The organism is Thiothrix eikelboomii, from assembly GCF_900167255.1.
In the GTDB taxonomy this organism is placed as follows: domain Bacteria; phylum Pseudomonadota; class Gammaproteobacteria; order Thiotrichales; family Thiotrichaceae; genus Thiolinea; species Thiolinea eikelboomii.
In genome coordinates this window covers 1-56,911 of sequence record NZ_FUYB01000008.1, presented here as the reverse complement: position 1 = coordinate 56,911, position 56,911 = coordinate 1, and the positions used below count along the sequence as shown (strand labels likewise).

Genomic DNA, 56,911 nt, shown 5'->3' with positions numbered 1-56,911 from the left:
CTGCAGTGAGATTCGCGCTTAAAGCCGCTAATTCTTCAGCAGCCTCATGCGGAAATCCAGCACTACCTAGATAAAGGCCACGGCTTTCGGCTAAAACCGCTTTGCCCTCATCGGATAAAGTACGAAGTAATTGCGGGAGTAAGCGCTCGAGAGTCTCGGGTGGCGCTTGTTCACTATGCTCTAGGCCAATGATCAAACCTGCTTCTTGCAACCAATGCACAAACTCAAGCGCACGTTTTTTCTTTAAGTTACTCAGTTCACAAGCCACTTCGGTATTAAACAAAGGGGTTTGTGGGTGCTGCAATAACTTATGAATGAAATCGCGCCCTGCTTCAGGCGTATTATCTTGGACTGCATAATAAACACCACCGGGCGTTGCACCAAGATAAAGGTTTTCATTAAGAATGTATTCGCTCATCAGCCATTGATTCCAGGGTCGAGTGAGTACAGAAGGGCTTGCACTAAAGCAGTGATGTCGGCACGGCTGCGGGCATCAACTTCAAAAATAGGTGCTTTAATCGCTAACTGATCCAGACATTGACGATAATCATAGAGATTAGGCGAGCGCTGCAGATCCATCCGTGTAACCCCAACGACCATCTGCTGTTGTTCGATGAACTGGCGGAAAGCATTGGTATAAAAGCGCATGTCTTGGAAGGGGTCTTTGCGGGTATTGTCTAGTAATAAAATCAGACCAATGCCGCCTTTAGTTAGAATATCCCACATAAAATCGAAGCGTTCTTGACCGGGTGTTCCATATAAATGCACCCGCTCTTTGTCGCCTAAATGAATCAGACCATAATCCATCGCTACCGTCGTTTGTGGTTTACGACTTTTGGTCATATCGGAGGCTTGCTCATCTGTGGTGACAATTGCTATATCACTGATCGACGCAATTGCCGTAGTTTTACCTGCGCCCACGGGTCCTGTAAAGATGATCTTTTTGTTGGTGATACTCATAAAGCTTAGTTTCCGCCCCCTCCGAGTAAGCGTTTCAACAGCCGCGAGAATAAGCCGCGATTTTTCTTCGGAGCTTCTTTCTCTTGGTATTCGACTTTCCCTTCATCTATGGCCATCAGCCCTAATACACTAGCAGCTGTATAGAAAGCAAAAACATAGCGCTGTGGAATGTCGAGCCATTTAGCGACATCAAACACAGTACCGGGGCGTTGCTGCCATGCTGCCGAAATTCGCATAACATGAGGAATATTTTCAACGCGGGTTAAATTGGGCCAATGCTTTAACACCCAACGTTGGTTAATATTCGCATCACGATTTAATCGTCCATGCGAGGCTAACAAACTCACAGTCCACAGGATGCTTTCTAAATCATGTGTATGTTCTTTATCAGCAAGATAGGCCTGTTCTAAGGCAGGCAGCTCAGCAGCAATGGGCGTATGTAAGTGTACCTTGCCGGCTTGAATTGGGGTATTGCAAAGTGTTGCAAAGTGGTCTGAATCCAAGTCGAGATTAGTATAAGCGAGGTTCAAGTTGGGTAATAATAAAATTTGATCGTAGGAGTCAAATTTAAGCTGAACTGCTGTTCCCGATTGCTTCGCTTGCTGTAAGGCATTCAGCAAGATTTTCAATAGATAATTGTCTGCTGTGAAGCGTTGAATGGTTGCTTGAGCATTGGCTAGATTGACATCGGCTTGTGTTCCACACAGTAATCTCCAGCGATGCTCGAGTTGTGCTTGGTTTTTTTCAGGGGTTGCGATTTCACCAAACGTTAGGAAGCTACTATCGGTTGGTTCTGCTACGGGGGCAGGTTGAGCACTATCACGGACTAAAGGCTTAGTCGGCGCGATGGGTTTAGGCGGTTCTTTAGCCAGTGGTTTTTCAGCAACTGCTGGCTTGGTCTGAGTCAGCGTATCCGCATCTTCTTTACCAAAATCTAAGAGCATAGAAGGGCGCAGTTTACGTTGGCCTAGACCAAAGGGTTGTGCCGCCACCGTGGTTTTAGCGGTGGCCGGTTGTGCAGTGGGGCTAGGTACATAATCTCGTTCAGCGGTCGTGGCCGTTTTGGGTAAAAGCGCCCGGATTTGCTCAGCTGCTTTAGTCAGTGCCTGAGAGGTTAGGGGTTTGGGTACCCAAATCGTATTGGGCAGTCGCACTTCCCGTACTGATAATACAATACCCGGTTTAGCCGCATTGCTCCGCTGTTGCCATTCAAGATCAGCACCTGGATGGTCGAAGTCGATAATTAAGGTATCAGCCTCAGCTAAAGAACTGACTTTAAAGAGTTGTTTGCCTGCACCTGCAAAGAAAAACTCCAGTATTGCACGGTTGTGCGGGCTAATACTAAGTAATGCAATCCGTAGAGGATTTCCCGATGAATTCAGCATACGTCCTGCCCGTTATAATTAGTCCTCACCAATTGTCTGCCTCGCTTTGCTGAGCTTTCCATGTTTCTGAAGGCTCAAGGCCGACTGCTGCTAATTGTGCAGTCAATTGGATCAGTTTATCCTTATTGCGCGTATATTGGTAAATATTTAATAGTTCTTGTTCGATAGCAGGATCTTGATGACCTGCTAGCATTTCTTGCTCTAGCAATGCTTGTGCAATATCAATTTGCCCATATTCTAGGCAAGCCTGCACCTCTTCGAGTACAGAGGAATAGCGACTGGCTTCGACTTGGCGCTCTACCCGAACTAGGGGGTGTGATGCATTATTTTCACCCGTTGTTAGTACTGAGCCTAAACGCCATTCTCGTTCTAAACCTTGATTCTCATCTGCTGTTGTGAGTTGCTTAAAAAACTGCATTGCTTCTGGTGAAAGATAGGGCTGGCATTGCTCAAGCATCCGTTCTTTCAACATACTGCCTGCTTCATGACCTAAAGCAAGATATAGATCCATCAGACTCCCTTCCATGCGATCCGTCAAATTGGCCTGATGAGTCAGCAGAATACGTTGGACATGGGCGCGTAGGTCTAAGGGAGAGCGCCGAATCTGATGCGATAAAAAACGCCAAGTCTGTAAAGGGTCATACAATGATGACAGTCTTAAGTCTTTTTCATCGGACAGGCGAAAAGCTAAAGGTAAATGAACTGAAACAGCAGGACTTCCACCCGGAAATATTTTTTCAAGCATATCAGGCCAATAGCAGCTAAAAAACTCTAATATTTTATAGTGTTTAACTATAAAGACGATACAGCTTTTTGAATGATAGCCTATAAAATGCTACAGAAAAGTTTTTTGGATCAATGGCAACTAGGTAGAGAGCTTGATGTTGTGGCTTGATTAAGTCAGCATTGCCATCAAGTAGTAGCGACTGGGGTGTAGCGTGTTATATCTAATTGGACAAATATTAGTTATTGTTTTAGTTGGAACTTTTGCTGGTTTAGGTTTAGGTTGGTGGTCTCGCGGTCTCATGGCTGACTTACGTCCACCTGCGACTAAAAGTGAAGAGGAAACTGACCCGTTTGGAGCAAGATCACGTTTAGAGCAATGTCATCGGGATAATGCTGCATTACGTCGTGATTTGCGCGAAACTGCAGATCAGCTGGAGCAGATGCAAAAAGCGACCGAGCTAACTCGTGAGGGCGACATGGTGGGTCGTTTGCAAGCTGCTGAAGTGCGGGTTCAAGCTTTATTGGATGATTTACAGGTACGCGATGATACAATTGCCGTACTAGAAAAAGAGCTTGATGCCTTACGCGCCCGGCCCTAAGTAAGTAACATGAACTAATAACATAACATTGAGGATTTTTATATGGCTAAAAAGGGAGCCGGTGCCGCTTCATTATTCGAAGCTGATATCGAGGTTGTAGGTGATGTCTCATTTGCGGGGGAGCTTTATCTACAAGGGCGTGTGAACGGTAATATTATGGCACCAGGTGAGTCTGGAGCTTCTCTCTTTTTGCAAGAGCATAGCGAAGTCAATGGTGAAATTCGTGCACCCACTTTGGTGGTTTCTGGGCGAGTCGCTGGAGATATTTACTCTACCCGCCGAGTCACTTTAAAGTCGAGCGCGGATGTGGTTGGCAATATCCATTATGCTGAGATTTTAGTGGAAGAGGGAGCAAGCGTGAATGGTATGTTAGTGTCCTTGGGTCAAACAGAGCAAAAATTATAAACACTTTATAAACGCTGAAAAAAAATACTTTTTCTCAGAACTAGTGCTAGCCTCTATATTGATAGGTATGGGCTATTATAGAGATTGTGGTGTCGCTGAAAAAAAACAGTTATGATGCGGCATTGCAACAATTGATTTTCTTGGTGATGTTTTTTTGCTTTTGTGGAGATTCAAAAATGAATTATCGTATCGTGTTAGCAACTTTAATGGCTGCTTTTGTTTTAACTGCTTGTGGTAAGAAAGAAGAGGCCACATCAACAACGACTTCTTCAACAACGACCACTACTGCTCCAGCAGCAGCGGCTGATCCAGCAGCAGCGGCAGCGGCGCCTGCTACTTCTTCTACGACTACGACTACAACGACTGAGCAACCAAAGCCACAGTAATTGTGTTTAGGCTTGCTTAAGTTTTGTGCTATCAGGGTGGTTTTTCCACCCTGTTTTTGTTTTAAGTCCTCAATTTCTGCCCAGCTCTGGCATAATCCTTAGACAAGCTTAAAATAAGGATTAGTTTATGTCTTATTACAAACATCATGTTTTCTTTTGTACCAATCAGCGCAGTAATGGCGAGAGCAGTTGTGAGGATTTTCACGCCTCAGCCATGCGTGATTATGCAAAACAGCGTTGCAAAGAACTCGGTTTGCATAAAGATAATCAAGTGCGTATTAATAGTGCAGGCTGTTTAAATCGCTGTGAGTTAGGTCCAGTCGTCGTGATTTATCCTGAGGGTACTTGGTACACTTGGGTCGATCAGGCGGATGTCGATGAAATCATTGACAGTCATTTAGTTCAAGGGAAACCCGTGGAACGCTTATTATTGGATTAAGAACTCATGCTAAGTGAGCGCTGGAAGCATTATAGTCGTTTGATTCGCTTTGAACGGCCTATTGGCAGTTTGTTGCTATTATGGCCTACTTATTGGGCTTTATGGATCGCTGCTCAAGGTTTTCCGGGTTGGAAGCTGTTGATTATTTTTAGCTTAGGTACGTTTTTAATGCGCTCGGCCGGTTGTGCAATTAATGATATTGCAGATCGTCATGTCGATGGGCAGGTGGAGCGTACTCGTTTACGCCCTTTAGCAACGGGGGCGATTAGTGTCAAAGAGGCTTTAGGCGTTTTTGGTTTTCTGCTGTTAATGGCGTTTATTTTAGTCCTGCAACTCAATGCTTTAACTATCGCTTTTTCTGGTGTGGCGGTGGTGTTAGCAGCAACTTACCCCTTTATGAAACGCTATCACCATTGGCCACAAGTTTATTTAGGAGTCGCTTTCGCTTGGGGGATTCCGATGGCCTTTACGGCAGTGAATAATCAATTTCCTCCTTTAATCGCTTGGGTTTTATTAGCGGCTAATGTGGCATGGACGACTGCTTATGACACTATGTACGCCATGTGTGATCGGGAAGATGATTTAAAGATCGGTGTGAAGTCCACCGCGATTATTTTTGGTAAGCAGGATCGGTCAATCATTGCTGGTTTGCAAGTGATAACCTTAGCTTTATTAGCATGGGTTGGGGCTTTAGCTGGCTTGACGGGGTGGTTTTGGTTGAGCTTAGGTGGGGCTGCTGGCTTGTTTGTTTATCAGCAATATTTAATTCGCAATCGGGATCGTTGGCTAAGCTTGCGGGCTTTTTTGAATAATAATTGGGTGGGTCTGTGCTTGTTTATTGGAATTGCCTTGAGCTATTACAGCGTTTAACGGTTTTCTGTGTGGAGTAAATTCCGCTACAATCGACCTCTTTTATGTTCGGAGCTTGTGAGCCTGCTATGTCTAGACAATCTAGTTTTAACCGTGAAGAACTGTTGCAATGCGGTCGTGGCGAAATGTTCGGAGCTGGTAATGCACAATTGCCCATTCCTAATATGCTCATGATGGATCGGATTGTGCGTATTAGTGACGAGGGCGGTATTCATGGTAAAGGGGAAATTCTTGCTGAGCTAGATGTAAAACCTGAGCTATGGTTTTTTGATTGTCATTTCCCCGGAGATCCGGTGATGCCGGGTTGTTTGGGGTTAGATGCCATGTGGCAGATGGTGGGGTTTTATCTGGCTTGGCTAGGTAATCCGGGGCATGGTCGCGCTTTAGGGGTGGGTGAGGTGAAGTTCTTTGGGCAGGTTTTACCGAAGGCACAAAAAGTCACTTACAAAATTAATCTCAAACGAGTCATTACTCGCAAGTTAGTTATGGGCATTGCCGATGGCAGCCTTGAAGTGGATGGCCGCGAAATTTATACGGCACAAGATTTGCGAGTTGGCTTGTTTACCAGTACCGATAATTTCTAGTGAAAGCTAAGCAGACCGTCGTGTTGCTGAGAGTACTGATTATGGGTACTGATCAATAGTCTTGCGGGTGAAGGCGTTTAACTTGCTGGTTTTATCAATTAGTGTTTGCGGTTAGGGGGCGGTGTTTGTTACCATAGCGCCCTTTTCGTATCAACCGATAAATTTTGAGGACGCTCGGCATGAAGCCCGAAATTCACCCTAATTATAGAGAAGTCGTATTCCAAGATCTCGCCAGCGGCTTCACCTTCTTGACCCGCTCAACCGTTGAGACTCGAGAAACTATTGAATATGAAGGCGCTACCTACCCACTGCTGAAAGTGGAGATTTCTAGCCAATCTCACCCTTTCTACACAGGTAAACAGTCGATTAAGAGTACTGCAGGTCAGATTGACAAGTTTAACCGTCGTTTCTCACGTGGTAGCAAATAAGCCTAGTTTAGTGATAAATAGCTAACAACTGAGCTATTTATTTAAACGGCAAACCCGAAAAAGCGCCTAGTCATGGCGCTTTTTTATTGGGTCGACTGCAGTTGTATTTTAAACTGACAGGCATTTAGAGTGAGTGCTAGATCCTTCGGCCGCTGGCTATGCCGCGATGACAATGGTCGCTGCGAGTGCTTCGGTTTTGACAGTAGAATTCAAAATGAATTTACTCGCTCCAGCCGATGGTGAAAAACTGATTGCTCGCGGTCAAATAGTCCGTGCTGGTCGCACCTTGATTGTGACTAAAGCTGAGGTCTTTGCGCTGAAAGCAGGCAAAACCTCTTGATGTGCTTTAATGCAGCAAACCATTATGGTGATGCAAGGCAAGGCAGAAAAATAACCTTACCTGCATTCAAGCTAAAAAGTGGGTGCGGGTTGATAAGTGCCTTCAGCCGCTTTCTTTGGACGCTGTGAAGCAGCCAATACTAAGCGCTCACCTTGTTGGCGAATACAGTAGCGCAAACCGAGTCGGTAACAATGTTCAGCGTTACCAGTTTCACCCATAATTTCTAATAACTCAGCCAGCTCTAAATAGGCCTCTGGATCAGGTGCTTGATTGAGGCTAGTCTCATAATAGGATTTGGCGACTCCCCACAGCTTTTGTTGGCGATGTAAGCGCGCCAGTAATAATAAACTGACCGGATTCGAGGGTTGTTGGGCTAGCCATTTTTCCGCATTTTGCACCGCCATAGGCAAGCTCGAGTGCTGAATACGCCCATAAAGGTCAGCGAGCTTAGCTTGCCAAGTTTTAGTATGGACACTGGTAATAAACTGCTCAGCTAAGTTATCTGCACCGGCTTGATGTAAGGAGGCCGCATAAACATACATGGCTTCGGCTTGCTCACGAATCGAGGGCGGGAGCTTTTTCCATAAGGTTTGCAGTTTTTCGGTATTTTTTTGCTCAGCGTATTTACCGAATAAACCCACAAGGGTGGCCGCTTGTACATTGCTCATATTTTCACTATTGAGCAGGTTTTGCTTTTGCAACTCGGGTAGTAGCTCCAGTAGAGCTTCCCAGTTTTGTTGTTTATATAAAACTTTGGCTAATAGCTTAAGTACATAGGCATTTTTCGGGGCTAAAGCACGTAAATTCAATAAGGTAGCATGAGCTTGCTCCAATTGCTCAGCCGAGAGTTGCATTTCTGCCTGAGAAACACCCACGGCAATTTGCGCGCTATTATCACTTTCAATGGCTTTTTTCAGTAGTTCATCACGACGCTCTGGCGCATCCCGCATATGAGCAGCCCGGGCCGCTCCTAAATAATTTAATAAAGGTGTTTCACTGCGCTCAGCATGTTCAGTTAATAACTGCTCAGCTTTGTCCCAATGACCTTCAGTTAATTGGATTAAACCTTGATTAAGGCTACGATTGGCTTTGGTATGTAAGCGATGGTCACGTAAGCGATGAAAGCGTCGCCGCAAACCGAACAACTCACGTAGTAAACTAATCAGTATATAAAAAGCGATACAAGCCAGCAGAACTAAGGCTGCGAGCGTAGCGGTAGTCAGCTCATAAACTTGCCCCCCCCATTTAATGAAGCTAGGGCCAGAATGTGCCAACACCTGTTGTGCTAACCAAAAGCCCCCTAATCCTATTAATAGGCAAAAGAGGATAAATCGTATCATGGTTTCTTTTCTCCAACTAAGTTGGTGCTGCGGGCTTTTTCCAATTGTTTTAAGCTAGCCGAAATATCGGGCAGTGGCGGCTGCAGATTCACTTGGTCTAAGCTATTTAAGTTTTCCAGTAAACTCGCGGCTTGGTCTTTGGGATAGTAGGCTTGTAAGGTATCGCGAATTAAAGCGATTTGTTGATGATAGCTCTTATCTTGCCGCTGAATTGCCATCAAACGTAGATTCTCTAAGCGTAACAAAATTAATTGATGAAGACTTTGCCGTGATTCATTATCTAGCGCGCTTGCTAATGGCTGATCAACTTGATGAACAACCACGGCTTCATTTAAAGTATTGATGGCTTTTTGTTTATATTCTTGCCAAATCGAGGATTCAGACTCGGTTGTTTGCGGGTTTGAATCTGCACTGGCTTCGGGTTTGGGGGAGGGATTAGGTAGCGCCTTCGCTAATTGCGTTGATAGCTCAATAGTCATAGCATTAATACGTTGAGACAGGTCAAGCAAATCAGGCTCGGCAAAAGCTTCTAAACTGGCAATATCTTTGGCGAGTTGTTGGCGTACTGGCAGATAAGAAACAGAACCTAATTTGCTTAGTAATAAGTCAGCTTCTCTCAGTGCGGCTAAAGAGGGTGCTTTCACTCCGGTTAAGTGCAATTCTTGATTGGCAAGCCGTAACAGAAAGGCGACTTCTTCAATTTGCCAATCATGATCCGTTTTTGGCGCAAGATGATGCTGTAAGCGGGCTTGTAAACTGGTAACTTGCTCCACTTGAGTGGTAACTGTTTCTGCGAACTGGCGGGTTTCATGATTCATTTGTGCCATTTTTTGCAAATCAGCACTAGCAGTGGCAGCTAAGGTATCTAGTGTTTGTTTTACCCCACTCTGTAAGCTTGCTAGTGCACTCGCGTCGGCTTTTTGGGTGAGCAATTGATCGACACTGGCTAAATGCGTGCTATGTTCTTTCGCCTTGGTATTCATACGCTGCCAATGCTTATAGCCTGCTGCGATCCCTACAACTGTAAAAAAAAGGGCTAAGAATGCAATAAATAAGGCAAAGCCTGCGCCTTTAGCTTTGGGGGCAGTGGCTGGCTCATGAGGGTTAGTCAAAGGGGTGGTTTCAGATTTCTCGATCATTCTTTATTTATCCTGTCGCCACTGGATTAAAGCAGCCAGCATGGCATCATCGGCTGGGCTGGTGGCAACAATTATGCTGTTGTTAAAACCTAGTTGTTGAGCATAAGCAGCGATTCGTTCACTGCCCACTACAAGTGCTTGTTGATAAATCCAAGTCTCCGCTTGGAGCAATTGTAAGAGGTTTTGTAAAATCTCACGACTGGTGACACAGATTATATCAAGCTGCTGTTTTGCATGAAGCTGTTTTAATCCGGCGACAGAACCCGTGGCACTGCGCTGATAGACTTGAGCATAACTCACATCGGCACCGCGTTGTTTTAAGGTATCGGCTAATAATTCTCGCCCCGAGTCGCCGCGTATAATCAGGATTCGTTGCCCCGCTAACTGTTGCAACTCATCCAAGGCTAGCAAGTCTTCACTGGTAAAGCCCTGTTCAGGCGTGACGGTAACGGTTAAGCCATATTGCTGTAAAACCGTTGCAGTTTGTTTACCAATAGCTCCCAATTTGAGGCGAGCTAAACTCGTCATATCATTGAGCAAGCTCAAACCAAACTCAACGGCATTGGCGCTAATAAAAATCACCCAATCATAGACCTTATCATGGGCTGTGGTCGTGATTTGCAACAGACTAGCAGGCGCAAGCGCGACAGGCTGAATAGACAACAGTGGAAAAAGCTTGGGTTCGGCACCAGCAGCGAGGAGCAAGTCACAGAAACGCCCCGCTTGATGAACAGGGCGAGTGACTAAGACCTGAAGACCTTGGAGGGGCAATGGCATAACTCAGTGCTGAGCTAAACCTAAGGCAGTCAGAATTTTATCACCACCTTGAGCCAGTAAGGATTCAGCAATGGCTTCCCCTAATGCTTCAGGTTTTTGAGCATGACCGACTAATTCCGCTCTAAACAGGGCTGAGCCATCAGGATAACCTAATAAACCGCGCATCCGTAATTGTTCGCCCGTGAGTTCAGCGAAGCCAGCAATCGGTACTTGGCAGCCACCATTTAAACGCTGATTCATGGCGCGTTCGGCACGGACTCGTAACAAAGTTTCAGGATGAATGAGCGGAGCGAGTAACTGGTCTATACGGGGATCATTGACTCGAGATTCAATGCCGATCGCACCTTGCCCGACTGCAGGTAGGCTTTGTTCAGGTGATAGATACGCCGTAATTCGGCTCTCGAATTGCATTCTAAGCAAGCCAGCCGCCGCCAAAATAATCGCGTCGTATTCGTTATTATCTAGCTTAGCAAGCCGAGTATGGATATTCCCGCGTAAGTCTTTGGTTTTAAGCTGAGGATAACGTGCTAGCAATTGCATTTGTCGCCGCAGACTACAAGTGCCGATGATTGCGCCAGCAGGTAGCTCATCTAAACTGTGATACCGATTAGAAACGAAGGCATCACGTGGATCTTCGCGCTCCATCACGACAGACAGATGAAGCCCTGCTGGAAATTCCATAGGCACATCTTTCATCGAGTGAACCGCTATATCGGCAATACCTTCTAGTAGACCAAGTTCGAGTTCTTTGACGAATAAGCCTTTGCCGCCGATTCGAGATAGGGGGCTATCAAGAATTTTATCACCCCGTGTGGTCATACCGACCAGTTCAACCTGTAAATCGCTATGTAAGGCCGTGAGTTGGGCAGCAACATGCTCAGCTTGCCAAAGGGCAAGTGGACTCGTGCGAGTGGCAATGCGGATAATTTCAGCCATAGGGTCAGTAGGGAAGCCATTAAAGTTTTAGCACTTTACGGTAAATAATTTGAGACTTCCAGCAGCGCCTATCAGCCACAGGGAATAGGGCTAGGTTTGGCTTAAGCGTGGGGTACTAAATAGCGTACATCTAGATAACAAGAAGGGCGATGCGATAGCGGGGGGTAAACATGCAGCCAATAGCGGTCATCGCGTTTCAGCATCCCTTCTTCAAGAGCCACTAAATCGACTAGGCTACCGTTATATAAACGAATCATGACTTCCGCATTTTTAGCAGGTGAACGTCGACATTCAATGGGTGCGTAGTCGATGGCCGCTGTATTGACTTTATAAACGGTTGCAATCGGGCGGCTACTGATGTCTGCAATATTTAATAGATTACCGTTATCAGTGCAAGCCGTGAGCAAAATAGTGATTAAGGTAGTGAAAAAATAAAATAGGCCTCTCATGCGGTACTCGCTTGTTTTTTACATACATCCCTACTGATCACCACAATGCTGGGGTAATTTGCTAAATCCTTTGCTCTATTTGGCTTACAGTGTGGTTTTCAGCAATGGGTTTTGGAGTGGAAGCGATGTTTTTGCCTCTTATCGGTCATTGGCGGTTGAAACCCTAAGTTATTCTGGCTTTAATGAGCGCAATTTAAATTTGGGTGTCAGCAGTAGGAGTGAATATGAAAATTCTAGTGGTCGGCAGTGGTGGGCGTGAGCATGCTTTAGCATGGAAGTTAGCCCAATCACCCCGAGTGACAACAGTGTTGGTCGCACCGGGTAATGCAGGCACAGCCCATGAACCTAAGCTGCGTAACCTACCGATTGCCGCTGAAGATATTGATGCCCTAGTGGATTACGCTCAAGCAGAGGCGATTGATTTAACCGTAGTAGGGCCAGAAGCGCCCTTGTCTAAAGGGATTGTGGATCGTTTTCGTGCAGCAGGCCTGCGCTGCTTTGGCCCTACTCAGCAAGCCGCTCAGTTGGAGTCTTCTAAAGCTTTCGCTAAAGATTTTCTGGCTCGTCATCAAATCGCGACGGCTGCCTATGCTAACTTCACCGAGCTTGAATCTGCATTGGCTTATATTCGTGCTAAGGGAGCGCCGATTGTAATTAAGGCGGACGGTTTAGCCGCTGGTAAAGGGGTAATTTTGGCACAAACGGAAGCAGAAGCGCTGGCAGCAGTGACAGATATGTTAGCAGGCAATGCGTTTGGGGCAGCCGGTAGTCGAGTTGTTATCGAAGAGTTTTTGAGCGGTGAAGAGGCTAGCTTCATTGTGATGGTGGATGGTGAGCAGGTATTGGCGATGGCTAGCTCACAAGATCACAAAGCCCGTGATGAAGGTGATCAAGGCCCTAATACGGGTGGGATGGGGGCGTATTCGCCAGCACCTGTGGTTACCCCTGTGATGCACGAGCGTATTATGCAAGAGGTGATTTACCCAACAGTGCGTGGGATGGCGGCAGATGGGATTCGCTATACTGGTTTCTTGTATGCGGGGGTGATGATTACCGCAGAGGGTACACCGAAAGTATTAGAGTTCAATTGCCGTTTTGGTGATCCTGAAACTCAGCCCATCATGGCACGGTTAAAATCTGATTTTGTCGATTTACTGGAAGCTGCTTTAGACGAGCGCTTAGATCAAGTCACCGCTGAATGGGACAGTCGTGCTGCCGTAGGGGTGGTATTAGCGGCAGGTGGTTATCCTGAGGCTTATGCCAAAGGTGCGGTAATTCGAGGTTTAGACAAGGCAGCTTGTTTAGAGGGTAAAGTCTTCCATGCAGGGACAGCGGATCAAGCTGGGGAGGTAGTGACTAATGGTGGGCGGGTGTTATGCGCTGTGGGCTTAGGGCAGACGGTGACTGAGGCTCAGGCTCAAGCTTATCAACTCGTGCGGGCGATTCACTGGGATCAGGTTTATTACCGCACCGATATTGGTCATCGGGCGATTGCACGTGAACAGGCACAAAGTTAGCAAGGTTTGCTGCATGCTCGTGGGTGTCATGCTAATTTAATGCTTTAACCTTAACGTAAAGGTAAATCAATATGAGCCTAGCCGTTAGTCACGTAAGTTCGGTCACTTATCCTCCGCTCCCCCTGCCTGCAGGTGGCACAATGGTTGAGGTCGCTGCAGGTGTGTATTGGATACGGATGCCATTGCCGTTTGCTTTGGATCATATCAATCTTTGGCTGCTAAAAGATGGTGAGGGCTGGGTGCAAGTGGATACAGGCTTGGTCGAAACCAGCGTGATTGAATCGTGGCGCACGCTTTTTGAAACTTATTTAAAGGGTGCCTCAGTCAACCGTTTGATTGTGACGCATTTACACCCCGATCATGTGGGTTTAGCCGGTTGGTTAGCACATGAATGGGGGGCGAGTTTGCATATGTCGCGGACTGAGTATTTACTCTGTCGCACTTTGCTATCAGATATGCATAAAGAAGCACCGGATGCGGCGATTCGATTTTATCGGCATGCCGGTTTTGATGAGGAGGAGATTGGTATTTATCGCGCCCATTTTGGAGGGTATGGCAGTTTTGTAGGTGCTTTGCCCGATGCTTATCAGCGCTTAGTGAAGGGGGATCGACTCAAAATTGATGGTGCTGAGTGGGAGGTGATCATTGGTCAAGGCCATAGTCCTGAGCATGTTTGCTTATACTGTGCCGAGAAAAAGTTATTCATTGCAGGCGACCAACTCCTACCGACGATTTCCTCGAATGTCAGTGTTTGGCCTCTTGAGCCGAATGCGAATCCACTGAAAGATTGGATTGATTCTTGTCATCACTTGCGAGCGCGGTTGCCTGCCGATGTTTTGGTGCTACCGGCGCATGGTAAACCTTTTTATGGTGCCCATCCGCGTTTAGACAGCTTGATTGCTGAACATCAGCAAGCGCTGGATGATTTATATGCATTATGTGCTGAGCCTAAGCGCGTGCTGGATGTGTTTTCAGTTTTGTTCAAAAATCCAGTGACGAAGCGGACTTTGATTTTCGCAACCGGAGAGGCGCGCGCGCATTTGAATTATTTGGTGCAGGCAGGGCTTTTGCAGGTAGAGGTAGATGACAAGGATGTGGCTTATTATCGGCAGGCATGAGGTGCTTAGTGGTTTGATTTACGGTTGAATAGGCTTACTAAAATTCCCATGCCGTCATTCGGTGTTTCGCCATCACGGGTGATAACCCCCATCGGAATTAAATTAATGATAGCACCTGCCAAAGCGTCATAGGCTAAGGCTTGGCACGCTAATTTCCAATAATGATTTTCAACCAGAAAGACGTTATCCCAGCCCATGAGGGCGATGATGCTGAAGGCAACTAATAACTCAATCCCAGGACCTGCGAAATAAGTGAGAGCGTATTTGTAACGCATTCCTAGTCCATCTACCGGATTGAATTGCACAAAGCCTTCCAGTGGAAATAGGCGTAGCTCTAAGGGGGCTTTGAATAATTGACCTCGATAAATCACTCGTCCAAAGCCAATGACGGTGCGTTCAATCTGCCAACCTAGAGCACGCGCTACGACTGCATGTCCAAATTCATGGACGAAGACTAAGGGTAGCCACCACAACAGGAAGAACAGAGCAGCTAGTTTTCGTGGTTCATAGTTAGTAAAAATTTCGAGGATGATGAGGCCTAAGAACACCGCACTGAGTCCATAAACCAAGACCTTGTCAGCTGAAGTCAGCGGCTGGTTATCATAATGGCGTTGGTCAATTTTCATATTTTGTTGAATTAGCTTGCTAAGGTGACAGGTCTCTAGTATCACCTAACTACAGAGCTTTCCCAAATTCAACTCAGGAGATTCGTGATAAAAGCTCAATTTTTAAAGGTTATGCCAGCGATTTTAAGGCGCATACGCTTAGGGTCATTACAGAATGAAAACCTAGTGTCCCCCATCCCTGAGCAGGCTGCCAATCCGACAGCGCAATGCCAACAACAATCACAGTTTCTTAGTCGCCATTTCAGTAGTGAATACGGGTCACGGGATTATAAGCTGTATATTCCGAGTCACTATGATCACTCGGATCAACCTTTACCCTTGGTTGTGATGTTGCATGGTTGTGCGCAAGATGCTGAGGATTTTGCTTTGGGTACGGATATGAATCGGTGGGCTGATCAATACCGCGTCTTAGTGGCTTATCCGAATCAAGCGAAAATCGCGAATTTAAAGCGCTGTTGGAATTGGTATAAGCCGAAAAACCAGCAGGTCGACCGGGGTGAGCCAGCGCTTATTGCAGGTTTAACCCAAGCAGTGATGCATAACTACCGTGTGGATGCGCAGCGGGTCTATATCGCTGGTTTATCGGCGGGTGGCTCAATGGCGGCCATTATGGGAGCGACTTACCCTGAGCTTTATGCAGCTATGGGGGTGCATTCTGGTTTAGCAGTGGGGAGTGCCACTCATGTGCTTGCAGCGTTGGTGGCGATGCGCCAAGGTAGCCGATCCGTGCAAGCACTGAGCCAACTCCCTAATTTTGTACCAACTATTATTTTTCAAGGGGATCAAGATCGCATCGTGCATCTACGGAATGCGGAGCTGATCTTGGCTCAAGCTAGGCAAAGCTTAGCAGCTAGTCATGCAGCTTTAACGACGGAGCAGCAGACTGTGTTACCTCCCATCGGCCATGCTTATACCCGCACACAAATCAAAGATGTGACGGGGCAAACTCAGATTGATTATTGGCTAGTGCAAGGGGCAGGGCATGCTTGGTCAGGCGGAAATAGCAGTGGCAGCTATACTGATCCTGCCGGGCCGAATGCCTCACTCGAGATGTTGCGCTTTTTCTTAAGCCATCAGCATTAAACTGAACGCTCAAGCTTAAGGATAATGAGTTTGGGGTTTTCGCCTTCATGTCAAAAATATGGCAGACTCAGCTTCAGTAAAAAGTAATAAGGAAACTCCATGTGCGGAATTAGTGGTGAATTACGGTTGGATGGTCAAGTTCCAGACTTACGAAACATCAATGCCATGATGGCAAAGCTCGAAAAGCGTGGGCCTGATCATGGCGGGAGTTATTCAGATGGTCCGTTAGCTTTTGGGCATCGGCGTTTGTCGATTATTGATCTATCCTACAAATCCAGCCAGCCGATGGTGGATGCCGAATTAGGTTTGGCCTTGGTATTCAATGGCACGATTTACAATTACCCTGAATTACGTGCTGAGCTAAAGGCCAAGGGTTATCATTTCTATTCTGACGGTGATACCGAAACTATTCTCAAAGCCTATGCCGAATGGGGTGAGGATGCGCCCCAGCATTTGCTGGGCATGTTCGCCTTTGCGATTTGGGATATGAAAAAGAAAACCCTGTTTCTGGCACGCGACCGCATGGGGATTAAGCCACTGTATTATACGCTGAATCATCAATCTTTCCGCTTTGCGTCCAATACCCAAGCGCTACTTGCTACCCCGAATATTGATACCAGCCTTGACCCATTGGCGATTCATAACCTGTTTAGTTTGCACGCGGTTGTACCTGCTCCACGCACCGTGTTAAAAGGCATTCGTAAAATGCCACCTGCACATTCGCTCACTATTGAGGTGGATGGTCGTCAAGAATTAAAACGTTATTGGAATTTGGTGGCGAAGCGTCCGGCTGAACCACGTACTGAGCAAGAGTGGATTGTCTCGATTCATGAAGCGCTGCGGGTGGCAGTCCGGCGGCGGAATAATATCGCAGATGTACCCGTGGGTGTGTTGTTGTCTGGTGGTTTGGATTCGAGTTTGCTGGTTGCCTTATTGGATGAAATCGGCATTCAAGATATTCGCACTTTTACGATTGGTTTTGATGATCAACCCGAGGAAAAAGGCAGCGAATATGAGTATTCCGATGCAGTAGTGGAGCGCTTCAAGCCCAATCATCATAAATTCCATATTCCCAATGAACAAACCTTACAACGCTTGCCCGAAGCTGTTGCCAACATGGCAGAACCCATGTTCGGTCAGGATGCGATTGGCTTTTATCTCTTATCCGAACAAGTCTCCAAACACGTTAAAGTGGTGCAATCGGGGCAGGGCGCGGATGAAGTCTTCGGTGGTTATTTTTGGTATCCACAAACGCATGCCGATTTAAACCCTGATCGTTTAGCCCGTTTCTCTAAATACTATTTCGACCGCGATCACGCCGAAATGGCGCAAATGCTGCAACCCCAGTTCCAAACCCCCGATTATACGGGCGAATTAGTCCGCGAGTTATTAGAAACTGAATTTGCGGACGAGCATTTAGATGCGGTATTGCGTGCAGATGTTACGACTTTTATCGTCGATGATCCGGTGAAGCGGGTCGATAATATGACAATGGCTTGGGGACTAGAGGCGCGTGTACCGTTTTTAGATCAAGAATTAGTCGAGCTAGCGGCGCAAATGCCGCCCGAATTAAAACTCCGCGATGGCGGCAAATATGTCTTGAAGCAAATCGCACGCGGACGAGTGCCTGATAGCGTGATTGACCGCCCGAAAGGTTATTTCCCCGTCCCTGCTTTAAAATTCGTGCGGGGCGAATTCTTAGACATGATGCGCGATACTTTGCACTCACAACAAGCCAAAGAGCGTGGCTTGTATAATCCCGCTTATGTAGCAAAACTATTAAGTAAGCCAGAAGAGCATTTGACCCGAATTCAAGGGAGTAAATTGTGGCATCTGGCCTTGTTGGAACTGTGGTTGCAGTTGAATAACTTATAGAGTCCTAACGCCAAAACACCCGCAAGCTATTCTCCCAAACCTGCGGCAATAGAGTCTCTACCTCGAGACTCTTCACCTTAGCCACTTGTTCAACAATAAATGGTAAATACTTGGGTTCGTTCTGTTGCCCACGATAGGGGACGGGGGTTAAATAGGGGGCATCTGTTTCAAATAGGATTTGCTCAACGGGTGTCATGCCAATAATTTCACGTACATTGTCAGCCGGTTTAAAGGTGCTAATGCCATTGAAGCCGAGGCAGAAGCCCTCACTTAAGCAGTATTCCGCCAAAGCTTTACCCGAAGTGAAGCTATGGATCACTCCGCGTTGCTTCAATTGCCCCACAAAATTTTGCAAAATAGCTTGAGTGTCTTCATCTGCCTCGCGGGTATGCACGACGATAGGTAAATTTAAATCAATCGCGATTTGTAGCTGACTCTCAAACACTTGGCGCTGGACTCGGCGATCAGAATGATCGTAGTAATAATCCAAGCCAATCTCGCCAATGGCGAGTATTTTGGGGTGCACAGCATGGGTACGGATCTGGTCTTCGACGGCTGGACTATAATCTTTAGCATCATGGGGATGAATGCCTTGTGTCCCCCAAACTTGTGCATAGGTTTGGGTGAGTTGCAGTACCTTTTCGAGGTTATCGGGTGAGACGCCAATCGTAATAATACGCTCAATCTTTACGGCAGTGGCGGCCTCTAGTGCAGCTTGCAAGGCTGCTGCTTCCAGATAATCCAAATGGCAGTGAGTTTCAATGATCGGATGATTAAAAATAGGAATCGGTGGTTTTTTCGACATGAGTTCATAGGCTATAAAGTGAATCAGCCTATTGTAATGACTGGCGCGGATTTAATGTATTTAAAATCACTTTTTTAAGCTTGGATCTAACTGGCATGCAACCTTTACTGATTATCGCAAATACACCCTCAGCCAATACCCTGCAATTACGCCAAGCCGTCGTGACCGGGGCTAAGCGTACTGAGCTTGCCCTCATCGAACTCAGCCCGTTTGAAGCGACGGCTGAGCATGTCTTCAATGCCAGCGCGATTATTTTGGGGACAACGGCAAATTTTGGTTATATGAGTGGCGCTTTGAAAGATTTTTTTGAGCGTATTTATTACCCCTGTCTAGAACATACCCAAGGCTTGCCGGTGGTTTTGTATGTGCGCGCAGGCACAGATGGTACGGGTGCGGTGCATAGCGTGGAGCGGATTCTGGCAGGTTTACGCTGGCGGTTGGTGCAAGAACCAATCGTATTGCAAGGTGAATTTAAACCGGAATTTTTGCAGACTTGCGAGGACTTGGGTGAGGCAATAGCAGAAGGGGTATTATTGGGGGTTTTCTGAGGCAAGATGGGCTGAGCCGCCCATCTTGGTCATGAGGCTGGATTGAAGCAAATGCTGCCAATACTGCTGCCAGTGCTTCAAGTATTGGCTTAATGAACTTTGCGAGCTGCCAATCTATGATCTAAGGCAAAAGCACCTGCACCGGCAACAGCTAGATACAAAAACACAAAGCACCAAGTCACTGCTAATTCACCACTATTCAAAATGGGCATGAATACGGTGGAAGGTGCTTGGGAAACATGTCCGATAAAATAAGCAAAGGCCATTTCACCTGAAGCTAAAAACGCTGCCAGTCGTGTGAATAAGCCCAAGATCAGTAAGATTCCTAACACCAATTCCAGTAAACCCGCAATCCAAAAGATAGATCCAATCGGCACATTGGCGAACATTTCGATAGCAGGGATCTGAAACAATTTCGTCGTTCCATGAATAACAAATAAATAGCCGACGACAATCCGTAACAAACCCAGCACATAAGGTTGAAAACGATTCACTGTAGTGGTGATGTCCATACACTAACTCCTTGAGTGGTGAAAATTTTTTGTGAGTCCTCTTTGAGGGTAGCATGCTTATTTATTTTTTTTGTAGGTCGTGCTGGTGAAGCCTTATCTAGACTCAGCCAGCCTAAACGGGCTGAGTAGTCGTAAATCCAGTCAGCCAAGCGTTCTGCAATGCAATGCTGAACAACCAAGGTAATTGTTCAGCGAATTGCTCAGCCAACTCATTCATGGTCGCTTGATTTTGCACCGCCTTGAGAAACGCCGCATCATCATGATTCAAGCTAATTTGATGCAGGTGGCGATGCTCCCGGAAGATGAGTACTTGTTCTGCAGTTTGCAGGTCGATTTCTTCAAAACTGAGTTTATCTGCATAAGGCTCGGTTTGATGAGCTAGCCAAATCGAGTGGATCGGGGCTGTAGAGCTTAAAAGCTGAGCTGAATGCGGGAGTTGAAAACGTAATTCAGCTTGCTCCTGTGCACTCAAAGTTTCTAATTGAGTAAAGTCACTGCTGGCTTGATTCACCGTATGCCACGCGGCATGTCTTGCCCATTCGAGCTGAGTGACTTCTACGATCCACATGAGCTCTTGTAAAGCGGGGAGTTGGGCTAAATGTTCTGCAAAGCCCACGCCATACTCCGCTAAAAATGGGCTGGTGGGTGGGGCTTGATCAATAAAGTTATGTGCTGCCCGCCCAAAAAACTCAGTGCCCACGAGTTCGAGGCTCACTGGATAGAGTGACTCTAAATAATCCAGCAGAATGCCGTGGGCGCTATTGCGATAAATACCAACCCGCTGTTCACTGTTTAAGCGACCTTGAGTTTTGACTAAGTTAGCTGCCGCTGCTAATTGATCGCGTTGAAAAATAGCACTAATCAAGCGCTGTTGAAGCTCAAGCAAAGGCATAGATTTGTGTCTCCATCGCTTTGTGGGTTTCTGCTAGCAGCTCTTCTAGGCTCGGAATCTGATTATCCCATTCAATTAAAGTTGGTAGTGCACCGAAGCGTTTCAGCGCCAATGCGTATAGACCCCAAACGGGGTCGCTCACTTTAGCCCCATGTGTGTCTAATAAATGAGTGCCTTTATCTTCATAGCCCGCTAAATGAAATTGCTGAACCCGCTCGATGGGAATTGAGTCTAGATATTTACAAGGGTCAAAATCGTGATTAAACGCGCTGACATAAATATTATTCACATCCAAGAGAATCTTGCAGTCGGCCTCTTCTGCCACTGCGGTGATAAATTCCCATTCAGTTAAGCTGGATTGCTGATATTGCAAGTAACTAGATACATTTTCGATGACTAAGCGCCGCTCCAAACGATCTTGAGCTTCACGAATACGTTGCACGACATGCTTAATGGTTGCTTCAGTATAAGGCAAGGGCAAAAGATCATGAGACACCCAGCCGTGGGCGGAAGTCCAACATAAATGATCAGAAATCCAAGCGGGTTGGATCCGATCAGCTAACGCTTTTAAGCGCTGAAAATAGGTCTCATTGAAGGGATCACTGGCACCCAATGACATGCCAACACCATGTAAAGTCACAGGGTAGTATTCAGCAATTTCCAGTGCGTAATCCTGCTGTACACTACCGGGCGTTAGATAATTATCAGCAAGGATTTCTAGCCAAGGAATCGGCGGCTTTTCAGCAAGAATTTGGTCAATATGCTGAAAGCGTAAGCCAATGCCACAACCAAGAATAGGGTTTGGAGTCATAGCAATTTGGGCAATTAGAAAAAGATAAAGGCAAGTATGCAGAAAAAAAGCGAGATAAGCACCGATTACTTACCTCGCAATATGGAGAAAGCTTGAGTGCTTAGCCCTTAACGACAGTGCCGCCCGCGATTTTCTCGCAAGTTCCCTTCGGTAAAGTGATCCACTCACCGGGATCGCTATCCTTGGCTGCTTTACCGGCACAAGCGTGACCATTCGCGCCACAATCATTCATGCCGGCTTTGACAATGCCTGCACATTTTTCGGTTTCTGGCTTTTTATCTTCAGCTGTTGCCACACTTAAAGCTGCACTTAAGCCAATTGCCATTAAAGCAGCGGTGATGATTTGTTTGTTTTGCATGGTGTGTACCCTCTTAGTGTTGAAAAAATGAGTTTAGGTCGGATCTAAGCGTTTTGCTCGGTGTACTGGTAACATTGTTATATACGCAGGCGAGTTTAGCTTGGATGCAGCGAATTTAAAATTTTTTGCTAAAGACAGCAATCAAGCTCAGTACAGGCTTAACGGCTGTGCCAAACTACCTCGGTGGTTAACATATAGCCAATGCCGTAAACGGTTTTGATAATCCGTGGATGCTTGGGGTCTGCTTCTAGTTTCTTACGAATCCGTGACATTCGGACATCAATACAGCGATCAAACGCGGTGTCGCGTTCTTGCATGAGTTGCTCGCGGGAAAGAATTTGGCGAGGTGCACGCAGTAAGGTCATTAATAACCCCGCTTCAGCGGCGCTCAATACTTCACAATGCCCTTGTTCATGAGCCAGCGTTAAAGTACTGACCTGAAAAGTCCAATGCTCGAAGCTAGCCTGTTGTGCTTGGGGCGCTTCGTGTAAAACGGCTGCCATTTTGTCAAGGCGGCGCAGAATACTGTTGGTGCGTGCGACTAATTCGCGGGGGTCGAAAGGCTTGCTAATATAATCATCAGCCCCTAGCTCTAGACCTAATACTTTATCTGTCAGACTATTACGACCCGAGAGAATAATAATGCCCATACTATTATTATTCATCAGCTGTTTGACTAGGTTGAGACCATCCATATCCGGCAAACCTAAATCAATGATGCAAATATCCGGTGATTGTTGTTTTAAGGCGTAAAGCGCTTGTGCCCCGGTGCGAAAGGTTTGGGTTTGATGCCCATAGCGGGCGAGTTCATTCGCCACTAGCTTACAAATATCAGCTTCATCATCAATCACATACACCAGTTTTCCGGTTTTCATGGGCTTCTCCTCCTTTGGCTGCACGCCAGAGCGCAAGGGCTAAAGTCTCTTGATCAAAGGGCTTGCGCAGTAAGGGGAAGTCTAAGCTCTGGCGGTCTTCAGGGTCAATTTCTGGTGAGTAGCCACTAATCAGTAAGATCAGGCTCTGAGGTCGGCGCTGATACAATTGTGCGGCGATATATTTGCCATCTCGATGGCCGGGCAACATCAAATCAGAAATTAAACCATCGAGATTAGGTAGGGTTTGAATCAGTTGGAGCGCTTCTTCAGCATCGGCGGCCTCTAATACATGTACACCTAAGCCGAGTAATTGGCTACGAATCACGGCCCGTACATCGGCGTTATCATCTACAACTAAGAGTAATTGGCCGGCCAGTTGTTGGCGGATTTCTGCTGAATTAATCGGTGCTTGAGGCAAACTAGGCGTTGAGGTTTCAGGGCTAGCTGTGGGTAGTAGTAAACGGATTTCTGAACCCTGAGGACTGCTTTGAATATGAATATAGCCCTGTGATTGTTTGACAAAACCATAGACCATACTTAAGCCTAGGCCAGAGTTAGTCGGGTTTTGTTTGGTGGTATAAAACGGTTCATAGGCACGCTGATAAGCATCCTCACTAAAACCTGAACCCGTATCGCTGATAGCAATGACGACATAATCACCGCTTTTGACGGGTTCATCCAATGCTAATAGGGTGGCTTGGGTGACACGCAGTATGGACGTGCTAAAATGCAAGTTGCCACCTTGTGGCATGGCATCACGGGCATTGAGCGCTAAATTCACTAAAGCATTTTCTAATAAACTCAGATCGACTCGAATATAAGTTTGCGGCGAATTGGCTTGATAGGTTAACCGAATCGACTCAGGTAGTGAGCCACGTAATAGTTCTACCGTTTCACGAATACGCTGTTCAATAGCAATCGTTTCAGTTTGTAAGGATTGGCGGCATGCAAAAGAAAGTAAGCGATGCGTAATCTCAGCCCCTCGCTTTGAAGCACGAATCGCAGGATTAAGTAACTCCTCTAAATCCTCTGCACCTAAATAACGATCACGGGCTAATAATAAATTCCCCAAAATAATTGAAAGTAAATTATTAAAATCATGTGCTAAGCCCCCCGCCAATTGGCCAACTGCACTCATGCGTTGGGCGCGGGCATTAGTGGCTAGTAATTCTTCAGTACGCTGTTTCACTTGCGTATCTAGGGTATTGATATTATTTTTTAAGCGCTCAACCATCCCATCAAAGCTTTCTGCAAGTACGCCGACTTCATCGGCTGATTGAATACCACTTTTGGCAGATAAATCGCCTGAACTGACTCGCCGCGCCGTCTGTGCTAATTGCTCTAAGGGCTGGGTAATACGATTTACAAAGAAATAGGCTAAACCTAAGGCGGCTAATAAAGTGATGATCGCTAAGCTAAGAATCCGGCTACTGAGTTTTTCTGAGCTACTACTCAGTTCATCTAAATACACTGATGAACAAATATACCAATCAAAGCCTTGCAAATGCCTGACTAAAGATAGCTTTTCATACACATAATTACCCGGTTCATTAGGCTTATCCCATAAATAATGGAGTTCACTACCCGTATCTGCCACTCGCTTTAGATCAGCTACAATTTTGTTCTGACTGAGTGGCTTAATTAGTTCAGCAATATCGGTTTGATCAATATTAGCATTAGGATGAATTAACATTTGGTTATGCGCATCGAAGATAAATAAATAACCTGTTTTAGCGACTTTAATTTCCTGTAAGGCTTTGCGTAATTCACTGATAGCACGCTCTTTCCGCTGTTGAATTTCTTTTTCCAGATCATCCAAAAAAACACCAGCACCAATCACCAAACCCCATTCAGGGTAGTTTTTAACATAGGAGTATTTATCTAAAGCTTGAGCTTCGGTTGGGCGTTGCCATTGATATTCATAGAAACCTTCACCATCACGTATCGCCGATTGGACTAAGTGAGTGACAATCGAATGCCCAGTTTCATCCACTAGCTCGTGCATATTTTTGCCATGAAACCGAGGGTCAGGATGAGAAAGCAGTTTGCCTTGATGATCAGCGATCCAAATATAGTCTTGGTTTCTGTAGTTGAAGTGGCGAATCAATTCATACGCAGAGGCTAAGGCTAATTCGCGGGGTTGAGCTTGTGGCTCAGCTGCTTGCAAAACTGCACTTAAATAGGATTCAGTGATCGAAACGGCGACTTTTAGTTGTTGCTGCTGGGATTTCAGGGTTTGGTTTCGATAATCTTCGACGTTCGCATACATGCGATTTGCCAGTTCAAATACATTATTTAAGGCGGTACGACTGGCATTGCGCTCAATCTCAAACACAGTCTGCTTAATCAGTGGCACTGAATACAGATAAATGAACACAAAAGTAGCCAGCAGGATGCTCAACAACAGCAAAAAGAATTGCCTCGATAACCGCGAGTTTAAAGGTTTAAGGCGATACATGCGCGGTTTCCTCATTAAGCTAGACAGTTAACAGTACAAGCAAAAACAAGCCCGCGCCTAGTGCTAAGTTGAAGAAATTTAAGCTTTTTAGTGTATTTTTGCTGCGCAACAATTCGTTACATTCTTGCAATATTGTCGCAAAGATAGGGGGCTAGTATGCGCTCGCAAGTGATTGGAGGATCCATAGCGTGAGCGAGCAAATTATTCTAGAAACTCGAAACCTGACCAAGGGGTTTAAGGGTTTCACTGCCGTTGATAACGTGAATTTAAAAATTCAGCGCGGGCAGATTCATGCCCTGATTGGCCCTAATGGTGCAGGCAAAACCACAGTTTTTAATCTACTCACTAAGTATCTGACCCCTAGCTCAGGGCAAATTCTGTTTAAGGGTCAAGATATTACGGCCCTGGAAGCGTCCGCAATTGCTCAGTTGGGTTTAGTACGCTCGTTTCAAATCTCTGCTGTCTTCCCTCGGCTCACCGTCTTAGAAAATGTGCGCATTGCTCTCCAACGCAAGGAAGGTAATAGCTTTCAGTTTTGGAAGTCCGACAAGGTTCTAGAACGCTTAAACCCTCGGGCTGAAGCCTTATTAGCCGATGTCGGTTTATTGGATTTTGCTCAAGCGACTACCTTAGATCTGCCTTATGGGCGTAAACGGGCTTTAGAACTTGCTACCACTTTAGCCCTTGACCCCGAAATGCTGCTCTTAGATGAGCCGACCCAAGGTATGGGGCATGAAGATGTCGCTGTTGTCGCCGCTTTAATTAAAAAAGTGTCTGCAGAGCGCACTATTTTGATGGTGGAGCACAATCTGCATGTGGTCTCACAGCTCGCAGATCGGATTACGGTTTTGCAACGTGGAGCTGTGTTAACAGAGGGTGATTATGCCACCGTTTCCGCTGATCCACGGGTCAAAGAGGCTTATCTGGGGGTAGCCGCTGATGAGGAGGTGGCCGCATGAAAGCTCAAGGTAATGAAAAATTACGGGTTAGTGATTTGCATGCTTTTTATGGCGAATCGCATATTTTGCATGGTATTGACCTGCATGTGAATCAAGGTGAATTGGTCACTCTCCTCGGGCGCAATGGCTCTGGGCGCTCGACGACATTGAAAGCGATTATGAATATGGTGGGGCGGCGCAGTGGCAGTATCAATATCAATGGTACGGAAACAATGGGGTTAGCCGCCCACCGAATTGCTCATTTAGGGATCGGTTTTTGTCCTGAAGAACGCGGGATTTTTTCTAGCCTGAACGTCGAAGAGAATCTGCTCTTACCTCCTGCGGTGCGCAGTGATGGCATGAGTTTAGACGAGATCTATCAAATGTTTCCGAATCTGTATGAGCGCCGTACCAGCCAAGGGACGCGCTTATCAGGGGGCGAACAGCAAATGTTGGCCTTAGCACGGATTCTGCGCACGGGCGCCAATATTTTATTACTCGACGAGATCACCGAGGGCTTAGCGCCGGTGATTGTGAAAAAGCTCGGCGAGGTCTTGATACAGCTCAAACGTAAAAACTTAACGATTCTGTTGGTTGAGCAAAATTTCCATTTTGCTGCCCCGATTGCAGATCGGCATTACGTGATGGAGCACGGCCGGATTGTGGAAGAAGTTCAACAGGCAGAGTTGAGCGCTAAAACGGAATTGCTCAATACCCTGCTTGGGGTTTGATAACGAATTTTTTGAAAAAGAGGATGAGTATGAACAAGTTGGTATTAGCAACAGCCGTTGCCCTCGGTTTAGCCCTAACGCAGGTACAAGCTGAAGGTATTTCAGACGATAAGGTAAAAATCGGTGTACTCGCTGATATGGGAGGCACTTATGCAGATGTCTGCGGTAAAGGTTGTGTAGCTGCGGTGGAAATGGCGATTGCTGATTTTGGTGGCAAGGTCTTAGATAAGCCGATTGAAGTGGTTTCAGCGGATGATCAGAACAAGCCCGATGTAGGCTCGGCAGTGGTGCGTGAGTGGCTGGATAAGGATAAAGTCGATGCGATTGGCGGGATTGTTGCTTCCTCCGTAGGTTTAGCAGCCGCTAAAGTGGCGAATGAAGCGAAAAAACCCTTGTTAATTTCTACAGCAGGTAGCCCCGCCTTCACGACTAAGCAATGTTCACCCTATAACGCTCACTGGGCCTATGACGTGGTTGCTTTAGCGAATGGTACGGTAAAACCATTGGTGGCAGCGGGCAAAAAGAAATGGTTTTTTATCACCGCCGATTATGAGTTCGGTCATGCTTTAGAAAAAGTATCCGCCGGAGTCATTGAGAAGAATGGAGGGGAAGTTGTTGGTAGTGTGAAAGTCCCCTTAGGTACAACCGATTATTCTTCTTATATTTTACAGGCTCAATCTTCAGGGGCGGATGCGGTGGCTTTGGCCAATGCGGGCAAAGACTTTGTGAATTCACTCAAAGGTGCTAGCGAATTTGGGTTAAATAAGCAAGCGACGATGGTGGGTTTGTTGGTGTTCTCCTCGGATGTGCAAGCCCTTGATCCGGCGCTGATTGCCGATATGCGCTTGACCACCGGTTTCTTCAGTGAAATGGATGATAAAACCAAAGAATGGTCGCAGCGTTTCAAAGAAAAATTCGGTAAGACTCCAACGATGGGTCAGGCTGGCGCTTACTCTGCCACCTTGCATTATCTGAATGCAGTGAAAGAAGCGGGTACGGATGACGGTGATGCGGTGATGGCAAAAATGAAAGCCACTAAGCCGGATGATTTCTTTGCACGTAATGCTGAACTGCGTGCAGACGGACGTATGGTGCATGACATGTATCAGGTTCGTGTGAAAAAAGCCGATGAGCGTGCCAATGACGATGACATTTTTGCCCTAGAGCAAACCTTAGCGGGTAATGAGGTCTATCTGCCGATGGACGCTGCTTGTGATTTCAGCAAAAAGTAATCCCTAACGTATAGCCCTAGTCGCTAAGTTCTCCTCCTGAGCGGCTAGGGTTTATACCATCAGCAGAGTAGTGTTTATGGATACAATTCTTGGTATCAATCCGGTCGCTTTGTTTGGGCAATTGCTGGTTGGGCTGATTAACGGCTCATTTTATGCACTGCTCAGCTTAGGGCTAGCGATTATTTTCGGTCTATTACGGATTATCAATTTTGCCCAAGGTGCACTGTATATGATCGGTGCCTTTTTGGCGTGGCTGGGCTTAGAGTATTGGGGGCTGAGCTATGGCTGGGCTTTACTGATAGTTCCGCTGGTTGTCGGTTTATTCGGTATTTTGATTGAGCGCTTTTTAATTCGTCCGATTGCACATGAAGATCATTTGTACAGCTTGCTGCTGACCTTTGGGGTTGCACTGGTGCTACAAGGTGTATTTAGTCATGTATTTGGTTCATCGGGTAAGCCGTATTCGATTCCTGAGTTTTTACAGGGTGTGGCTAATTTAGGTTTTATGTATCTGCCGATTTATCGCGGCTGGATTATTGTGGTTTCGCTCTTAGTCTGTTTTGGGACTTGGTGGGCAATTGAGAAAACTAAATTAGGTGCTTATTTGCGAGCAGGCACGGAGAATGCGCGTTTATTACAAGCCTTCGGGATTAATGTGCCTTTGATGGTGACTTTAACCTTCGGTTTTGGTGTGGCTTTAGCAGGTCTAGCGGGTGTTTTAGCTGCACCGATTTATTCCGTTAGCCCCGATATGGGCGCTAATTTATTAATTGTCGTTTTCGCCATTGTGGTTATTGGTGGCATGGGTTCGATTGGTGGGGCGATTATTACCGGTATTAGTATGGGAGTGATTGAGGGCTTAACTAAGTACTTTTACCCTGAGGCCTCAAATACCATTATTTTTATGGTGATGGTGGTCGTGTTATTAATTAAGCCTGCTGGCCTATTCGGTAAGGAAGTATAAGTGATGGAATTCATTAAATCGAATAAATTCAATATTATTCTCATTGCCTTGGCTTTAGTCATTCCTTTTGGAGTTTATCCGGTATTTTTAATGAAGGTTTTATGCTTTGGTCTATTTGCAGCAGCCTTTAATTTAATGTTGGGTTTTGTCGGTATGTTATCGTTTGGCCATGCTGCTTTTTTAGCAACCGGTGGCTATGTGACAGGTTATTTGATGTCGAATGCAGATCTAACACCTGAACTGGGTATCTTATGCGGTACGTTAGCTTCAGCAGTTTTAGGTTATTTATTCGGTAGTTTATCAGTAAAGCGCGAAGGTATCTATTTCGCAATGGTAACTTTAGCGTTATCGCAGCTATTGTTTTTCTTTTTCCTGCAAGCACCGTTTACTGAGGGTGAAAATGGTTTGCAAGGTATTCCTCGAGGGAAACTATTTGGCTTTATTGATTTGAATAATAATTTATCCATGTATTATTTCGTGCTAGCAGTGTTCTTATTGGGTTTTTGGTTGATTTATCGTAGCGTGCATTCCCCTTTTGGACAGGTATTAAAAGCCATTCGGGAAAATGAACCACGAGCGATTTCTCTTGGCTACTCGGTGCGTCAGTATAAGTTAATGGCTTTTGTCCTGTCAGCGGCTTTATCGGGCTTGGCTGGTTCGACTAAAGCTTTGGTGTTCCAACTAGAGTCGTTAACCGATGCACATTGGCAGATGTCCGGTGAGGTGGTGCTGATGACTTTAGTCGGTGGCATGGGGACGATCTTTGGTCCTTTAGTGGGTGCAGCGGTGGTGGTGGGGATTGAAAACTTTTTTTCAGGCGGGGAATTAGGTACTTATATCCATATCATTATGGGGTTAATTTTCATTATCTGTGTCTTAGCCTTTAGAAATGGTATCGTTGGTGAGTTTAATAAATTCGTAAAGAATAATTTTTAATCGGACTGGAGGAGTGTGAGCGATGTCTGATCGGAATATCTATGAGCAAGGTCTAGATCAAGTGGCTGCTAACTACGAGCCTTTGAGCCCTTTGACTTTCCTTGAGCGTGCAGCTTCGGTACATCCTAATAAAACGGCTGTGGTGCATGGTGCAGTGCGTCGTACTTGGGCCGAGACTTATCAGCGTTGTCGGCAATTGGCGAGTGCCTTGAGCCAACAAGGTATTGGGGTTGGGGATACGGTAGCGATTATCTGCCCGAATCTACCGGAGCATTTTGAAGCACATTTTGGTGTGCCGATGACTGGAGCAGTGCTCAATTCGATTAATACTCGCCTCGATGCATCTGCAGTCGCTTTTATTCTTGAGCATGGCGAGGCTAAGATTTTAATCACTGAACGTGAAATGTCGCCGATTGTGAAAGAGGCACTCAAATTAGTCGCTCATCCTCCGTTAGTCATTGATATTGATGATCCTTCCTTTGTCGGCGGTGAGTTGCTGGGTTCAATGACCTATGAAAATCTACTCGCCTTGGGTGATCCTCATTTCGCTTGGCAAGGCCCAAAGAATGAATGGGATGCGATTACCCTGAATTACACCTCAGGCACAACAGGGAATCCGAAAGGCGTGGTTTACCATCATCGAGGCGCTTATCTCAATGCAGTGAGTAATGCTTTGTCGTGGGAAATGCCAAGCCGCGCAGTTTATTTATGGACGCTGCCCATGTTCCATTGCAATGGCTGGTGCTTCCCGTGGACCGTCGCGGCAGTGACAGGTGTGAATGTTTGTTTACGCCATGTGCGGGCAGATAAAATTATTGAGCTGATTAAGCAAGAGAAAGTAGATCATTTTTGTGGTGCACCGATTGTGTTGAGTATGATCAGTGGCTTACCAGCTGAGCAAAAGGCAGGGATTGAACAGACGGTTAAAGTTATGACCGCTGGTGCGCCTCCACCCGCTGCAGTGATTCAAAGTATGGAGGAAATGGGTTTTCAGGTGATTCATGTGTATGGCTTAACTGAAACCTATGGTCCTTGTGTCGTCTCGGAATGGAATGACGAATGGGATGATCGTTCAGTTGCAGATAAAGCCCGCTTGAAAGCTCGCCAAGGGGTACGTGCACCGATGCAAGAAGGCTTGATGGTGGCTAATCCCGATACATTGGAACCTGTGCCACAAGATGGGCAGTCAATGGGTGAGATTTTCATGCGCGGTAATATCGTGATGAAAGGGTATTTGAAGAATCCCCCAACGACTGAAGAATCTTTTGCAGGCGGCTGGTTTCATTCCGGTGATTTGGCCGTATGGCATGCGGATGGTTATATAGAAATCAAGGATCGCTCGAAAGATATTATTATTTCGGGTGGTGAAAATATTTCTTCTATTGAAGTGGAGGATGTTTTGTATAAGCATCCCAAGATTCAAGATGTAGCTGTAGTGGCTAAACACGATGAAAAGTGGGGAGAAGTACCTTGTGCCTTCATTAAGCTGGTGAGTGGAGCTGAAATGACCGAGCAAGAAGTGATTGATTACTGTCGTGAAAATATGGCACGGTTCAAAACTCCAAAGAAAGTTATCTTTGTGGATTTACCGCGCACCTCGACGGGCAAGGTACAAAAGTTTATCCTCAGACAATGGGCTGATGAAGCTAACTAAATTTTTTCTCCAAAGGCAATGTCTCTAAAGGAAGATCTCCAAATGAAGATCACCAAAGCGTTAAAGAGTCATGCCTTAGCCTTGATGTCAGAATGAGAGAGCTAGCATCAAGGCTAATCGCTTCGTCAGTTCACTTTGAAGCTTAATTCAATTTAAAGGTTAGCAAAGATGAAGATATTGGTAGCAGTCAAGCGCGTCATTGATTACAGCGTCAAGGTACGTGTCAAAGCGGACAACAGTAATGTCGATCTGACAAATGTAAAAATGTCATTGAATCCATTCTGTGAAATCGCGGTAGAGGAGGCATTACGGTTGCGCGAAGCGGGCAAAGCTACCGAGATTGTGGTTGTTTCGATGGGTGTTAAAGCGGCGCAAGATCAAATTCGCACAGCGCTAGCGATGGGCGCTGATCGCGGTATTTTTATTGAGACCGGCGATGCTGAGTTAAATTCTTTAAGTGTGGCTAAGCTGTTGGCAAAAGTCGTGCAAGATGAGCAGCCCGGCTTGATACTTTTAGGTAAGCAGGCGATTGACTCTGATAATAATCAAACCGGGCAAATGCTCGCTGCGCTCTGTGGTTATCCACAGGCTACCTTTGCTTCTAAAATCGTGGTGGAGGGCGATACGGCCACGGTCACTCGAGAAATTGACGGTGGTTTACAAACGCTAAAATTAAGTCTGCCTGCGGTAGTCACTACGGATTTACGTTTGAATGAACCACGCTATGTCAAACTTCCTGACATTATGAAAGCTAAGAAAAAACCGTTAGCGGTGACGACTCCGGCTGAACTGGGTGTGCCGGTCGCTAATACTATTACTCTCGTTCGGGTGGATGCACCGGCTGAGCGCAGTGCAGGGATTAAGGTCGAGAGCGTGGATGCGCTGATTGATGCTCTGAAAAACAAAGCTAAAGTCATTTAATTGGGAGGAGACACAGAATGAGTAATTTAGTCATTGCCGAACACGATAACCAGAATTTAAAAGCCTCCACACTCAATGCGATTACTGCAGCGAGCAAAATTGGTGGCGATATTGAGGTCTTAGTGGTCGGTGCGAATTGTCAAGCCGTTGCTCAAGCTGCTGCTGCGGTCACGGGGGTATCTAAAGTGCGGGTGGCGGATAATGCCGCCTATGAGCATCAATTAGCCGAAAATACTGCACAATTAGTGGCTGCTTTAGCCCCTGCGTATACCCATTTATTAGCGCCTGCGACACCAGCGGGTAAAGACCTAATGCCTCGGGTGGCTGCTTTACTGGATGTGAATCAACTCACCGATATGATGGCTGTGGTGAGTGCTGATACTTTCAAGCGTCCTATCTATGCAGGCAATGCCATTGCGACGGTGCAAAGCAGCGACAAAATTAAAGTCATGTCAGTGCGGATTACCGCTTTTGACGCTGCACCCGCCACGGGAGGCAGTGCCACGATTGAAGCGATTGACTCCGTGTTTACGGCGGATAAAACTCAATTTATTGGTGAGGAAATCGCAAAATCAGATCGCCCAGAATTAACTTCTGCCAAGATTGTTGTCTCGGGTGGGCGAGGTGTGGGTTCTGCGGATAATTTCAAAATTATCTACGCGCTAGCCGATCAATTAAATGCAGCGGTGGGTGCTAGCCGTGCAGCGGTGGATGCTGGCTTTGTACCGAATGATCTGCAAGTCGGTCAAACAGGTAAGGTAGTTGCCCCAGAGATGTATATTGCTGTGGGTATCTCCGGTGCGATCCAACACTTAGCAGGTATGAAGGATTCGAAAGTGATCGTGGCGATCAATAAAGATCCAGAAGCACCGATTTTCCAAGTAGCCGATTACGGTTTAGTAGCAGATTTATTTGCTGCTGTGCCCGAAATGACTAGTAAGCTCTAGTTTAGGTAGGGACTGATGGATATTACCGAAATTGAACGTGACTCGATGGAGTTCGATGTCGTGATCGTAGGCGCCGGACCTGCGGGTCTAGCAGCTGCGTGTCGCTTAATGCAATTAGCTAAGGAGCATCACCAAGAGCTAACGGTTTGCTTAGTCGAAAAGGGGTCAGAAGTTGGCGCGCATATTCTCTCGGGGGCCGTGATTGAAAGTCGTGCCATTGAAGAATTGTTCCCCAATTGGCAAGAGCTAGGTGCACCTTTAAACGTGCCAGTGCAACGTGATGAACTCTATTTGCTGCGCAATGAAACCGCTGCTGTCAAAATTCCGAATGCGTTTATTCCCGCGACTATGCATAACGAGGGCAATTATATCGTCAGTCTCGGTAATGTTTGTCGTTGGCTAGCCGAGCAAGCGGAAGGTTTGGGTGTTGAGGTATTTCCGGGGTTTCCAGCCAGCCAATTGCTCTTGAATGAGGATGGCAGTGTCGCAGGTATTATCACCGGTGATATGGGAATTGGCATTGATGGTGAACCGAAAGATAGCTTTACGCCCGGGATGGAGCTAAGGGCGAAATACACGATTTTTGCCGAAGGTTGTCGTGGGCATTTAGGCAAGCAGCTTTATAGCCAATTTCAGCTTGATGCCGATGCTGATGCACAGCATTATGGGATCGGTATTAAAGAGCTGTGGGATATTGATCCCAGCAAACACCAAGAGGGCTTGGTGATTCATGGTTCGGGTTGGCCTTTAGGGGGCGGAACCAGTGGTGGTTTCTTCCTCTATCACAGTGAAAACAACCAAGCCGTGGTGGGTTTGATCATCGACCTCAACTATAGCAATCCCTATGTCAGCCCCTTTGATGAATTTCAGCGGATGAAGCATCACCCCTTAATAGCGGACTATTTGCAAGGAGGGAAGCGGGTTGCTTATGGTGCCCGTGCGATTACCAAAGGTGGCTTTAATGCTTTGCCTAAGATGCATTTCCCCGGTGGTTTATTGGTCGGTTGTAATGCAGGTACTTTGAACTTTGCGAAAATCAAAGGCACACATACTGCCATGAAAAGCGGGATGTTGGCAGCCGAAGAAATCTTTGCGGCTCTGCAAGCGGGTGATACCGGCGGCAAGGACTTAAGTGGTTATGATGCACGCTTCCAAAATTCTTGGGTCTATACAGAATTGCAAGCCAGTCGTAATTTCGGCCCTGCTTTGCATAAGTTTGGTTCACTGATCGGTGGGGCTTTCAATTTTATCGACCAGAATATTTTTCGGGGTAAGCTGCCAGTCACTTTACGCGATGATCATCCTGATTATGCACAACTGCGCCCTGCCAGTGAGTTCGCACCGATTCAGTATCCTAAACCCGATGGTAAGCTGAGTTTTGATAAATTGAGTTCAGTCTTCTTATCGAATACCAATCATGATGAAGACCAGCCCAGCCATTTAAGATTGAAAGACCCGACTATCCCGATTGGTAAAAATTTACCGCTGTATGCTGAGCCTGCCCAACGCTATTGCCCGGCAGGTGTCTACGAAGTTTTGGGCGAAGGTGCTGAGGCACGTTTCCAGATTAATGCGCAGAACTGCGTACACTGTAAGACCTGTGACATTAAAGATCCTGCACAGAATATTACTTGGGTAACGCCTGAAGGTGGCGGTGGTCCGAACTACCCGAATATGTAAGGTGTATCGACAAGAGTGGTGCTCTGCTCTTGCCTACCGCCTCCGTCAAGATTCAGACCACAGGCTTGAGTGTAGTGTGGTGTCAGTCGAGGATGATCACTAAAGTTTAAATAATAAGCGTGGTGTTTAGGCGCGCCCGCAAACCCTGTTAGCTAGGAGGAGAAGTAAAATGTTAGGCCAAATGATGCAAATGCCTTTGCTGATTAGTTCTTTATTAGAACATGCTGAGCGCTATCACGGGGCGACCGAAATTATCTCCGTTAATACTAGTGGTGGAAAAACCAGAACCCATTGGGCTGCCGTTGGCCAGCGCGCCCGTCAGTTAGCCAGTCAATTAGACCAATTGGGGATTCAAGCAGGCGAATGTTGCGCTACGTTAGCTTGGAATAATCATCGCCATTTAGAAATTTATTTTGGAGTGTCCAGCAGTGGGCGGGTTTGCCATACCATCAATCCACGGCTCTTCCCTGCACAGCTTAGTTTCATCATTAACCATGCGCAGGATCAGGTACTGTTTTTTGATAAAACCTTTCTGCCTTTAGTCGTGGGCTTGCGTGAGCACTTGCCGAGTGTGAAAGCTTATGTCCTCTTGGATGCACCAGATGCAGTCGTGGAGGTACAGCTACCTGGGGTGTTATTTTATGAAGATTTGATTGCAGCCGGTGATAGCCAGTATCAATGGCCAAGCTTAGATGAGCAGTCTGCTTCGAGCTTATGTTATACCTCAGGCACGACCGGTGATCCGAAGGGTGTATTGTATTCGCATCGTTCCACCGTGCTGCATTCATTAGCGGTAAGTTTGCCAGATAGTTTGGGATTGTCGGCGCAGGATTGTGTCATGCCCGTAGTGCCCATGTTTCATGTGAATGCTTGGGGTATCCCCTATGCAGCCGCCTTGACAGGGGCAAGTTTAGTGATGCCAGGTCCTGGATTGGATGGTGCGAGCTTGTTGCAGTTAATTGATGAAGAGCAAGTGACCTTGGCTTTAGGTGTCCCGACCATTTGGCAAGGTTTGCTCAGTGCGATTGAAAAATCAGGCTCAACCGTACCTAGCTTAAAACGCACGGTGGTCGGTGGTGCGGCTTGTCCGCCTTCCATGATGGCTAAATTTCGAGACTATGGGGTAGATACTATCCATGCTTGGGGGATGACAGAGCTGAGTCCCATCGGAACAGTCAATGCTTTATTGCATAAGCATATGACTTTGCCCATCGAAGACCAGCAACAGATACGCCTAAGTCAAGGCCGTCCGGTCTTTGGTATTGAATTACGCCTGATCAATGATCAAGGTGAAGTCCTCGCCAACGACGGCAAAACACAAGGTAATTTACAGTGTCGTGGGCATTGGGTGGTGGATACTTATTTTCATGCAGAGCATCCAGCATTAGAGGCGGGTTGGTTCTCCACGGGTGATGTTGCCACGATGGATGCGGATGGCTATATGCAGATCCGAGATCGCTCGAAAGATATTATTAAATCAGGTGGCGAGTGGATTAGCACCGTAGAACTGGAAAATATTGCCTTGGCGCATCCTGATTTAATCGGTGCAGCAGCGATTGCCGCCAAACATGAAAAATGGGATGAGCGCCCACTTTTGATTGCTGTTCGACGTGAAGGACGCGAGCCTTCTGCAGCAGAGATTTTAGCCTTTTTTGATGGAAAAATAGCAAAGTGGCAAATCCCTGATGCAGTGATTTTTGTGGAGTCTTTGCCACTGAATGGCACAGGTAAGTTAATGAAAAATAAGCTTAGAGAGCAGTTTGGTGAGCATTTATTGCAGCCAGCCGCTGACGCTAAGCCAAGTACGATATGAAATCCTAAGGAGTTTGAAATGAGTTATACCCATCCCTATCAGGATGCTGATTTTGTCCTGCGGCAGATAGTGAAGTTTGATGAGCTAGGTGCAGATGCCGGGCTGGACGAAGCCAATATGGATTTGGCGGTCGCGGTGCTTGAAGAAGCAGGCAAAATGGGCAGTGAAGTACTCGCTCCCTTAAACTGGAGCGGTGATCAGGCGGGTATAAGTCTGGGTGAACAGGGGGTGCAAGAAGCGCCGGGTTTCAAAGAAGCCTATCAGCAGTTTGCGCAAGCGGGTTGGTTATCCTTATCCGTTGCAGAAGACTTCGGTGGGCAAGGTTTGCCGAATGTTTTAAGCACAGCCGTGAATGAAGTATGGCAATCGGCGAATATTTCCTTTGCGCTATGTCCGATGCTGAGTATTGGTGCGATGGAGAGTATCGGTCACCATGCCAGCCATGCATTGCAGTCGGCCTATTTGCCAAAAATGGCCAGCGGCGAATGGACGGGTACTATGAACCTGACAGAACCCGATGCAGGTTCGGATTTAGCCGCCGTCAAGACTCGGGCTGTGCCAAACGGCGATCATTATCTGGTCACGGGTCAAAAGATTTTCATCACTTGGGGTGATCATCAGATGACCGAAAATATTGTGCATTTAGTGCTAGCACGGTTGCCCGATGCACCGGCGGGGGTGAAGGGTATTTCGCTGTTTATTGTACCCAAATTCCTATTGGATGCAGACGGCAATCCGGCAGAACGAAATGCCGCCCATTGTTTATCCGTTGAACATAAGCTGGGGATTCATGCTAGCCCGACTTGTGTGATGGAGTTTAAAGAGGCCGTGGGCTATATCATCGGTGAGCCTAATAAAGGTTTATCGTATATGTTCACCATGATGAACCATGCGCGCCAAGCGGTTGGTTTACAAGGCCTGTCTATTTCTGAGCGTGCTTATCAGCAAGCGCGGGTCTTTGCTAAAGAGCGCTTGCAAGGTACGCGCCGCGATGGCTCGCGCATTCCGATTATTGAGCACCCTGATGTGCGGCGGATGTTGATGCTGATGCGTGCAAGCTGTGAGGCCATGCGTGCTCTAGCCTTGGTTGCTGCTGCCGAAGTCGACCGTGCGCGTTATGCGCAAGCGGCTGAAGCCCAAGCGATGCATACTGCACGAGTTGAGCTATTCACCCCGATTGTGAAGGGCTGGCTGACTGAATTAAGCCAAGAAATGACCTATCTGAATATTCAGATTCACGGTGGCATGGGCTTTATTGAAGAAACGGGGGCGGCTCAGCATTATCGTGATGCCCGCATTTTGACTATTTATGAAGGCACAACGGGCATTCAAGCGTTGGATTTCATTGGTCGCAAAACTCTCAGTGATCAAGGTGCTGCTTTGGCTTTATTATTAGCAGAGATCCGTATTACTGCGGAAGACTTACGGGCGACTAATACCCTGCATGCCAGTATTTTGGATGGCTTGGAATCAGCCTTGGCCAGAGGCGTGGTTGCCCGTGAATGGTTATTGCAATCCGCACCGAGCGATGCGAATTTAGCGGGCAGTGCCAGTGTTAATTTCTTGATGCTATTTGGCTATCTCTGTGGGGGATGGTTAATGGCGAAACAGGCAGGTTTAGCACAAGCGCAATTAGCCGCAGGTGAGGGGGATGCTTATTTCCTTAAGAATAAATTGATCACAGCTCGCTTCTATGCTGAGCATTTATTGCCACGCACTCAAGGCCATTTAGCAGCTATGCTAGCGGGGAGTGAAAGCACGATGGCTTTAGCGGAAGATGCATTTTAGGAGCAGCATATGGGTAAGATGATTCAAGTCGGTGATCAAGCCTCGCGCCAACGTAGGTTTACGGAAGTGGATGTGCAGCAATTTGCCGATTTAACCGGCGATCATAATCCGGTGCATTTAGATGCTGAGTTTGCGGCGAGTACTCAATTTAAAGCGCAAATTGTCCACGGGATGTTGGTGGGGAGTTTGTTCACGGGTATTTTAGGTGAGGATCTGCCCGGTTCGGGTGCGATCTATATGTCGCAAAACTTGAGTTTCAAGGCCCCCGTTTATTTAAACCAAACAGTCACTGCCACGGTTGAAGTGACACAGATTCGTGAAGGTAAAGGGATTGTTAGCCTTGATACTTATGTGACTGACCAAGAAGGGAAGGTGTTGGTAAAAGGTGATGCAGTGTTATTTGTGCCTTGGTTAAAGGCTTAGCTGATATTGATTGATGGGCTACCCATCATCTGCCTGCCATCGACTGTGAACGATGGCGGGCTGATTAAAGTTTATTGAGCTGCTGGAGCTGGCGCTTGGTTAGCAAGATAACTGGCGATTTTACCAATATCATCGTCACTCATGCCAGCCATAATGCCCATCATGGTCGCTGATAGGCCATTGGTGCGTTTGCCGTCGCGAATATCCTTCATCTGTTGCACCATATAAGCTGCTGTTTGGCCAGCTAATTTAGGATAGGTTTCCATAATCGGTTTATTACCCGCTTCGCCGTGGCAGCTCAAGCAGGCTTTCTCGGTATACAGCTTCGCACCCGCCGCATCATCAGCCTGCGCCACACTGATACTCGTGAATAAACTTAAGGTTAAAACATAGGCAAGTTTCTTCATCAGTTTGCTCCTCTCCGTGTTGTTAAATAAAGTTTTAACACGAGTCACCTTACTGATTTCTAATCTAAATTGTAAGGAATCCAAAAGGGGTAGACCTTGTGGGCAATAGAGATAGCTTGGCTGAATTAATCGGAGCTGCCAGTTTTTCTTTATGGCTTAGCTGCGGGAGTTTGTTTTCAGTGGACGTGAAGAAATCAGCTGTTTTTGCTGTTGCAAGTCAACATAAACCACAACTTCATAACCTGCTCCATTTTGGAGGTCTAATTGCAGGCGATAATTCATACCTGCCACCACTTGGCGTTCCGCTTTGGTCACCCGATTCAATAAACCGCCTAAAGCTTGCACGGCAAATTGTGCGGCATTTTGTACTTCAAGATCATTGACATCCACTGCTGTATAGCCACCCACGATGTGAGCTTGAGGCATCGGGGCAGGGGGGGTGTTTGGTGGTGGAGTAGGTAGGCTGGGATGAGTATTGCAAGCACTGAGCAGGCCGCTCAGGGCTAAGAATAGGGGAAGGGTGATCGATTTCATTGGGGGTTCTCAGTGTAAAAAGGTGTATCTATGCTGATTCTTTGTACACTTGTCAATCGCTAGCGGTGTCTTTGCGCTGAGTATTAAATCTGCTATTAATACCGCTATTAATACCGCAATCCCAACCTTAGTCTTAAGTTTGCTGCCATGCCAAAAATTTTCATCAGTTATGCTCGCGATCAAAGCCACGGCGAGAACCTTGCCGCTGAAGCTCAACAGCAATTGCAAGTGGCTGGTTTTGAAGTTTTTCGGGATGTGATTGGCTTAAAGCCGGGGGATAAGTGGTATAGCAAGCTGGAGTCTGAGCTAGAAACCAGTGCTGCGGTGGTGCTGATTGTGTCCGAGAAAGTCCGAACGTCGAAATGGGTGCACAATGAAATCAGTATGGCTGAGGAACTTGGTTTGCCAGTGATTCCGGTGTTTGCAGAAAAGGTTCGTTCGCCCCTTTGGCTGCGGCATTTGCAGGCTTTAGATTTTTGTGTGCACTGTAATTGGCCTGCAAGTTCTGACCGCGTGTTGCGTGGCGGTGCAGGGGGAGACCCCCTGCGAGCTGCATCTGCGGTATACTAACTGGATAAAACTGATTGTAGGTTCATGTATGTATTCCAATCTTGCCCACACTCCGCTGATCTGTGAAGCTGATTATCTCGCTGCTGAAGCCAGCTCCAGCGATAAGCACGAATACCTCAACGGCTGGGTCTACCTCCTCCATTGGAATCCCATCACTAATATGGCAGGCGCAAGCGATGCGCATGTCAAAGTCACTGGCAATGTGCATTATGCTTTCAAAACTCATCTACGCGGTAAGGGTTGTGGTTTATATGCTTCCGATATGCGTGTGAAAGTGGACGCGAAAGATAAAGCTTATTTTTACCCCGATGTGCTGGTGACTTGTGATCCCGCTGATCAAAGCCGCGATACGATGAAGCAAGCGCCTGTTTTGATCGTTGAAGTGCTATCACCTAGCACCAAAGATTATGACAAAGGCGGTAAGTTTGATGTCTACCGTTTACTCAGTAGCTTGCGTGAATATGTGCTGATTGATCCCACGGAGTTTTTAGTGGAAATCTTCCGTTTGAATCAGCATCAGCGTTGGGAGTTATTCAGCTTTGAAGGTGCAGAATGTTTGGTTGAGTTTGCTAGTATTGGCTTAACGGTGTCGATGCTTGAATTGTATGAGGATGTAATTTTCGATTAACTAAGCTCTTCTAAAATCCCCAACATCCCCCGTGCTGCATTCGAGAGCGTGCGCTTGCGATGGGTAATCACTCCCAGTTCTCGCTGTAATTGTAAAGGTGTGTCGACGATCGTCAGTTTTTCATCCAATAAAGTATCCGGTAGCAGCGACCAGCCAAAGCCTGCGCTGACGAGCATTTTCAGGGTTTCCAAATAATTGGTACTCACATAAACGGCGAGCTGATTTTCCAACTTGCCCAACGCTTGGCTAATAATCTGATAGGTGTAAGTGTCTTTGCTGGGTAAAACGCAGCGGTGTTGAACTAAGGCTTCTAAGGCAATGCGCCCCAAACGGCTTAAGGGCTGGTTGGGGCTGGTGACAATATGCAGCTGATCGATCCAAATCACTTGGGCTTGCAGTTGTTCGGGTAATTGATTTGGCAAGGTCGCAATGGCTAATTCTAATTCACCGCGCTCGACCGCTTGGCAGGCCTGTTCGGAAGCAACAAAGCGCAAATCGAGTTGTACCGCCGGATAGCGCTGATTGAAGGCGCTTAAAGCAGGGGGCAGGCGATGCAGGCCGATATGATGACTCGTACCCATCGTCAGTCTACCCTGCACATCGCCCGAGAGATTCGAAGCAAGGCGGCGAATATCCTCCAATTCAGTGCGTAAAGCTTGTACACGCGGTAACAAGGCACGCCCAGCTTCGGTTAAAGTCACTTGGCGATTGATGCGATTAAATAAAGTCGTGCCAAGCTCCAGTTCGAGAGCGCTAATCCGCTTGCTAATCGCGGGTTGACTCATAAATAAGGCCTCCGCTGCTAGTGAGAAGGATTGGTAGCGGGCGACTTCGAGGAAGGCAATCAGTGCAGGTAAGTCCATGTTTGTATTCTAAACAAGAATCTATTAGATGAAAAATATGAATTTTATTTATTCATAAGCGGATGATATTCTGCACTGCATCACTCATTCCAAGGAGATCCCTGTGGCCGGAAAAACCCTCTATGATAAAGTCTGGGATGCGCATGTGGTCAGGCAAGAGGCCGACGGTACTTGTTTGCTGTATATCGACCGCCATTTAGTGCATGAAGTCACCTCGCCACAAGCGTTTGAAGGCTTGAAGATCGCTCAGCGTCAACCGTGGCGAACTGCTTCAATGGTGGCGGTTCCCGATCATAATATCCCCACCAAAGATTTAGATCAGGGTATCACTGACCCCGTTTCACGTTTGCAGGTTGAAACCCTACATGATAACTGCCGTGAGTTTGGGGTGGTCGAGTTTAATATTGGTGATCCGCGCCAAGGGATTGTGCATGTGATGGGGCCGGAGCAAGGTGCGACTTTACCGGGGATGACGGTGGTTTGCGGTGACTCACATACCTCTACTCACGGTGCTTTTGGGGCTTTAGCCCACGGCATTGGTACTTCAGAGGTTGAGCACGTGATGGCAACCCAATGCTTGATCCAAAAGAAAATGAAAAATATGCGCGTCAATGTCAATGGTAAGGTGGGCAAAGGCGTAACCGCTAAAGACATCGTGCTTGCGATTATCGGTGAGATTGGTACAGCCGGTGGCACAGGCTATGCAATTGAATTTGCGGGTGAGGCGATTCGTGATCTGAGCATGGAAGGGCGGATGACGGTCTGCAATATGGCGATTGAAGGCGGAGCACGCGCAGGCATGATTGCAGTGGATGATACTACGATTGAGTATGTCAAAGGTCGTCCCTATGCCCCTAAAACTGAGCAATGGGCAGCAGCCGTTGAGGCTTGGCGTGAGTTACATTCAGATGCAGAGGCTGTGTTTGATTTAGAAGTGAATCTCGATGCCGCCAGTATCCAGCCCCAAGTAACTTGGGGGACTTCGCCAGAAATGGTTTTGGCAGTGGATGGCCTTATTCCTGATCCGACTAAAGAAGCGGATACTGTGAAAGCGAATAGCATTCGGGCGGCGCTTAAATATATGGGCTTGGAGGCAAATACGCCGATCAATCAAGTACAGGTGGATAAAGTCTTTATTGGTTCGTGTACCAATTCGCGGATTGAGGATTTACGTGCTGCAGCTGAGGTAGCCAAAGGACGCAAACTGGCGTCTAATATTAAATTAGCGATGGTGGTTCCCGGCTCCGGTTTGGTCAAGCAACAAGCCGAGCAAGAAGGCTTGGATAAGATTTTTCTTGAGGCGGGTTTTGAATGGCGCGAGCCGGGTTGTTCGATGTGTTTGGCGATGAATGCTGACCGCTTAGAGCCGGGTGAGCGTTGTGCTTCAACCTCCAATCGCAATTTCGAAGGTCGCCAAGGACAAGGTGGTCGTACTCATTTGGTTAGTCCGGCAATGGCAGCGGCCGCTGCAGTTACTGGGCATTTCGTTGATGTTCGTCAATTCTAAAGGAGAGCTTCCATGAAAAAACTTATCACTATCCTGTTATTAGTTCCTTGTTTATTCACTTTGGCAGGTTGCGAGACGATTGCCGGTGCGGGTAAAGATGTTGCCACCGCAGGCAAGGCGATTGAGAAAGAAGCCAAAGACACCAAGAAAAAAATGTAAGGGAGTCATTCATGGAAAAGTTTACTGTCCATCAAGGCGTAGTCGTACCTTTGGATCGAGCCAATGTGGATACAGATGCGATTATTCCTAAGCAGTATTTGAAGTCGATTAAGCGCACTGGTTTTGGCCCTACGCTCTTTGATGATTGGCGCTACAACGAGCCGGGCGAGCCGGGGATGGATCATAGTAAACGGGCTGTGAATCAAGACTTTGTATTGAATTTCCCGCGTTATGCTGGTGCCTCTATTCTGCTAGCGCGGGAAAATTTTGGCTGTGGCTCCTCACGTGAGCATGCCGTTTGGGCCTTGGATGATTATGGAATTCGTGCCGTGATCGCGCCTAGTTTTGCGGATATTTTCTTTAATAACAGCTTCAAAAGTGGCTTATTGCCCATTTATTTAGATGCTGCCATCGTGGAGGGTTTATTTAAAGAAGTCGAGGCAAGGCCGGGCTATCAATTAACGATTGATTTAGCTGCACAACAAGTGATTACGCCAAGCGGTGAAAAGCTTAGCTTTGAGGTAGATGAATTCCGTAAATTCTGTTTGTTAAATGGTTTGGATGATATTGGCCTCACGTTGCAACATGCGCCTGATATTCAAGCTTATGAAGCCAAGCGCCAGCTATCGGCGCCGTGGTTGTTTAATTAGAGGTTGGCTATGACGAAGAAAATTCTTGTTCTGCCCGGTGACGGTATTGGGCCAGAGATCGTTACCGAAGCGATGAAAGTGCTGAATGTGTTTGTGGATGAGGGCAGCTTAAATATAGAAGCTGAGTACGCGCACATTGGTGGGGCAGGCTATGATGCTGAGGGTAAACCCTATCCTAAGAGTACGCAGACACTCGCTAAAGCAGCGGATGCGATTCTGCTTGGGGCCGTCGGTGGTCCAAAATACGATACGCTGGATCGTCCTTTGCGCCCAGAGCGTGGCTTATTAGCGATTCGTGCTGATTTGGGTTTATATGCGAATTTGCGTCCGGCGATTTTATATGAAGAATTAGCGAGTGCTTCTTCGCTCAAGCCGGAGTTAGTCGCTAATTTAGATATTATGATTGTGCGTGAATTAACCGGAGATATTTATTTTGGTCAACCACGCGGGATCGAAACTTTGCCCAATGGCGAGCGGCGGGGTTTTAATACCATGGTTTATACTGAATCAGAAATTGAGCGCATTGGTCGCACGGCTTTTGATACGGCAATGAAACGCGGCAAAAAACTGTGCTCAGTGGATAAAGCCAATGTACTCGAAACGACCGAATTATGGCGTGAAGTGATGATTCGTATCGGCAAAGATTATCCTGAAGTTGAGCTAAGCCACTTGTATGTCGATAATGCGGCGATGCAATTAGTGCGTGCGCCTAAGCAGTTTGATGTGATGGTCACAGGCAATATTTTCGGTGATATTCTCTCGGATGCTGCCGCCATGTTGACAGGTTCGATTGGGATGTTGCCTTCAGCCTCTTTGAATAAATCGGGTGTGGGGATGTATGAACCGATTCATGGTTCAGCGCCAGATATCGCCGGTAAAGGCATTGCTAATCCGTTAGCAACGATTTTATCAGTGGCGATGATGTTGCGTTATAGCTTAAATCAGCCCGAATTAGCGACGCGGATTGAAGCGGCGGTCAAACAAGTACTCGCCCAAGGTAAACGCACGGGTGATATTTACACAGAAGGCTGTGAAAAAGTCGATACTATAGCGATGGGTGCAGCAATTGTTGCAGCTTTACGCAGCTAAAGTGTAAATTTTTCGCTATACTAAGTAACTGCAGTAAAGCCCCCAGTCTCGTTCTTGCAACCGGCGAGCTGGGGGCGTTTTTTTTGAGGATAAGAAAATGACCCCAAGCTATGATATTGCAGTCGTCGGTGCAACGGGCTTAGTTGGTGAAACCCTATTATCGCTACTCGCTGAGCGCAATTTCCCCCTAGGCCAAGTTTATGCTTTAGCCAGTGAAAATTCCTTAGGTAAAGAAGTCGAGCTAGGTCGAAAAACCCTTGATGTTGAGGATTTAGCGACTTTTGATTTTGCTAAAGTACAGCTGGCTTTTTTTGCAGTCGATGCTGAGCTAGCGGCTGAATATGTCCCCATTGCGACTCAAGCAGGCTGCATTGTCATTGATAATTCGGCACAGTTTCGGGATGAAGCGGATGTCCCTTTAGTGATTCCCGAGGTCAATCCAGAAGCCTTAGCGGCTTATATGCATCGAAATCTGATCGCTAGTCCGAGTAGTTCAACCATTCAGCTGGCCTTAGCTTTAAAGCCCCTCTTAGAAATCGTTAAGCTGACGCGCATCCAAGTCGTTGTCTATGAAGCAGCGTCAGGTGCAGGTCGTCAAGCCGTGGATGAATTAGCTGGACAAACCGCGAGTCTACTCAGTGGTCGCCCGGTTGAATCAAAAGTTTTTGCTAAACAGATCGCTTTTAATCTGTTACCGCAAGTCGATGATTTGCTAGAAACAGGTCATACTGAGCAAGAGTTACGCTTACTCAAGGAAACACGTAAAGTGTTAAGTGAGCCTGATTTGCCATTGAGTCCGACCGTGATTCGAGTTCCGGTGTTCTTTGGTAGTTCGGCAACTGTATACCTTGAAACTGAAACCAAGCTCTCACTGACACAAGTTCGTTCTCTATTAGAAAATGCTAAAGGAATAGAGCTGGTGGATGAAAATGGTGACTATCCAACGCCTGTCGTTGAGGCCGCCAATAATGATCCGGTTTATGTAGGTCGTCTCCGTGAAGATTTAATTCAGGCAAACGGCTTACATGTGTGGTTAGTGGTTGATAATATCCGTAAAGGGGCTGCACTCAATAGTGTGCAGATTGCGGAGTTATTAATAGCTCAAGCTAGATTGAAGTGAAGCTCGTCGGTTAATTCAGCACAAATTAATTCGATCCTGCAACAATAAGGCTAAGTAAAGAACTCTTGTCTCGCTGATGAGGGAATTCTTGGCTTTGGGGAAAGATTGCTTGCTGTAAAGCACTGATATATAGTTGAATGCTAACAATACCAATAAATCACTATTCATCCAGAATTCTAAATCTAAGGGCTGACTCAAACTCAGGGGATGAACAGAGATGCAACCGTTGCACTAGTAAAGGGGAATCGCAGTGAAAAAACAGGCTCTAAGTATAGCCGTGATGATCGCGGGGGCATACCCTGCGGCATCGAGTGCGTTGAGTCTCGGCGATATCGAGTCAAACTCCAACCTGAATCAGCCACTGCGTGCCAAGATCGAACTACTCGCGACGGGTGCGCAAGATGCCCAGCAGTTACAGGTTCGCTTAGCACCTGCTAGCGTTTTCAATCGCGTCGGTATTGAGCGCCCTGCCTTTTTAGATAGCTTGCGTTTTTCCACCAGTGTACAAAATGGAAAACCAGTTATTCTAGTGAGTTCAGATAAGCCGATTACTGAGCCTTTTGTTAATTTTCTCTTAGAGGTCAGTTGGCCTCAAGGGCAGTTGCTAAAAGAATATACGGTGATGCTCGATCCGCCTGTGCTGATGCAGCCGGGTAATACCGTAGCTGGAAGTGAGGCTGCTGTGCGGGCTGAGCCGCGTGTGAATGGTACAGTTAATCGTCCTGCTCCCGTACCTGCACCTGTCCAAGTTGAACCTGAAGTGTTTGCAGAGGCTCCAGCGCCTTTAGTCGCACCACAAACAGCTCGCCAAGTAAGGGTACAGCAACAACCGCGTCGTACTGCGACCAATCGCCAAGCAGCTCCACAACGTGTGTCTGCGCCAGCACCTAGCGCGAATCGCAGTTATCGGGTGCGTCCGGGGGATACCTTGTTTAAGGTAGCGAGTCAGTTAAGTCAGCCTGGTACTAATATTGACCAGATGATGATGGCTTTGTACCGTGCGAATCCGCAGGCCTTTATTGATGGCAATATTAATGGTTTAAAATCGGGTGTGACCCTCAAAGCACCGGGATCGCGGAGTGTGCAATCGGTGAGTCGCGCCGAAGCACGGCGGCAAGTGCGTCAACATTATGTCGATTGGAAGAAAATTCGTGCAACGAGTGTGGCTAGTGGTGGCGACTCAGTAGCGCCTAGCCAAAATCGTCCAGCCTCTACTCAACGGCCTGCGGATGATAATGCTCGTTTAGAAGTGCTCGGAAGTAAAGATCAAGCAGGTGCTAATGAAAATGCTGTCGCGGGCGCAGGTAAAGAACGCTTAGCGGATTTAGAAAAAGAATTATCGTTAGCACGTGAGTCCTTATCTAGCCAACAACGTGAAAATACGGAGTTAAAGTCTCGAGTCGATGAGTTAGAGGCGATGTTGCGTAAGAAAAATCGTTTGATTACCTTACGTGATGAGCAATTAGCTGAGTTACAAAAATCAATGAATGGTGTGAGTCCTGTAGCAGGTCAAGTGCAGACACCGACGCCAGCAGCAACTCCGACTCCTGTAGAGGCACAGTTAGATCCTAAACCAGCGGAATCGAATCCAGCAGTACTTCCTCCAACAGAGCCAGAAGCTAATAATAATTCGCCCTTACTGAATGCGCAGACACCGCCTGTTAATCCTGATTCAATACCTGCTCAGGCGGATGGCAGCGATATTCAAAATTATTTAGGGAATACGAATAATACGAATGAGGTTGTACGGACTGACCCTAATCAGCTAGTAGCGGGCAACGGGCAACCTACTAATCCGCCAATTAATCAGGAAGCTTTGGGGGCGATGACCCCAGCCGAGCGTGCGGCAGCAGCGGCGGCGGCTTTAAATGGTGGCTTGAATCCGGCTCATCAGCCGAATCCAGCACAGAGTTTACCTGAACTGAATCCAGCCCCATCGGCATTACCGGAGCAACCAACGCCAGCCGCTCAGTCGGTTGAGCCGCAGCCACTGACACCCACACCGCCCGCGCCTGAAGCACAACCAACGCCAGCCGCCTCTCCGTTTGTGGATGGCGAGCAAAGCGATGATTTAATGAGCATGCTAAGTTCACCCTTAGCTTGGAAGATCGGTGCAGGTGCTTTACTCTCACTGTTACTCTTAGCCTTACTGGCGCGCTTCTTAGGTAAACGCAAGTCAACACCAACCCGTAAACCTGCCATCAAAGAGCCTTTTGAAGATGGAGAGTTTGAGGATGGTTTCCCGCCAGGACGTCCTGCGGGTGAGATCAATATTCCAGATTTAGAGGGAGACCTCAAGACGGCTGAGGGAGGACACCCTGAAGATGATGATCCGTTCGGTGTAAAAATGGGGAATGGTCACGGTGGAACATTGACCGGCCGCCCAGTATCCATAAGTCCAGATCCAGTCTATCCGCCGAGTCCGAAACCTGCCTCACCAGAAGATGAAGATGAAGTGCTGATGGAGGCTAATGTTTATATTGCTTATGGCTTGCATCAACAAGCTGAGAGTGAACTGAAAAAGGCCTTAGAGAAGCATCCAGAGCGTCTTGAATATCGTCATAAGCTGTTAGAAAACTACTTTGCGGCGAATAATCGTGAAGCCTTTGATGAGCAAGCGCAGTTGTTTGCGAATAGTCGTAATGCAGATCGTCAAAGCAAGCTGTGGAAAGATGTGATGACGTGGGGTAGCAAGATTAGCCCTGATAATCCACTCTATAACGCGAATGCGCCAACCAGCGGTGTGGGCAAGCTAGCTACTGCAGGTGCTGCGGTGGGTGCAGCCGTAGCCGGTGCGGCGGGTTTAGCAATACATCAGAAGGCTGAAGCGGATGAACTTACTGATGAGGTCAATGGATTTAACTCAATTACTAAAGCGAATTCGTCAATAAGTTTGAAAGATGATTTAGCCGCTGCGCTGAGTGCTTTAGATGAAGATGAACGAGGTGTTGGTTCTAAACTAGATGAGGACGAGTTTGACTTTAATCTAGATGATTTCGAGCAGGAGCTAAAGGATAAGTCAGGTTTAGCGGCTGATGACTACCAAGGTTATGTTAAGGCCGGTCGTCAAGATTTCAATACCGCTGAAACGGGATTATTAGCCGATGATGATCTAGATTTTGATTTAGATGATTTAGTCGCTGCCGAGGTTGCCGAGCAGAAGATTGCACCTAAATCAGGTGCACTGGATCAGGATGATTTTGAGGCCTTAGATAATTTTGATTTCGATGCACCTTTAGATTTAGATCAAACGCCAGTGTCTGAAGCCAAAGCACCGCAACAGACGGTAGATGATTTGGATGAGATGCTAGATATGGATTTCGACGACTTAACTCAAAGCGTCGAACCCCCTCAAGCTGCTGCGTCCACAGTGGATTTAGATGATGCTAATAATGTGCTTGATTTTGATCTTGATCAGCTGACGATGGATGAACAGCCTGTGTCAGCGACGGGCAAAGCAGCGGCAGCTTTAAGTGCAAGTAAGCCGGTCGATAATGTGACGAGTTTGAATCTGCATTTGGATAAAGACACGGGGATTAAAAAAATCTTACCGCAGGATACCTTCTATATGGCACCGGATGCTGTATCCGTTAATCCTGATGATGATTGGTTAGGTGATATTGATGAGGCTTTGTCTTTCCTTGATATGCCAGAAGAAGAGTTGGATCTGCATGAAGCACATATCAGTACGAAGTTAGATTTAGCCCGTGCTTATTTAGATATGGGTGATATTGAGGGTGCACGCTCAACTTTGGAAGAGGTGATGGTGGAAGGCAATGATAATCAGCGCCGTGAAGCTGAAACCTTGCTGCATCAAACGGGTTGAGACTTAGCCCCATTCCCGCTATAAAGGCCGACTTGTTCGGCCTTTTGCTTGTATACCCTTATGAAATTAGCTGCTTGTGTGGAATATGATGGAACCGCTTTTTGTGGCTGGCAACGTTTAAGCCATGCCAGTACCGTGCAAGCCTCAGTTGAGCGCGCACTTTCAGAGGTGGCCAATGAACCCATCGAAGCCGTTTGTGCGGGGCGTACTGATAGTGGTGTGCATGCGAGTGGGCAGATTATTCATTTTGAAACCAAGGCCGAGCGCCCTCTGCGAGGTTGGCTATTTGGCTCAAATGTTAAATTGCCAGATGGTATTGCGTTACGTTGGGTGCAGCCGGTGGCTGAGCATTTTCATGCCCGCTTTTCGGCACTCTCGCGTCGCTATCGTTATGTGATTCTTAATCGTTGGGCCAAGCCCGCGATTTTAAAAAATAAAGTCGCTTGGTATCACCATGCTTTAGATGCACCAGCAATGCATCAGGCAGCGCAAGTTTTAGTGGGTGAACATGATTTTTCTAGCTTTCGAGCCTCGGGTTGCCAAGCAACGCATGCACGCCGCTATCTGCAGAGCATTGCGGTGAGTCGTCTGGGGGATTTTATTTATATTGATGTCGTAGCGAATGCTTTTTTGCATCATATGGTACGCAATATAGTGGGTTCGCTTTTAGAGGTCGGCAGCGGTGAACAAAAGCCGGAGTGGATCGCTCAGCTATTAGTCGAGCGTGATCGTCGGTTAGCGGGGATGACGGCGGCGGCGGCAGGTTTATATTTTGTTTATGTCGAATACCCTGCCGAATTTGGCTTGCCCGTTGATTACAGCTTACCGCAATTTATTTTGAGTTAACAGCTGGCTTTAATTTCTCAGCAGCGTTTTGTAATAACTGCTCAATATGCTGAAATGACTCGGGTTTAGGTGGGGCGTCAGGGCGGCTGCGATAGCTTAGTTGTTGCTCATGATTGCCTAGGCTAATCGTTAGTTTTTCATGATAAGCGCGTTCGGCGGGTTGTTGTGCGGCGGCGGTGAGGGTAGCTGGTGCTTGATCCATCAGCGGTTGCGCGCTGACTAATTGGCGCAGTTCGGCTTCTGTCTCTGCGTCTAGTGGCGCGGTGACAGTTTTTAAATCAGCTGCTGTCCAGCAAGGGCTGCTCTTAAACCATTGCGCACAGCGTTGGTCAGTGTCCTCAAAATAGGTGTAAGTGAGTTGGCCGTGCTCGAGTTTAATATCGGTGTAGGTGCTTTCACTGCTGGTGAAATAATGCAGGGTCAACTCTTTTTCCATCGGTAAGCGCTCACACGCAGTTAAGATTAAACCAAGGATAGTGAAGCCGCCAACAAACTGCAGATATTTCATGGCAGTCGCCTAATTTAAATAGTCCAGAATGCCCATTTAGAGGCTGGTCACAAACTAATAGTTCAGCAGAAAAGGCTGGCCGCAAATAATTGATCTAAAAGTTAATTGATCAAACAGAAAAGACCCTAGCCCGAAGGCTAGGGAAACTCAGTGAGAGCAAAGAACTATTTGATTTAAGCGGCGATCAGCAAAGCGGTCGTTTCAGGCTCTAAAGCATGTGTAATCGCATCGTCTACTTTATCCATAAAGATAAATTGCAGTTGTTGGCGGGCATTATCCGGCACTTCTTCAAGATCCTTACGGTTGCGAGCAGGGAGTAACACGGTATGTATTCCCGCCCGTAGTGCGGCTAAGCATTTCTCCTTAACCCCGCCAATAGGTAAGACCAAACCGCGTAAGCTAATTTCCCCCGTCATGGCCAAGTCGCTACGTACACAACGTCCAGTCAGCAAGGATACCAAGGAGGTATACATCGCTGCTCCGGCACTGGGGCCATCCTTGGGGATAGCGCCTGCGGGAACATGTAAGTGAATATCGTGTTCTTCAAAGGTTTTGGCGTCGATGCCTAAACTGTGAGCACGCGATTTCACTAAGCTCAAAGCTGCTTGTGCACTTTCTTTCATTACATCACCGAGTTGTCCGGTAATGATCAGTTTGCCGTGGCCGGGCATTTTAGTGGTTTCAATAAACAGAATATCACCACCTACGGGTGTCCAAGCTAAGCCCGTAGCGACCCCCGGAATGCTGGTACGCATGGCCACTTCGCTTTCAAAACGTTTTGCACCTAAAATATTGAGTACGGCAGCTTCATCAATGCGAATCGGGGTTGCTGCACCTTCAGCGATTTGCATCGCTACCCGCCGCAGTACCGCTGCAATTTTCCGATCTAAGCTACGGACACCTGCTTCACGGGTATAATCGCCAATGATACTGCTTAAGGCAGTTGTGGTGACTTCCACCTGCTCAGGCTTTAAGCCATTGGCCTCGAGTTGGCGTTTGACCAAATAGCGTTGAGCAATCTGGACTTTTTCCTCTTCGGTATAGCCGGGTAGCTCAATGATTTCCATCCGGTCACGTAAAGGGCCTGGTATCGAATCCAACACATTGGCGGTCGCAATAAAGACCACTTGGCTTAAATCAAAGCTTTGCGCTAAATAATTATCACGGAAACTACTATTTTGCTCAGGATCGAGTACTTCCAATAAAGCTGCCGAAGGATCACCGTGATAACCGCCGCCGCCTAATTTATCAATCTCATCCAACATAAAGACTGGATTGCGCGTCCCTGCTTTCCGTAAGCCTTGAATAATATTGCCGGGCAAAGCTCCTAAGTAAGTGCGACGATGCCCGCGAATCTCGGCCTCATCATGCACACCGCCTAGACTGGCACGTACAAATTTCAGCCCCATTGCATGGGCAATACTTTGACCCATCGAGGTTTTACCTACTCCCGGTGGCCCTACAAAGCACAGAATCGGGCTACGCCCTTGCGGATTGAGTTTGCGTACTGCTAAATATTCTAAAATGCGCTGTTTGACTTTGGTTAAGCCAAAATGCTCGTCATCGAGAATCTGGCGGGCTTGCGCAATATCAATATTTTCGGCATCGACTTTGCTCCAAGGTAAGCTTGCAATCCAATCCAAGTAAGTACGCACCATCGAGTATTCGCCAGAGGAGTCCTGCATTTGCTCCAAACGGCGTAATTCCTTTTTCGTATGCTCATCCACTTCTTTAGGTAGCTTAGCGTCCTCCAGTGCGGTACGTAACTCTTCCAATTCAGCGCTATTGTTGTCGTCTTCACCCAATTGCTTACGAATCGCTTTCATCTGTTCACGCAGCATATATTCACGCTGGCGCTCATCCATCGACGCTTTAGCTTTGCTGTCAATTTCCCGAGTGATTTTTAAGACTTCATATTGCTTGCGTAATAATTCGGAAACCCGCTCTAAGCGCTCATTGAGATCAGTGATCTCTAATAAATGCTGTTTTTCAGCAGGGGTCATATCCATAAAGTTGGCAATTAAATCAGCCAAGGCCCCCGCCTCACTGATATTTTGCAGAGTTTGCGTCACATCACTGGGCAATTGTGGCAAGAGTTTGGCGACATCCAGTGCTAAACTTTGCAAATAACGCCGCCGGGCTTCTAGCTCTAAATCATCCGATTTAGGATCAGGCATAAAACTCACCTTGGCCGCTAAATACGGCTCATCTTGTAGATAATCTTGTACTTTAAAACGCTCTTCGCCTTGTACCACTAAATGATGAGTCCCTTCTTGCGTGGTGACATAGCGCAATACATTAACCAAAGTGCCTACTTGGTATAAATCCTCAGGATTAGGTTCATCATCATTAGGATTGCGTTGCAACATCAGACCTAGGCGTCGATTAGTACGCAGGGCTTCTTGTACGGCGCTAATTGTGGTTTCACGCCCTAAAGTAATCGGTGCAATGACGCCCGGGAATAAGACCACATTGCGCGTTGGTAAAATCACTAATACAGAGTCAGGCAGCTTCGTACTGGCCTGCACCGCTTGTAATGTTTCAGTCATGGCTCTTAAGCTCCCACTTTATGTAAATTGATTTGCAGGCAGCCATGCTGAAGCTGATGAGTCACTAGCTCATAACGCCCCGCAGGCAATGCGATGCGACGTTCAAAACGACCATACGGTAATTCCAAACGATGAATATGCGCTGCTCGAGCTAAAGAAGGTAAGGGGCGAAAGCCACTCACCACTAAGCTCCCACCATTGAGGTGAACCTCAATGCGTTGCGCCTCCACACCGGGCAAAGCAATGGTTAGGTACAAAGCCTCGGGTGTTTCAAATAAATCAATCGGTGGTTCCCAACTAGGCTGGCGCACGGCATTAATGGGTCGAAAAAATTGCCGCTGTAGGCGTTCAGCCTCAGAAAGTACTTCGCAAGCCTCGACCCACATCAGATGAATAGGACGGGATGGCATGTCTTTACTCACTTCTAAGTTTATGTAGAGTTACCCCATGTAACTCCTACTGATTTAGTCAAGAAATATGGGCGAGTGTGCTAATTTCAAGAGAAATCGAGCAAGAAGTTCTCATCAGTGAGTAGTGCGAGACGAGTACAACAGTAGTTTTTGGAATTTACTCGAGGGTGGCACACAGATCGACCAAGGGTTTAGCCTCATACTTCACTAACACATCAAAAAGCTTTTGAAAATTACTTATTTTTACGGGGTCACCTTCAGTCTTAGCTTCTTCGAATTCATGAGCATAAAGATCGTAAACACTCTTGGCTTTTTCGTCTTTACCAGCGCAGGCGATTTTTAAAATCTGCTCCCGATTTTGAGTGGCATAATTACGTTGATCCTCGGTGATATAAATCGTATTAGGATCAGCACCATATTCTAATAAGCTTTGTAGGATATGCGCTAAAGGCAGGGTGGGAGTGGGGGGATACTCCAAGTCGGGGGGTAATCCTAAGCCAGAATAGTTGCGGTTTGTACTACAGATGTTGAGGATGGGAAAATATTCTTCGCCTTGGGTTTTTAGATTGGGATTTGCTCCATATTTCAGGAGTATGTCCAGCATACTGGTATCACAAGATTTGGTAGCATCTGCAATGGGATAGATGCCTGCGGCATCTCGCTCTAAGTCTTTCTTGCCTTCGTTGGGATTAGCTCCCACTTGTAAGAGGCGTTCTAAGACTTGATTGCGTTTGGCCTCGCCCTGAATGCGACAGTGGATAAGAAAACCTAGCATATTGCCCCTCCCTTCCTGAGTGTAGCATTGCAAAGACAGTCCATGATCAAGGTAGAGATTGATATTTTCAAAATCGCAAACACCAATGGCGTACTCTAGTACTATAGGATCAATCTGTTGGATTAATGTATTATTTAACAATTGCCTTAGATGTTGTTGGCTTTGTTTTCTATCTAAGGTAAGTGGATAGTGTTGCCTTGGTCTCTGTTGATTATCATAATCCTGTAGTTCTATAATTTTTTGGGTTAGTATGTTGTATTGATAAGGATATTTGTTGGTTAGTTGGTTTATTTCCGAGCATATTTTGTTAGCTGAAATGCTGTGCGTATTTGAAAAAAATAAAATAATAACAAAAGCAAACTTCCTCATGACCTATTGCCTCAAATTTTTCTCTATAATTCCAATTTTTTCTACTAATGACCTATTAGCTGTTGATTTTCTACTAATTTGATTCTTTCCTTCTTCCGCAAGGATTTTCTCAAAATGCTGAGCATTAATTGCAAAATCATGATTGTTCTCAATCGTATTATTAACAATCGACACGGGTATCGGTTGCTTGTCTTTAGGCGTCTTAGGGGAGACGTTTCGATAAACACTATCGGCTTCATGATGGACATTAATGGCTTGATACCAAGTGCCATTCCCTATTTTTAGATTATTATCGCGGATAGTACCACCTTTAGCATTCGTGACTTGGATACCATCGGCATGTTGGGCTAAGACGCCATTCGGCAGTATGACCGCTGCATCTGGCGCATTACTGGCTTTTTTGAGCTGTTCATAAGGGATTGGCTCATAGTTGGGGTGAATACTATGAATATGGTTTCTACTAATCGTGTATTGGCCAATATTTTTCAAGATAATTCCATCACGCTGAATAGACCTCTTGCGAAAGTAGTCATTTTCGCCTATAAAGTTAAGAATGAACTACCTACCCCTGAAACCTCTATCCCCCTCGGCGTTCAAACGCGGAGTAGGAATCCCCCTGCCACTCTTTCACGAACTGCTTGAAGTGCTCAAAGCAGGCGAGTTGACGAAGAAGAAGTCGGGTCGCCCCAGCCCGTTAAGCCTAGAGGATCAACTATTATTGACCCTAGGTTACTGGCGAGAGTACCGCACGTTGTTCCACTTAGGTTTGAGCTATCAGGTCCATGAATCGACTGCCCAGCGCATCGTGAAGCGGGTTGAAACCCGCTTGGAAG

60 protein-coding genes (1 of these 60 cut by a window edge) are annotated in these 56,911 nt (G+C 46.8%); 35 read left to right on the top strand and 25 right to left on the bottom strand.

The genetic code is table 11. The features are described 5' to 3' along the window. The 4 genes in view from B5D50_RS09990 to B5D50_RS09975 are tightly spaced (at most 25 nt apart) and all read right to left on the bottom strand, a layout consistent with a single transcriptional unit that may run on beyond the window. Positions 1–418, bottom strand: the 5' portion of a protein-coding gene (locus B5D50_RS09990) for a hypothetical protein (RefSeq protein WP_078922465.1). The gene continues 233 nt to the left of window position 1, outside the view; the window shows 418 of its 651 coding nt (coding positions 1–418); it begins with the start codon at positions 416–418; the stop codon falls past the left edge of the window. Next, a complete protein-coding gene (locus tag B5D50_RS09985; protein WP_234975847.1) occupies positions 418–960 on the bottom strand; it encodes a GTP-binding protein in 543 nt (180 codons plus the stop codon). The genes B5D50_RS09990 and B5D50_RS09985 overlap by 1 nt, the downstream gene beginning before the upstream one ends. Positions 961–965: 5 nt before the next feature. After that, positions 966–2,345: a hypothetical protein gene (locus B5D50_RS09980; protein WP_078922464.1), complete on the bottom strand. Its 1,380-nt coding sequence runs from the start codon at positions 2,343–2,345 to the stop codon at positions 966–968. Between the two features lie 25 nt (positions 2,346–2,370). Then, entirely contained in the window at positions 2,371–3,090 is a 720-nt protein-coding gene (locus tag B5D50_RS09975; protein WP_078922463.1) for a hypothetical protein, read from the bottom strand. Positions 3,091–3,370: 280 nt separating this feature from the next. Between B5D50_RS09975 and B5D50_RS09970 the strand changes: the two genes are divergently transcribed. The 8 genes from B5D50_RS09970 to B5D50_RS09935 all read left to right on the top strand — a co-directional run bounded on the left by B5D50_RS09970 (position 3,371) and on the right by B5D50_RS09935 (position 7,122). Continuing rightward, a complete protein-coding gene (locus B5D50_RS09970) occupies positions 3,371–3,670 on the top strand; it encodes a hypothetical protein (RefSeq protein ID WP_143594323.1) in 300 nt (99 codons plus the stop codon). A gap of 42 nt (positions 3,671–3,712) precedes the next feature. Next, complete coding sequence (locus B5D50_RS09965) at positions 3,713–4,075, top strand: bactofilin family protein (protein ID WP_078922461.1); 363 nt, start codon at positions 3,713–3,715, stop codon at positions 4,073–4,075. Positions 4,076–4,251: 176 nt separating this feature from the next. After that, on the top strand, positions 4,252–4,461 hold the full coding sequence (locus B5D50_RS09960; RefSeq protein WP_078922538.1) for a hypothetical protein: 210 nt from the start codon (positions 4,252–4,254) through the stop codon (positions 4,459–4,461). A gap of 127 nt (positions 4,462–4,588) precedes the next feature. After that, positions 4,589–4,900 (top strand): (2Fe-2S) ferredoxin domain-containing protein, encoded by a 312-nt coding sequence (locus B5D50_RS09955; RefSeq protein ID WP_078922460.1) that lies wholly within the window; start codon positions 4,589–4,591, stop codon positions 4,898–4,900. Between the two features lie 6 nt (positions 4,901–4,906). Next, the gene (gene ubiA, locus B5D50_RS09950) at positions 4,907–5,770 is read left to right on the top strand and encodes a 4-hydroxybenzoate octaprenyltransferase (RefSeq protein ID WP_078922459.1); all 864 of its coding nucleotides are present in this window, start codon (positions 4,907–4,909) and stop codon (positions 5,768–5,770) included. Positions 5,771–5,838: 68 nt separating this feature from the next. Beyond that, entirely contained in the window at positions 5,839–6,354 is a 516-nt protein-coding gene (gene fabA, locus B5D50_RS09945) for a 3-hydroxyacyl-[acyl-carrier-protein] dehydratase FabA (protein WP_078922537.1), read from the top strand. A gap of 179 nt (positions 6,355–6,533) precedes the next feature. Next, positions 6,534–6,782 carry a type B 50S ribosomal protein L31 gene (locus B5D50_RS09940; RefSeq protein WP_078922458.1) on the top strand — a complete coding sequence of 83 codons (249 nt, stop codon included), beginning with the start codon at positions 6,534–6,536 and terminating at the stop codon, positions 6,780–6,782. Between the two features lie 133 nt (positions 6,783–6,915). Continuing rightward, on the top strand, positions 6,916–7,122 hold the full coding sequence (locus B5D50_RS09935; RefSeq protein ID WP_078922457.1) for a PaaI family thioesterase: 207 nt from the start codon (positions 6,916–6,918) through the stop codon (positions 7,120–7,122). 71 nt (positions 7,123–7,193) lie between these two features. Here the strand turns inward: B5D50_RS09935 and B5D50_RS09930 are convergent, their stop codons facing one another. The 5 genes from B5D50_RS09930 to B5D50_RS09910 form a co-directional block, all read right to left on the bottom strand. Continuing rightward, positions 7,194–8,462 (bottom strand): heme biosynthesis protein HemY, encoded by a 1,269-nt coding sequence (locus B5D50_RS09930; RefSeq protein ID WP_078922456.1) that lies wholly within the window; start codon positions 8,460–8,462, stop codon positions 7,194–7,196. After that, positions 8,459–9,601 (bottom strand): uroporphyrinogen-III C-methyltransferase, encoded by a 1,143-nt coding sequence (locus B5D50_RS09925; protein ID WP_078922455.1) that lies wholly within the window; start codon positions 9,599–9,601, stop codon positions 8,459–8,461. Before B5D50_RS09925 ends, B5D50_RS09930 begins: the two co-directional genes overlap by 4 nt. Before the next feature lie 3 nt (positions 9,602–9,604). Next, positions 9,605–10,378, bottom strand: a complete 774-nt coding sequence (locus B5D50_RS09920; protein WP_078922454.1) for a uroporphyrinogen-III synthase — start codon at positions 10,376–10,378, stop codon at positions 9,605–9,607. Positions 10,379–10,381: 3 nt separating this feature from the next. Continuing rightward, the gene (gene hemC / locus B5D50_RS09915; RefSeq protein WP_078922453.1) at positions 10,382–11,314 is read right to left on the bottom strand and encodes a hydroxymethylbilane synthase; all 933 of its coding nucleotides are present in this window, start codon (positions 11,312–11,314) and stop codon (positions 10,382–10,384) included. A 101-nt stretch (positions 11,315–11,415) separates the two neighbouring features. Then, complete coding sequence (locus B5D50_RS09910) at positions 11,416–11,763, bottom strand: hypothetical protein (protein WP_078922452.1); 348 nt, start codon at positions 11,761–11,763, stop codon at positions 11,416–11,418. Positions 11,764–11,987: 224 nt separating this feature from the next. Here B5D50_RS09910 and purD point away from each other — a divergent pair, with 224 nt between their 5' ends. Next, positions 11,988–13,280, top strand: a complete 1,293-nt coding sequence (purD, locus tag B5D50_RS09905; protein ID WP_078922451.1) for a phosphoribosylamine--glycine ligase — start codon at positions 11,988–11,990, stop codon at positions 13,278–13,280. A gap of 71 nt (positions 13,281–13,351) precedes the next feature. Then, positions 13,352–14,398: an MBL fold metallo-hydrolase gene (locus tag B5D50_RS09900; RefSeq protein WP_078922450.1), complete on the top strand. Its 1,047-nt coding sequence runs from the start codon at positions 13,352–13,354 to the stop codon at positions 14,396–14,398. A gap of 5 nt (positions 14,399–14,403) precedes the next feature. Here the strand turns inward: B5D50_RS09900 and B5D50_RS09895 are convergent, their stop codons facing one another. Next, positions 14,404–15,024 (bottom strand): site-2 protease family protein, encoded by a 621-nt coding sequence (locus B5D50_RS09895; protein WP_078922449.1) that lies wholly within the window; start codon positions 15,022–15,024, stop codon positions 14,404–14,406. Between the two features lie 84 nt (positions 15,025–15,108). Here B5D50_RS09895 and B5D50_RS09890 point away from each other — a divergent pair, with 84 nt between their 5' ends. Continuing rightward, a complete protein-coding gene (locus B5D50_RS09890) occupies positions 15,109–16,107 on the top strand; it encodes an extracellular catalytic domain type 1 short-chain-length polyhydroxyalkanoate depolymerase (protein WP_143594322.1) in 999 nt (332 codons plus the stop codon). Between the two features lie 99 nt (positions 16,108–16,206). Beyond that, complete coding sequence (locus B5D50_RS09885; protein WP_078922447.1) at positions 16,207–17,982, top strand: N-acetylglutaminylglutamine amidotransferase; 1,776 nt, start codon at positions 16,207–16,209, stop codon at positions 17,980–17,982. Between the two features lie 4 nt (positions 17,983–17,986). Here the strand turns inward: B5D50_RS09885 and B5D50_RS09880 are convergent, their stop codons facing one another. Further along, positions 17,987–18,787: a TatD family hydrolase gene (locus B5D50_RS09880; protein ID WP_078922446.1), complete on the bottom strand. Its 801-nt coding sequence runs from the start codon at positions 18,785–18,787 to the stop codon at positions 17,987–17,989. A gap of 95 nt (positions 18,788–18,882) precedes the next feature. Here B5D50_RS09880 and B5D50_RS09875 point away from each other — a divergent pair, with 95 nt between their 5' ends. Continuing rightward, positions 18,883–19,335, top strand: a complete 453-nt coding sequence (locus tag B5D50_RS09875) for a flavodoxin family protein (RefSeq protein ID WP_078922445.1) — start codon at positions 18,883–18,885, stop codon at positions 19,333–19,335. An 89-nt stretch (positions 19,336–19,424) separates the two neighbouring features. On the opposite strand, the gene B5D50_RS09870 is transcribed toward B5D50_RS09875, so the two are convergent. From B5D50_RS09870 to B5D50_RS09845, 6 genes are all read right to left on the bottom strand, one after another. Continuing rightward, entirely contained in the window at positions 19,425–19,847 is a 423-nt protein-coding gene (locus B5D50_RS09870; RefSeq protein ID WP_143594321.1) for a DoxX family protein, read from the bottom strand. Positions 19,848–19,959: 112 nt separating this feature from the next. Beyond that, positions 19,960–20,739: an HvfC/BufC family peptide modification chaperone gene (locus B5D50_RS09865; RefSeq protein WP_078922444.1), complete on the bottom strand. Its 780-nt coding sequence runs from the start codon at positions 20,737–20,739 to the stop codon at positions 19,960–19,962. Then, positions 20,726–21,550, bottom strand: a complete 825-nt coding sequence (gene bufB / locus B5D50_RS09860; RefSeq protein WP_078922443.1) for an MNIO family bufferin maturase — start codon at positions 21,548–21,550, stop codon at positions 20,726–20,728. Before bufB ends, B5D50_RS09865 begins: the two co-directional genes overlap by 14 nt. Positions 21,551–21,650: 100 nt before the next feature. Beyond that, on the bottom strand, positions 21,651–21,908 hold the full coding sequence (locus B5D50_RS09855) for a BufA1 family periplasmic bufferin-type metallophore (protein ID WP_078922442.1): 258 nt from the start codon (positions 21,906–21,908) through the stop codon (positions 21,651–21,653). A gap of 158 nt (positions 21,909–22,066) precedes the next feature. After that, positions 22,067–22,783 (bottom strand): response regulator transcription factor, encoded by a 717-nt coding sequence (locus B5D50_RS09850; RefSeq protein WP_078922441.1) that lies wholly within the window; start codon positions 22,781–22,783, stop codon positions 22,067–22,069. Further along, on the bottom strand, positions 22,752–25,241 hold the full coding sequence (locus B5D50_RS09845) for a cache domain-containing protein (protein WP_078922440.1): 2,490 nt from the start codon (positions 25,239–25,241) through the stop codon (positions 22,752–22,754). The genes B5D50_RS09850 and B5D50_RS09845 overlap by 32 nt, the downstream gene beginning before the upstream one ends. Before the next feature lie 188 nt (positions 25,242–25,429). Here B5D50_RS09845 and B5D50_RS09840 point away from each other — a divergent pair, with 188 nt between their 5' ends. The 12 genes from B5D50_RS09840 (at position 25,430) to B5D50_RS09785 (ending at position 39,268) form a co-directional block, all read left to right on the top strand. After that, entirely contained in the window at positions 25,430–26,200 is a 771-nt protein-coding gene (locus tag B5D50_RS09840; protein ID WP_078922439.1) for an ABC transporter ATP-binding protein, read from the top strand. Then, positions 26,197–26,910 carry an ABC transporter ATP-binding protein gene (locus B5D50_RS09835; protein ID WP_078922438.1) on the top strand — a complete coding sequence of 238 codons (714 nt, stop codon included), beginning with the start codon at positions 26,197–26,199 and terminating at the stop codon, positions 26,908–26,910. The genes B5D50_RS09840 and B5D50_RS09835 overlap by 4 nt, the downstream gene beginning before the upstream one ends. A 29-nt stretch (positions 26,911–26,939) precedes the next feature. Further along, positions 26,940–28,142, top strand: coding sequence for an ABC transporter substrate-binding protein (locus tag B5D50_RS09830; protein ID WP_234975846.1), 1,203 nt, complete (start codon positions 26,940–26,942; stop codon positions 28,140–28,142). 76 nt (positions 28,143–28,218) lie between these two features. Continuing rightward, positions 28,219–29,106: a branched-chain amino acid ABC transporter permease gene (locus B5D50_RS09825; protein WP_078922436.1), complete on the top strand. Its 888-nt coding sequence runs from the start codon at positions 28,219–28,221 to the stop codon at positions 29,104–29,106. A 3-nt stretch (positions 29,107–29,109) separates the two neighbouring features. Beyond that, on the top strand, positions 29,110–30,042 hold the full coding sequence (locus B5D50_RS09820; protein ID WP_078922435.1) for a branched-chain amino acid ABC transporter permease: 933 nt from the start codon (positions 29,110–29,112) through the stop codon (positions 30,040–30,042). Between the two features lie 22 nt (positions 30,043–30,064). Beyond that, positions 30,065–31,696: an acyl-CoA synthetase gene (locus B5D50_RS09815; RefSeq protein WP_078922434.1), complete on the top strand. Its 1,632-nt coding sequence runs from the start codon at positions 30,065–30,067 to the stop codon at positions 31,694–31,696. Positions 31,697–31,864: 168 nt separating this feature from the next. Beyond that, the gene (locus B5D50_RS09810) at positions 31,865–32,617 is read left to right on the top strand and encodes an electron transfer flavoprotein subunit beta/FixA family protein (protein ID WP_078922433.1); all 753 of its coding nucleotides are present in this window, start codon (positions 31,865–31,867) and stop codon (positions 32,615–32,617) included. A 17-nt stretch (positions 32,618–32,634) separates the two neighbouring features. Beyond that, entirely contained in the window at positions 32,635–33,564 is a 930-nt protein-coding gene (locus tag B5D50_RS09805; protein WP_078922432.1) for an electron transfer flavoprotein subunit alpha/FixB family protein, read from the top strand. Positions 33,565–33,579: 15 nt separating this feature from the next. Next, positions 33,580–35,244 carry an electron transfer flavoprotein-ubiquinone oxidoreductase gene (locus tag B5D50_RS09800; RefSeq protein ID WP_407701248.1) on the top strand — a complete coding sequence of 555 codons (1,665 nt, stop codon included), beginning with the start codon at positions 33,580–33,582 and terminating at the stop codon, positions 35,242–35,244. 169 nt (positions 35,245–35,413) lie between these two features. Next, positions 35,414–37,057, top strand: coding sequence for a long-chain-fatty-acid--CoA ligase (locus tag B5D50_RS09795; RefSeq protein WP_078922431.1), 1,644 nt, complete (start codon positions 35,414–35,416; stop codon positions 37,055–37,057). Positions 37,058–37,075: 18 nt separating this feature from the next. After that, positions 37,076–38,845 carry an acyl-CoA dehydrogenase family protein gene (locus B5D50_RS09790; protein ID WP_078922430.1) on the top strand — a complete coding sequence of 590 codons (1,770 nt, stop codon included), beginning with the start codon at positions 37,076–37,078 and terminating at the stop codon, positions 38,843–38,845. A gap of 9 nt (positions 38,846–38,854) precedes the next feature. Further along, a complete protein-coding gene (locus B5D50_RS09785) occupies positions 38,855–39,268 on the top strand; it encodes a MaoC family dehydratase (protein ID WP_078922429.1) in 414 nt (137 codons plus the stop codon). A gap of 71 nt (positions 39,269–39,339) precedes the next feature. On the opposite strand, the gene B5D50_RS09780 is transcribed toward B5D50_RS09785, so the two are convergent. Both B5D50_RS09780 and B5D50_RS09775 read right to left on the bottom strand, forming a co-directional pair. Beyond that, entirely contained in the window at positions 39,340–39,675 is a 336-nt protein-coding gene (locus B5D50_RS09780; RefSeq protein ID WP_078922428.1) for a c-type cytochrome, read from the bottom strand. Between the two features lie 156 nt (positions 39,676–39,831). Beyond that, on the bottom strand, positions 39,832–40,209 hold the full coding sequence (locus tag B5D50_RS09775; protein WP_078922427.1) for a cystatin domain-containing protein: 378 nt from the start codon (positions 40,207–40,209) through the stop codon (positions 39,832–39,834). A gap of 147 nt (positions 40,210–40,356) precedes the next feature. Here B5D50_RS09775 and B5D50_RS09770 point away from each other — a divergent pair, with 147 nt between their 5' ends. Both B5D50_RS09770 and B5D50_RS09765 read left to right on the top strand, forming a co-directional pair. Then, positions 40,357–40,779 (top strand): toll/interleukin-1 receptor domain-containing protein, encoded by a 423-nt coding sequence (locus tag B5D50_RS09770; protein ID WP_078922426.1) that lies wholly within the window; start codon positions 40,357–40,359, stop codon positions 40,777–40,779. Positions 40,780–40,807: 28 nt separating this feature from the next. Continuing rightward, entirely contained in the window at positions 40,808–41,407 is a 600-nt protein-coding gene (locus B5D50_RS09765; RefSeq protein WP_078922425.1) for a Uma2 family endonuclease, read from the top strand. On the opposite strand, the gene B5D50_RS09760 is transcribed toward B5D50_RS09765, so the two are convergent. Then, positions 41,404–42,270 (bottom strand): LysR family transcriptional regulator, encoded by an 867-nt coding sequence (locus tag B5D50_RS09760; RefSeq protein ID WP_078922424.1) that lies wholly within the window; start codon positions 42,268–42,270, stop codon positions 41,404–41,406. The genes B5D50_RS09765 and B5D50_RS09760 overlap by 4 nt on opposite strands. A 103-nt stretch (positions 42,271–42,373) precedes the next feature. Here B5D50_RS09760 and leuC point away from each other — a divergent pair, with 103 nt between their 5' ends. The 7 genes from leuC (at position 42,374) to truA (ending at position 51,467) form a co-directional block, all read left to right on the top strand. Then, positions 42,374–43,777 carry a 3-isopropylmalate dehydratase large subunit gene (leuC, locus tag B5D50_RS09755; RefSeq protein ID WP_078922423.1) on the top strand — a complete coding sequence of 468 codons (1,404 nt, stop codon included), beginning with the start codon at positions 42,374–42,376 and terminating at the stop codon, positions 43,775–43,777. Positions 43,778–43,789: 12 nt separating this feature from the next. Next, entirely contained in the window at positions 43,790–43,936 is a 147-nt protein-coding gene (locus tag B5D50_RS09750; RefSeq protein ID WP_078922422.1) for an entericidin A/B family lipoprotein, read from the top strand. 11 nt (positions 43,937–43,947) lie between these two features. Beyond that, positions 43,948–44,586 carry a 3-isopropylmalate dehydratase small subunit gene (gene leuD / locus B5D50_RS09745; RefSeq protein ID WP_078922421.1) on the top strand — a complete coding sequence of 213 codons (639 nt, stop codon included), beginning with the start codon at positions 43,948–43,950 and terminating at the stop codon, positions 44,584–44,586. Positions 44,587–44,595: 9 nt separating this feature from the next. After that, positions 44,596–45,675, top strand: a complete 1,080-nt coding sequence (gene leuB, locus B5D50_RS09740) for a 3-isopropylmalate dehydrogenase (RefSeq protein ID WP_078922420.1) — start codon at positions 44,596–44,598, stop codon at positions 45,673–45,675. A 97-nt stretch (positions 45,676–45,772) separates the two neighbouring features. Further along, positions 45,773–46,795, top strand: coding sequence for an aspartate-semialdehyde dehydrogenase (locus B5D50_RS09735; RefSeq protein ID WP_078922419.1), 1,023 nt, complete (start codon positions 45,773–45,775; stop codon positions 46,793–46,795). A gap of 250 nt (positions 46,796–47,045) precedes the next feature. After that, on the top strand, positions 47,046–50,621 hold the full coding sequence (locus tag B5D50_RS09730) for a FimV/HubP family polar landmark protein (protein ID WP_078922418.1): 3,576 nt from the start codon (positions 47,046–47,048) through the stop codon (positions 50,619–50,621). A 60-nt stretch (positions 50,622–50,681) separates the two neighbouring features. Further along, positions 50,682–51,467 (top strand): tRNA pseudouridine(38-40) synthase TruA, encoded by a 786-nt coding sequence (truA, locus tag B5D50_RS09725; RefSeq protein WP_078922417.1) that lies wholly within the window; start codon positions 50,682–50,684, stop codon positions 51,465–51,467. Here the strand turns inward: truA and B5D50_RS09720 are convergent. The 5 genes from B5D50_RS09720 to B5D50_RS09700 form a co-directional block, all read right to left on the bottom strand. Then, positions 51,454–51,975, bottom strand: a complete 522-nt coding sequence (locus tag B5D50_RS09720; RefSeq protein WP_078922416.1) for a hypothetical protein — start codon at positions 51,973–51,975, stop codon at positions 51,454–51,456. The two genes, truA and B5D50_RS09720, sit on opposite strands and share 14 nt — an antisense overlap. Positions 51,976–52,148: 173 nt before the next feature. Beyond that, positions 52,149–54,524: an endopeptidase La gene (gene lon, locus B5D50_RS09715; RefSeq protein ID WP_078922415.1), complete on the bottom strand. Its 2,376-nt coding sequence runs from the start codon at positions 54,522–54,524 to the stop codon at positions 52,149–52,151. 5 nt (positions 54,525–54,529) lie between these two features. Beyond that, entirely contained in the window at positions 54,530–54,934 is a 405-nt protein-coding gene (locus tag B5D50_RS09710) for an Hsp20/alpha crystallin family protein (RefSeq protein WP_078922414.1), read from the bottom strand. Positions 54,935–55,091: 157 nt separating this feature from the next. After that, positions 55,092–55,709 carry a hypothetical protein gene (locus B5D50_RS20100; RefSeq protein ID WP_143594320.1) on the bottom strand — a complete coding sequence of 206 codons (618 nt, stop codon included), beginning with the start codon at positions 55,707–55,709 and terminating at the stop codon, positions 55,092–55,094. A 372-nt stretch (positions 55,710–56,081) separates the two neighbouring features. Further along, the gene (locus tag B5D50_RS09700) at positions 56,082–56,567 is read right to left on the bottom strand and encodes a hypothetical protein (protein ID WP_078922412.1); all 486 of its coding nucleotides are present in this window, start codon (positions 56,565–56,567) and stop codon (positions 56,082–56,084) included. Between the two features lie 64 nt (positions 56,568–56,631). On the opposite strand from B5D50_RS09700, the gene B5D50_RS09695 reads away from it, so the two are divergent. Next, a partial coding sequence (locus tag B5D50_RS09695) for a helix-turn-helix domain-containing protein (RefSeq protein ID WP_143594319.1) occupies positions 56,632–56,911 on the top strand: 280 nt, incomplete at its 3' end.

Coding starts and splice junctions, on each gene's coding strand:
- B5D50_RS09985 (WP_234975847.1), bottom strand. CDS start 960: ATGAGTATCACCAACAAAAAGATCATCTTTACAGGACCCGTGGGCGCA.
- B5D50_RS09980 (WP_078922464.1), bottom strand. CDS start 2,345: ATGCTGAATTCATCGGGAAATCCTCTACGGATTGCATTACTTAGTATT.
- B5D50_RS09975 (WP_078922463.1), bottom strand. CDS start 3,090: ATGCTTGAAAAAATATTTCCGGGTGGAAGTCCTGCTGTTTCAGTTCAT.
- B5D50_RS09970 (WP_143594323.1), top strand. CDS start 3,371: ATGGCTGACTTACGTCCACCTGCGACTAAAAGTGAAGAGGAAACTGAC.
- B5D50_RS09965 (WP_078922461.1), top strand. CDS start 3,713: ATGGCTAAAAAGGGAGCCGGTGCCGCTTCATTATTCGAAGCTGATATC.
- B5D50_RS09960 (WP_078922538.1), top strand. CDS start 4,252: ATGAATTATCGTATCGTGTTAGCAACTTTAATGGCTGCTTTTGTTTTA.
- B5D50_RS09955 (WP_078922460.1), top strand. CDS start 4,589: ATGTCTTATTACAAACATCATGTTTTCTTTTGTACCAATCAGCGCAGT.
- ubiA (WP_078922459.1), top strand. CDS start 4,907: ATGCTAAGTGAGCGCTGGAAGCATTATAGTCGTTTGATTCGCTTTGAA.
- fabA (WP_078922537.1), top strand. CDS start 5,839: ATGTCTAGACAATCTAGTTTTAACCGTGAAGAACTGTTGCAATGCGGT.
- B5D50_RS09940 (WP_078922458.1), top strand. CDS start 6,534: ATGAAGCCCGAAATTCACCCTAATTATAGAGAAGTCGTATTCCAAGAT.
- B5D50_RS09930 (WP_078922456.1), bottom strand. CDS start 8,462: ATGATACGATTTATCCTCTTTTGCCTATTAATAGGATTAGGGGGCTTT.
- B5D50_RS09925 (WP_078922455.1), bottom strand. CDS start 9,601: ATGATCGAGAAATCTGAAACCACCCCTTTGACTAACCCTCATGAGCCA.
- B5D50_RS09920 (WP_078922454.1), bottom strand. CDS start 10,378: ATGCCATTGCCCCTCCAAGGTCTTCAGGTCTTAGTCACTCGCCCTGTT.
- hemC (WP_078922453.1), bottom strand. CDS start 11,314: ATGGCTGAAATTATCCGCATTGCCACTCGCACGAGTCCACTTGCCCTT.
- B5D50_RS09910 (WP_078922452.1), bottom strand. CDS start 11,763: ATGAGAGGCCTATTTTATTTTTTCACTACCTTAATCACTATTTTGCTC.
- purD (WP_078922451.1), top strand. CDS start 11,988: ATGAAAATTCTAGTGGTCGGCAGTGGTGGGCGTGAGCATGCTTTAGCA.
- B5D50_RS09900 (WP_078922450.1), top strand. CDS start 13,352: ATGAGCCTAGCCGTTAGTCACGTAAGTTCGGTCACTTATCCTCCGCTC.
- B5D50_RS09895 (WP_078922449.1), bottom strand. CDS start 15,024: ATGAAAATTGACCAACGCCATTATGATAACCAGCCGCTGACTTCAGCT.
- B5D50_RS09885 (WP_078922447.1), top strand. CDS start 16,207: ATGTGCGGAATTAGTGGTGAATTACGGTTGGATGGTCAAGTTCCAGAC.
- B5D50_RS09880 (WP_078922446.1), bottom strand. CDS start 18,787: ATGTCGAAAAAACCACCGATTCCTATTTTTAATCATCCGATCATTGAA.
- B5D50_RS09875 (WP_078922445.1), top strand. CDS start 18,883: ATGCAACCTTTACTGATTATCGCAAATACACCCTCAGCCAATACCCTG.
- B5D50_RS09870 (WP_143594321.1), bottom strand. CDS start 19,847: ATGGACATCACCACTACAGTGAATCGTTTTCAACCTTATGTGCTGGGT.
- B5D50_RS09865 (WP_078922444.1), bottom strand. CDS start 20,739: ATGCCTTTGCTTGAGCTTCAACAGCGCTTGATTAGTGCTATTTTTCAA.
- bufB (WP_078922443.1), bottom strand. CDS start 21,550: ATGACTCCAAACCCTATTCTTGGTTGTGGCATTGGCTTACGCTTTCAG.
- B5D50_RS09855 (WP_078922442.1), bottom strand. CDS start 21,908: ATGCAAAACAAACAAATCATCACCGCTGCTTTAATGGCAATTGGCTTA.
- B5D50_RS09850 (WP_078922441.1), bottom strand. CDS start 22,783: ATGAAAACCGGAAAACTGGTGTATGTGATTGATGATGAAGCTGATATT.
- B5D50_RS09845 (WP_078922440.1), bottom strand. CDS start 25,241: ATGTATCGCCTTAAACCTTTAAACTCGCGGTTATCGAGGCAATTCTTT.
- B5D50_RS09835 (WP_078922438.1), top strand. CDS start 26,197: ATGAAAGCTCAAGGTAATGAAAAATTACGGGTTAGTGATTTGCATGCT.
- B5D50_RS09830 (WP_234975846.1), top strand. CDS start 26,940: ATGAACAAGTTGGTATTAGCAACAGCCGTTGCCCTCGGTTTAGCCCTA.
- B5D50_RS09825 (WP_078922436.1), top strand. CDS start 28,219: ATGGATACAATTCTTGGTATCAATCCGGTCGCTTTGTTTGGGCAATTG.
- B5D50_RS09820 (WP_078922435.1), top strand. CDS start 29,110: ATGGAATTCATTAAATCGAATAAATTCAATATTATTCTCATTGCCTTG.
- B5D50_RS09815 (WP_078922434.1), top strand. CDS start 30,065: ATGTCTGATCGGAATATCTATGAGCAAGGTCTAGATCAAGTGGCTGCT.
- B5D50_RS09810 (WP_078922433.1), top strand. CDS start 31,865: ATGAAGATATTGGTAGCAGTCAAGCGCGTCATTGATTACAGCGTCAAG.
- B5D50_RS09805 (WP_078922432.1), top strand. CDS start 32,635: ATGAGTAATTTAGTCATTGCCGAACACGATAACCAGAATTTAAAAGCC.
- B5D50_RS09800 (WP_407701248.1), top strand. CDS start 33,580: ATGGATATTACCGAAATTGAACGTGACTCGATGGAGTTCGATGTCGTG.
- B5D50_RS09795 (WP_078922431.1), top strand. CDS start 35,414: ATGTTAGGCCAAATGATGCAAATGCCTTTGCTGATTAGTTCTTTATTA.
- B5D50_RS09790 (WP_078922430.1), top strand. CDS start 37,076: ATGAGTTATACCCATCCCTATCAGGATGCTGATTTTGTCCTGCGGCAG.
- B5D50_RS09785 (WP_078922429.1), top strand. CDS start 38,855: ATGGGTAAGATGATTCAAGTCGGTGATCAAGCCTCGCGCCAACGTAGG.
- B5D50_RS09780 (WP_078922428.1), bottom strand. CDS start 39,675: ATGAAGAAACTTGCCTATGTTTTAACCTTAAGTTTATTCACGAGTATC.
- B5D50_RS09775 (WP_078922427.1), bottom strand. CDS start 40,209: ATGAAATCGATCACCCTTCCCCTATTCTTAGCCCTGAGCGGCCTGCTC.
- B5D50_RS09770 (WP_078922426.1), top strand. CDS start 40,357: ATGCCAAAAATTTTCATCAGTTATGCTCGCGATCAAAGCCACGGCGAG.
- B5D50_RS09765 (WP_078922425.1), top strand. CDS start 40,808: ATGTATTCCAATCTTGCCCACACTCCGCTGATCTGTGAAGCTGATTAT.
- B5D50_RS09760 (WP_078922424.1), bottom strand. CDS start 42,270: ATGGACTTACCTGCACTGATTGCCTTCCTCGAAGTCGCCCGCTACCAA.
- B5D50_RS09750 (WP_078922422.1), top strand. CDS start 43,790: ATGAAAAAACTTATCACTATCCTGTTATTAGTTCCTTGTTTATTCACT.
- leuD (WP_078922421.1), top strand. CDS start 43,948: ATGGAAAAGTTTACTGTCCATCAAGGCGTAGTCGTACCTTTGGATCGA.
- leuB (WP_078922420.1), top strand. CDS start 44,596: ATGACGAAGAAAATTCTTGTTCTGCCCGGTGACGGTATTGGGCCAGAG.
- B5D50_RS09735 (WP_078922419.1), top strand. CDS start 45,773: ATGACCCCAAGCTATGATATTGCAGTCGTCGGTGCAACGGGCTTAGTT.
- truA (WP_078922417.1), top strand. CDS start 50,682: ATGAAATTAGCTGCTTGTGTGGAATATGATGGAACCGCTTTTTGTGGC.
- B5D50_RS09720 (WP_078922416.1), bottom strand. CDS start 51,975: ATGAAATATCTGCAGTTTGTTGGCGGCTTCACTATCCTTGGTTTAATC.
- lon (WP_078922415.1), bottom strand. CDS start 54,524: ATGACTGAAACATTACAAGCGGTGCAGGCCAGTACGAAGCTGCCTGAC.
- B5D50_RS09710 (WP_078922414.1), bottom strand. CDS start 54,934: ATGCCATCCCGTCCTATTCATCTGATGTGGGTCGAGGCTTGCGAAGTA.
- B5D50_RS20100 (WP_143594320.1), bottom strand. CDS start 55,709: ATGCTAGGTTTTCTTATCCACTGTCGCATTCAGGGCGAGGCCAAACGC.